Below are 56724 nucleotides of genomic sequence, written 5' to 3' on the forward strand. Positions count from 1 at the left end.
GCACACGTCTGACCGTTGCAACGGTCCATTCACGCCCGACGGATACCTGCGTGAATGGACCACTACATACGTCAGACGTGTGCAGTGGTCCATTGACGCGAACGGGGCGGGCGGGTGGACGGGGGCGGCCTGGGTGGAGATACGACAACGGGCGACCCTCCGAAGAGGATCGCCCGTTGTCGTGTGCTGTGAAGCTTACTCGCTGTCGCTGTCTCCGGTGGCCTTGGCCAGGTCGACCGGGACCTCGTCGGGGACGATGATCGCCTTCTTCTCACCGCGGAAGGTGAACTTCGCGTCCTCGCCTGCTCCTTCGCCGTCCCAGTTCTCGACGTCGACCAGGATGATCTGGCCGGCTTCGATCTCGCCGAAGAGGATCTTCTCCGACAACTGGTCCTCGATCTCGCGCTGGATGGTGCGACGCAGTGGCCGTGCACCCAGGACGGGGTCGAATCCGCGCTTGGCGAGCAACGACTTCGCCTTCTCGGTGACCTCGATCGCCATGTCCTTGTTCTTGAGCGCACCTTCGACTCGGTTGAGCATGAGATCGACCATCTGGATGATCTCGTCCTTGGTGAGCTGGTGGAACACGACGATGTCGTCGATACGGTTGAGGAACTCGGGGCGGAAGTGCTTCTTCAGCTCGTCGTTGACCTTGAGCTTCATCCGCTCGTAGTTCGATCCGGTGCCTTCACCCGAGGAGAAGCCGAGACCGACTGCCTTCGAGATGTCCGAGGTACCGAGGTTCGAGGTGAAGATGAGCACGGTGTTCTTGAAGTCGACCGTGCGTCCCTGGCCGTCGGTGAGACGACCGTCTTCGAGCACCTGCAGGAGGGTGTTGTAGATCTCCTGGTGTGCCTTCTCGATCTCGTCGAACAGCACGACGGAGAACGGCTTGCGGCGGACCTTCTCGGTGAGCTGGCCGCCCTCTTCGTAGCCGACGTATCCGGGAGGAGCACCGAACAGACGCGACGCGGTGAAGCGATCGTGGAACTCGCCCATGTCGATCTGGATCAGTGCGTCGTCCTCGCCGAACAGGAAGTTGGCGAGAGCCTTCGACAGCTCGGTCTTACCGACACCCGAGGGGCCGGCGAAGATGAACGAGCCCGACGGACGCTTCGGGTCCTTCAGACCTGCACGGGTACGACGGATCGCCTTCGAGACGGCCTTGACTGCCTCGACCTGGCCGATGATCCGCTTGTGCAGCTCGTCCTCCATACGGAGCAGACGCGTGGTCTCTTCCTCGGTGAGCTTGAAGACGGGGATGCCGGTCCAGTTGCCCAGAACCTCGGCGATCTGCTCGTCGTCCACCTCGGCGATGACGTCGAGGTCACCGGAGCGCCACTGCTTCTCCCGCTCGGCACGCTGACCGACGAGGGTCTTCTCCTTGTCGCGCAGGTTCGCAGCTTTCTCGAAGTCCTGTGCGTCGATGGCCGATTCCTTCTCCCGGCGCGCGTCGGCGATCTTGTCGTCGAACTCGCGCAGGTCTGGCGGCGCGGTCATCCGGCGGATGCGCATCCGCGCGCCCGCCTCGTCGATGAGGTCGATTGCCTTGTCGGGCAGGAACCTGTCGTTGATGTACCGGTCGGCCAGGGTGGCAGCCGCGACGAGCGCACCGTCGGTGATCGAGACGCGGTGGTGTGCCTCGTAGCGATCGCGCAGACCCTTGAGGATCTCGATGGTGTGCTCGACGGTCGGCTCGCCGACCTGGACGGGCTGGAAACGACGCTCGAGTGCGGCGTCCTTCTCGATGTACTTGCGGTACTCGTCGAGGGTGGTGGCACCGATGGTCTGCAGTTCGCCACGAGCCAGCTTGGGCTTGAGGATCGACGCTGCGTCGATGGCACCTTCGGCGGCACCTGCGCCGACGAGCGTGTGCAGCTCGTCGATGAACAGGATGATGTCGCCGCGGGTGTTGATCTCCTTGAGCACCTTCTTCAGGCGCTCCTCGAAGTCACCGCGGTAACGGCTGCCGGCCACGAGCGAGCCGAGGTCGAGGGTGTAGAGCTGCTTGTCCTTGAGCGTCTCGGGGACCTCGCCGTTGACGATGGCCTGAGCCAGGCCTTCGACGACTGCGGTCTTACCGACACCGGGCTCGCCGATGAGGACGGGGTTGTTCTTGGTACGACGCGAGAGCACCTGCATGACGCGCTCGATTTCCTTCGCGCGACCGATGACCGGGTCGAGCTTGCCTTCGAGCGCGGCCTGGGTGAGGTTGCGTCCGAACTGGTCGAGGACCAGCGACGTGGACGGGGTGCCCGCCTCGCCGCGGCCGCTGCCGCTCTCGGACGGTTCCTTGCCCTGGTAGCCCGACAGCAGCTGGATGACCTGCTGGCGCACGCGGTTGAGGTCGGCTCCGAGCTTGACCAGAACCTGAGCTGCGACGCCTTCGCCTTCGCGGATCAGTCCCAGCAGGATGTGCTCGGTGCCGATGTAGTTGTGGCCGAGCTGCAGTGCTTCACGCAGGCTGAGCTCGAGTACTTTCTTGGCGCGCGGGGTGAACGGAATGTGACCGGACGGTGCCTGCTGACCCTGCCCGATGATCTCCTCTACCTGGCTGCGTACTCCTTCGAGGGAGATGCCCAGCGACTCGAGAGACTTGGCTGCGACGCCTTCGCCCTCGTGGATGAGGCCGAGCAGAATGTGCTCCGTGCCGATGTAGTTGTGGTTGAGCATCCGGGCTTCTTCTTGAGCCAGGACGACAACACGCCGCGCGCGATCGGTGAACCTCTCGAACATCGCTCTCCCTCACTTCTTGGCGGGTGGTAGCTCGCCCACCAGTTCTTCTAGCGCCGCAGTGTCCAACACGCCGGGTCGCTTGTGCATTTGAAGGTAAGACTGGTTCTCACTGTAGTTGGCCGACGTTACGAACGCCGACCCTCCACCCCTGAAATGCTGCGCAACCGCCCACGTATGCGGACTGCCTTGCCTGCTTACTGTTCATAACGCAGGCACTATGCAAAACGTTTCCCGTTCACTGTCCGCTGCTGGCGAACAGCTCTTTGCCGTTCGATCAGGCCTGAGACGGCTTGACGATGGGAAACAGGATCGTTTCGCGGATGCCCAAGCCGGTCAGCGCCATCAACAGACGGTCGATTCCCATGCCGGTTCCGGTGGTCGGCGGCATGCCCTGTTCCATCGCGGCGAGGAAGTCCTCGTCGAGCACCATGGCCTCGTCGTCGCCTGCGGCCGCTTGGCGCGCCTGATCCTCGAAACGCTCGCGCTGGATGATCGGATCGACCAGCTCGGAGTAGCCGGTGGCCAGCTCGAACCCACGGACGTACAGGTCCCACTTCTCGGTGACGCCCGGCTTGCTGCGGTGCTGACGCGTCAACGGGGACGTCTCGACCGGGAAGTCGCGAACGAACGTGGGCTCGGTCAACGCGTCGCCCACCTGGTGTTCCCACAGCTCCTCGACGAGCTTGCCGTGACCGTAGATCGGGACGCCGTCCTTGCGGGGCACCTCGACGCCCACCTTGTCGGCGATCGCGAGGAGCTCGTCGACGGTGGTGTCGGGGGTGACTTCGAATCCGAGCGATTCCGACAGCGACGGGTACATCTCGAGCGTCGTCCATTCACCGCCGAGGTCGTAGGTGGTGCCGTCGGGCAGCGTCACGACCGTGGACCCGAGGGCGGCCATGGCCACTTCCTGGACCAGCTCACGTGTCATCTTCGCCGAGTCGTCGTACGTGCCGTAGGCCTCGTACGTCTCGAGCATCGCGAATTCCGGCGAGTGCGAGGAGTCGGCACCCTCGTTGCGGAAGTTGCGGTTGATCTCGAAGACCTTCTCGATACCGCCGACGACGCACCGCTTGAGGAACAGCTCCGGCGCGATACGGAGGTAGAGATCGGTGTCCATCGCGTTGGAATGGGTGACGAACGGCCGCGCCGCTGCGCCGCCGTGCAAGGTCTGCAACATCGGGGTCTCTACCTCGAGAAATCCACGACGCTCGAGGGCATTGCGCAGTTCCCGGACGACCGCGATGCGCTTGCGGGCGGTTTCACGCGAGGTCGGGTTGGTGATCAGATCCAGGTAACGCTGCCGGATCCGCGTCTCCTCGCTCAGTTCCTTGTGCGCGACGGGCAGAGGACGCAGCGACTTCGACGCGATCTGCCAGGCGTCGGCCATCACGCTGAGCTCGCCGCGTCGGGAGCTGATGACCTCACCGTGCACGAACACGAAGTCACCGAGATCGACATCGGACTTCCACTCCGCGAGAGCGTCCTCGCCGACACCTGCCAGGCTGATCATCGCCTGCAGCTGGGTGCCGTCACCCTCTTGCAGGGTGGCGAAGCACAGCTTGCCGGTGTTGCGGACGAAGATGACGCGGCCGACGACTCCGACGATCAGGCCGGTGGTCGTATCGGGTTCGAGTTCGGGAAATTCGGTCCGGATCTCGAGCAGCGAATGGGTCCGCGGGACCGACACCGGATATGCCTCGACCCCGCGCTCGAGCAGCGCTGCGCGCTTGGCACGACGAATCCGTAGTTGCTCCGGGGTGTCGTCGGCGGGCTGGGTAGAAGCTGTATCACTCACGCGCAGACACTTTACAGTCCGAGCGTCCAAGGACTGTCAGTGCGCTGCGACGGCCTCGGCCTCACGAACGCAGTGCTTGGCCTGCGTCAACACCCCGAGCAACCCAGCCGACTTCAGTGCCTGATAGCCGCCGACCAGATCGGTGGACCTGTGCAGACCCAACAGCTTGAGCGACGCAGCAGCGAGCGAGGAGGTGTAGCCCTCGGAGCAGATGACGATCCACTCGACGTCATGATCGACGGCGATAGCCAGGCGGGCATCGCTGGTCGGGTCGAGACGCCATTCGAGGACGTTGCGTTCGATGGCGAGTGCGCCGGGCAGCGTTCCCTCGACGGCGCGCTGCGCCTGGGGGCGGATGTCGACGACGACGGCACCGCGGGCGACGGCGTCGCGCAGCTCGAAGACGGTCGTTCGATCGATGGACTCGCGTGCGGATTCGAGCATTTCGACGATGGTCATGCGGTGGCCTTCTCGGGTTCGTCGGTGAGCTCGCTACGGGTGCGACGCAGCGTGGACCGTTCGGTCACTTCGTAGTAGGACATCGCCGTCAGGGGCGGCGAGTAGGCGTGCACGCTGAGGGTGGGGCCGGTCGTGTCGGACGCCGGATCGTGCATGACGTCGTGAACCCAACCGAGCGGGAACGACGCCTGATCGCCGGCGTCGAGGCGACGTTGCTTCAATCCCGTTCCAGCCCAACGGTATTCGAGAAGCGAGCCACTGAGAACGGTGAGCGCACCGAGCGACCCCGCGTGATCGTGCAGTTCGGTGGATCGATCGGGAACCCAGCTGATCAACCAGACGTCGAGGTCGTCGTCGGAATGCAGCCGGGCGGCCCAACGCTCGTCGGTCGGCCAGCGACCGCCGCCGGGAAGCAGGTGGTCGAAGCGGCCCTCGAGGACGTCGGATGCGCCCTGGTCGGTGATGCGCAGCAGGTCGGGTGGACGCAACCGGGTCGGAAGCGTCGAGACCGAACGCGAGGACAATCGGGTACGGGAGGGTACAGAAATTACAGGTGTGGAAAGCATGAAGCTCTACTCCAGGGGTGTGTTACGAACGAGGCAGGGTTCAGCCTCGACAACACTCCTGGGTGGCCATGCACGTCATCACGCCGAGAATTCTGACACACGAAAGCCGGATCCGCTAGCTCTGGTCCGAAACATTCAGCGTGGACGCCGTTTTGCCATGTTGCGTTCGTAGACCAGACGCAGCCCCTCGAGGGTCAGGTCGGGTTCGTGGTGCTCGATGGTCGTCGACTCGGGCAGGATCAGCGCGGCGATGTCTCCGGTGCCGATGATCGCGACGTCCGCGCCCGTCACCTCGGGAACCTCGCGTCGAATTCGCCCGACGAGGCCGTCGACCAGACCGGCGAACCCGAAGATGGTGCCCGACTGGATGCACTCGACTGTGTTCTTGCCCAATACCGAACGGGGCCGGATCATCTCCACTTCCCGCAACGTGGCAGTGCGAGTGGACATCGCCGACGCCGACATCTCGAGACCGGGAGCGATGGCACCGCCGAGAAATTCGCCCTTGGCCGAGACGACGTCGACACAGGTGGTGGTTCCGAAATCCACCACGATGCACGCCGTACCGTAGAGATCGTGTGCGGCAAGGGTGTTGACGATGCGATCGGCACCGACTTCCTTGGGATTGTCGACCAGCAACGGCACACCGGTCCGCACACCGGGTTCGACCATCACGTGCACCACGTGATCCCAGTAGCGCGCGAGCATCGTCCGCATCTCCCGCAGCACCGACGGCACCGTAGACAGTGCGGTCACTCCGGTGATCCGTTCGGCGTCCTCACCCAGCAGTCCGCGCAGCATCAGGGCCAGTTCGTCGGCCGTCACGTGCGGGTCGGTTCGAATTCGCCAATCTCGCAGCAGTTTCGAGTGATCCCCCGTGCCGGTGAACAGACCGACCACGGTGCTGGTGTTGCGCACATCGATCGCGAGGAGCATCGAATCAGACCAGCACGGAATCGGCCCGCAGATCGCGCGGCGTGATCAGGCCCGAGCCCGCAGGCGCATGAGCCGGATCGCTGCCGAGTTCGACAGGCCGGTTCTTCTCGTCGACGAACACCACCCGCGGTGCGTACTCGGCAACCTCCTGCTCGTTCATCACTCCGTAGGCGATCAGGATGACCAGGTCACCCGGGTTCACCAGATGCGCTGCAGCACCGTTGATTCCGATGACACCGCTGCCGCGCTCACCGGTGATCACGTAGGTTTCCAGCCGCGCACCGTTGTCGATGTCGACGATGGTGACCTGCTCGCCTTCGAGCAGATCGGCCGCCTCCATCAGATCCTGGTCGACGGTCACCGAACCCACGTAGTGCAGGTCTGCGTGCGTGACGGTGGCGCGATGGATCTTGGACTTCATCATCGTTCGAAACATGTTGTGCCCTCAGCTCTTCGGATCGTCGGGGTACTCTAGAAAACCAGTGCCGACTGCGACACCGACGTTGTCGATCAATCTCGTGGTGCCCACCTTGGCTGCCACGAGCAGTCTGCCGTCTCCGCGTTCGGGAGCGGGGCCGAGATGCGGGTCGCGAACCTCCAGGTAGTCGACCTGCACCAGCGGTGCCTCGTCGAGGACGGCACGCGCGGTGGCGATGATGGCCTCGACTCCCCCGGCCGCAGCGTGTGCCCCGGCGACCAGCGCGGCCGACAGTGCCATCGCCGCGTCGCGCTGCTCGGCATCGAGATACCGGTTACGCGAGGACAGTGCGAGACCGTCCTGCTCGCGTACCGTCGGGACCCCGATGACGGCGACGTCGAAGTTCAGATCGCGCACCATCTGCCGGATCAATGTCAGTTGCTGGTAGTCCTTCTCACCGAAGTACGCGCGATGCGGTGCGGCTATCTGCAGCAGCTTGGCGACGACGGTGAGCATGCCCGCGAAATGCGTTGGCCTACTGCCGCCTTCGAGTTCTGCGCCGAGCGGTCCGGGATTGACGGTGGTGCGCGGACCCGACGGATACATGTCCGACGCCGACGGCGCGAAGACCAGTTCGACGCCCTCCTCACGCAGCAGTGCGACATCGGCGTCGAGGGTGCGCGGGTAGGCATCGAGGTCCTCGCCTACCCCGAACTGCAGCGGGTTGACGAAGATCGACACGATCACCACGGCACCGGTGAGCTTGGCCTGCCGCACCAGCTGCAGGTGCCCGGCGTGCAGCGCGCCCATGGTCGGAACCAGAGCGACCTGCTTCCCGACGCCTCGCAGTGCTTTCGACACCGACGTGATAACCGCAGGATCGTGGTGAACCGTCAACTGCCCCTTGGTGTAGCTGCCCGCGAGGGTCATCGATTCCCTTCCAGAAGTTCGATCAGGTCTGCCTTGGCACCGATGCGCTGCGCCGATCGCAACGACAGCGCGCGGTATCCGGCTGCGATCCGCGAATCCACGGACTCGAGCACGTCGAGATGCTTGCCGACTGCAGCGGTGTCGCCGCGGGCCACCGGCCCGGTGAGCGCCGACTGTCCGTTGCGCAGCGCATTGTCCAGCGCGGCTTCGAGCAGTGGAGCCAGAACACGCTCGGGCACACCGCGTTCGGAGTCCGAACCGGGAAAACCCGGTCCGGCCAATGCGACTCGGAGCGCTTCGACCGCATCGACCACCAGAGTGACGAGGTGATTGCTGCCGTGCGCGAGCGCAGCGTGGTAGAGCGCTCGGTTGTTCTCGGGCACGTGCACGGGCTCGCCGCCGATTTCGAGGACGAGAGCCTGCGCCACCGCGTAGCCGATCTCGTCGCCTGCAGTGATGCCGAAGCACGCGGCCGTCATCCGGTCGGTGTCCTCGACTCCGCCGCTGAACGTCATGGCCGGGTGGATGGCCAACGGCACGGCACCGAGAGCCGCCAGGGGCTCGAGCACCGAGATCCCGTTCGCGCCTGAAGTGTGCACCACCAACTTTCCCGGTGCCACCGCCCCGGTGGACGCCAGGCCTGCCACGATCGATGCCAGCTCACTGTCCGGTACGGCCAGGATCAGCAGTTCGGCGCGACGAGCAACCTCGTCGACGGGCAGAACCTGGGTCTCGGGCAACCGCTCACGCACCCGCGCGATGGACGCATCCGACACGGCAGCCGCACCGACGACCACATGCCCGACGCGTTCGAGCGCCTCACCGAATGCGGTACCTACCCGTCCCGCCGAGACGACACCAACCGTCAAGCGAGCCGGAGACAGACCACCGGTGCCAGAAAAGGTCACCGAAAATTTCCTCTCGTTCGTTCCAGTCCCGCTCTGCGGGTACCAGACGTCCTGCACGAAACAATAGCGACCGCGACCCCTCGCAGGCCATGGAAGAACTGTGTGATCTGGTTCTCAGTCTGCGCGACGTCGACGGCGGCGTGTGCCCGGATCGGTCATGGCCGCATCACCGGACTCCCCGCCTTGCAGTCCGGCCATGATCTCGGCGACGGAACGACCGTTCGAGTGTGCACCCGACGCGTCCTCGTCGTCGGCCGACTCCGCGCGCCTACGACCGCGTCGAGGCGAGACGGATGTGTCCTCCACCGATGTCTCGTAGTCGTGATCGGCCGCGAAGAACGCGTCGGCCGATTCACGCAGCGAGGCGCGCGAGGCAGAGAGAGCGTCGCCGCTCCGGTCCGCGGCAGGCTCGGTTTCGTACGCTTCGGCCGGCTCGGCCGAGAACGACTCTGCGGCATACGACTCCGCGGAGAACGAACCCGTGGAGTACGAGCCGACCGAATCGGCCTCCGCATGCCCGGTCTCGTAGGTCTCGGCGGTGGCCTGTGGCTCGAACTCCGGCTCGGGTTCCGGCTCTGCAGCAGGTCGACGCGTCTGCTCGAAGTCGTAGGCGGTGAAAGGCGAGCTGGGCGGCGTGACGCGTCCCGCCGGTCTCGGTGCGCCGTAGGGACGTGCCTGCGCTGCAGGCCGCTCGTACGGGTCCTCGTCCGTATCGGCCGCATCCGTGTCGTAGCTCGTCTCCTCGAACGAATCCTCGGCGTACGGATCCTCGGCCGACTCGGCAGTCGACGATGCCGCTGCAGAAGCTGTGGCCTGCGGCATCTCGTCCGGATCCTCGGGGTACACCACCGACGTCTCGGCCGTGACCGGCTCGTCGTAGGGAGTTCCGACGCCGTTGAGGCCGGTTCCCGGTGCCATCGAGCCGTTGCCGTTCCCGCGACCGGGAACGTAGAGACCGGACGGCGCAGGCTGGTAGCTGTCGTAACCGCGTCCGCCGAGCTCTTGCATCCTCATCGCTTCGGCACGCAGTGCGACACGTTCGGTGGGCAGATTGCCGTCGAAGAGCACCTGCAGGTTCTGGCGAAGGGCAGCGAGTTCGTTGCGCAGAGCTGCGACCTCGTCGATCTCGAGCTGCGATTCGCCGCGAACCCTGGCTTCGACGCTCATCTCGTACTCGCGTCGCGCCGAGATCTCCCGAGCCAACTGCAGCTCGTAGACCGTCTGCAGGTCCTTGGCCTTGGTTTGATCGGCTGCTGCCTCGCGCCGGTACTTGGTCATCGCGAACGCACCGATCACCGCGGCCCACAGCGCCGAGAGAACACCGACCCTCATCCACTGCACGCTCTCGGTGAAGAGCAACAACACACTGGCGATGATGCCGAACACGACGAGCGCCGCGAGGAACAGCTGGCTCGCACTACGCCTCTTACGGCGCCCCTTCTTTGCGCGAGTCTGATCTGTCATGTTCACAAGGGTAACTGGCAAATCGTTCGCAAATAGTCATCCTCGACCGATCACTTACACAACCGAGGTAACAATCAAATGTTTCGAGCGTTACCGAGAACGCTCGTCGTCACGGTCTTTCGGGGTACGGCAGCACTGTTCGAGCCACACCGCGGCAGCGACGACGGCCAGTCCTGCCACGAGCGCAACGACGGCTCCGGCCCGATCCGACGATGCTGCCCGCACCGTCGCCGCACGCGGCATCACGTACGCCAGAAACCCGACACACACTCCGACGACAGCAGTCCCCACCAGCATCGATGCCTTCGCCAACACCAGCGCCCTGAACACCGTCAACGGGTGTAGATCGTGCAGACCGCTACCCACCCGATGCTCGGCGATGCGATTGCGAACGATCACCGCAGTCACCACCTGCACCACCGCGACCAGATACAGCGACGCCCCCGCGTACACCGGAATCGGTGGAAACGAGCCGTAGAAGGCCCGAACCAGCAACCACGTGCCGATCGAGGCGACCAGGAAAAGACCCAGGACATCCCAGACCTTGGTGGGATTGGTCACCACAACCCATCACCGACGCCTTCCTGCTCTTCTGGTCGTTCCTGCAGGCTCCACTCCTGCCTGATAACTCCCGCACGCTCCTCCGGGCTCAGTCGCGCGAGCAATTCGGTCACCGGCACGTCGTCGTCGCCGACACGCAGGGTGGCGTCGGGTTCGACGTCCAGCCACGGCAGCAGGACGAACGCTCGCTCGTGCGCGCGCGGGTGCGGGAGGACCAAACGAGGGTCGTCGCTGATCAGGTTGTCGCACACCACCACGTCGACGTCGAGGCTCCGCGGCCCCCAGCGCTGGACTCGAACGCGATCGGCCGCCTCCTCGAGGCGCTGACCGAAGCGCAACCAATCCCAGGCGTCGAACGCATCGTCCTCGGCCACCACGACGGCATTGAGGAAGTCCTGCTGCTCGACGCCACCCCAGGGAGCGGAGCGATAGACCGGCGAACAGGCCACCATCCGCGCACCCAATTCGTCTGTGACAGAACGCAAGTGGGCGAGCGAATCACCGATGTTGCTGCCGATGGACAGCACCGCCCTGGTCACGGCCGCTCCCGGTACGCCACCACGGCAACGTCCCCGAACGTCAGCGGAATGGGGGCCGACGGCTTGTGCAGCACCACTTCCACCGCCTCGACGCGCGAGTCGTACGCCAGCACGACCTCGGCGATCTCGGCCGAGACCGTCTCGATCAGGTCCCTGGACGGGCCCGCGACGACGGCCGCAGCGTGCTCGGCCAGTTCTCCGTAGTGCAGGGTTCGGGTCAGGTCGTCGGTCTCGGCCGCGGGCCGCAGGTCCATCCACACGGTGATGTCGACGACGAAGTCCTGCCCGTCTCGCTTCTCGAAGTCGAAGACGCCGTGATTGCCGCGCACCGTCAGGCCACGCAGTTCGATGCGGTCGCTGCGACGCGTCCCCGCACCGACGCGACTGCTCATCTCGCTCATGCCCGATCACCCTGCCACGCCCGTACGACAGCTACCGCGTCGAGTGATGCTTGGACGTCGTGCACGCGCACACCCCACGCTCCCCCGGCGACGGCGAGCGCCGACACGACGGCCGTGGCGATCTCTCGCCCGTCCGGCGGCCGCGGAGAACCGTCGTCGTCCGCCAACAGCGATCCGAGAAACCGCTTCCTGGAGGCACCGACGAGAACCGGGAAGCCGGCCGACACCAGGTCCGGGAGGCCACGCAGCAGTTGCCAGTTGTGATCGGCGTTCTTGGCGAATCCGAGGCCGGGGTCGAGTACGAGCATCGCCGTGTCCACTCCGGCGGCCACTGCGTGATCGACCTGTTCGAGCAGTTCGCTGCGGACGTCGGCGACCACGTCGCCGTATCGATCGGCCGGACCGGCGTGCCGATATTCGGATCCGGCGGCTCGCCAGTGCATCAGGATCCACGGCAATCCGCCGTCCGCAACCACCCCGGCCATGGCCGGATCCGCCCGACCGCCCGAGACGTCGTTGACAATCGAGACCCCGGCCTCGATCGCGGCCTCGGCGACCGAGGCGCGCATGGTGTCGACGCTGGTCGCCACCCCGGCTTCGGCCAGGGCGGCGATGACCGGGACGACGCGCTGCGCCTCGAGTGTCGGATCGATCCGGTCTGCTCCGGGCCGCGTCGACTCACCACCGACATCGACGATATCCACGCCGCGCCGGTGCATCGCCAGCCCATGCTCGACGGCCGCATCGACATCGAGGTATCGACCGCCGTCGGAGAACGAATCGGCAGTGACGTTGAGGACACCCATGACGACGGGTGCCGGGGGGATGCTCCGCGCCGAGCTCATCGGGAATCGACCGGACGCGTCATTTCCGCAGAATCAGGTCCAGAGCTTCCGAACGCGATGCCGCGCTGGACTGCAACAGACCCCGCACCGCGGAGGTGGTGGTGCTGGCACCCGGCTTGCGAATCCCGCGCATGGCCATGCACAGGTGCTCGGCCTCGATCACGACGATGGCACCGCGCGGGTCGAGCTTGCGCATCAACGCGTCGGCGATCTGGCTGGTCAAACGCTCCTGCACCTGCGGACGCTTGGCGTACATGTCCACCACGCGCGCCAGCTTCGACAGGCCGGTGACCTTGCCGCTCTTGCCAGGGATGTAGCCGACGTGTGCAACGCCGTGGAACGAGACCAGATGATGCTCGCACGTGGAGAACATGGGGATGTCGCGGACGAGAACCAGTTCCTGGTGCCCCTCGTCGAACGTCGTGTTCAGCGCCGTGTCCGGGTCGGTGTAGAGCCCGGCGAAGATTTCGCGGTAGGAACGCGCGACGCGGGCCGGGGTGTCGAGCAGACCTGGACGGTCGGGATCCTCACCGACGGCGATCAACAGCTCACGCACGGCGGCCTCGGCGCGAGGCTGGTCGAAGACCGCGCCGGTGGCGTAGGCCACCGTCTGTTCCACTGCCCGCTGCTGCGCTGCTGGGACTTCTGCCGAGTCGATTGCCGACTCGTCGGTCCGGTTGACTGACACGAGAACGTACCTCCGGTTGGGCTCCGCGAATGTGACAGCTGGGCCGACCTGCACCTGTTCTTCACAGAGCAGATGCGCCGACCTTCAGCACGGTTCGAACGACGGACTGGGCCGACCGAAAGGGTCGACCCAGCCAGCCTAATGACGGACCTAGCGGTACGAACCGCCCGGCCCTTCCCAGCGTTGTGTCCGCGGACCTTCGTCGCCGTCGTCCTCGGCTCGCTCGTCTCGCCGCGAGTCCTCGGACGGGCCGCTCGAGGGACGGTCGTCTCCGGGCAGCGGATAGCTCGGCGACGGAGTCGGCACCTCCCAGGTGGGAGGCGATGCCTCGGCCGGTGCAGCACCGTCCTGGTTCTGGCCGTACGGAGGCTCGTGCCGAGAGGTACGCCCCTGGTCCCGAGCGTCCGGCCGGAACGGATCCGGCTGATACTGCGGCTGCTGATACTCCGCAGGTTGGTTCGACGGCGGTTGGTTCGACGGCGCAGCGGTCGGCGGCTGATATGCCTGCGGCTGCTGGTAGGTCGGGTGCTGTCGGTAGGTCGGCGGCTGGCCTTGCGGCGGCTCGTACCGATTCTGGTCCGGACGATCCGATTCCGGCTGCTCGCGGTTCGGCTGGTTCGCAGCCGGCGGCGTGGTCGGTCCCTGGTAACGGGGAACCGAGGACTGCTCACGCGGCGGCCATCCCGGGGCCGACCATCCGGCCGGGGCACCGTAATCGGGACGCGAGCCCTGACTGGGGCCACTCGGTCGCGGATCCTGCCTGCGATAGCCCTCGGAGTATCCGCCCCCGTTGGGAGCACCTCCGTTGACCGGGCCGCCGTAACCTCCGTTCGGCCCACCGTTGTAGCCACCGCCGTTGAAGCCGCCGGTTGCGGGGGCACTACGTCGACCACCACCGGTGTTCGGCGCATCGACGTCACCGTTGGCGGGCGCGCCGTTGACCGGGCCACCGTTCGACGGGGCCCCATTGGTGGGAGCGCCGTTGGTCGGAGCGCCGTTGTATCCGTTGCTTCCGTTCGGGTAGCCACCCTTGCTCAGCTGCGGCGAACCGGCGTAGCTGGGCTGCGGAAACTGTTGCGGCGGAAGCTGCTTCGGGGCCGGCGGTACCGGAGGCCACGGCTCGCCGCGCTCGGCGGCGAGTTCGCGGGGTGTCTTGACCGGCGGCTTGTCCGAGGGCTTGCGATCACCGAAGTCGTTGAACAGGGTGATGCGCGGCCGCTTGGTGACGCTGTGGAAGATCTTCTCGAGGTCCTTGCGGGTGAGCGTCTCGCGTTCGAGCAGCTCCGAGGCAAGGGTGTCGAGCAGGTCGCGGTACTCGTTGAGGATGGCCCACGCCTCGGTGTGCGCCGCCTCGATGAGCTTGCGCACCTCCTCGTCGATCTCGCGGGCTACTTCGTGCGAGAAGTCGGACTGCTGGCCCATCGAACGGCCGAGGAACGGGTCGCCTTGTTCCTGCCCGTACCGGACGGCTCCGAGCTTGCTGCTCATGCCGTACTCGGTGACCATCGCGCGAGCGATCTTGGTGGCCTGGTCGATGTCCGAGGACGCGCCGGTGGTCGGCTCGTGGAAGACGAGCTCCTCGGCCGCACGGCCACCCATGGCCATGACGAGACGAGCGATCATCTCCGACCGCGTCATCAGGCCCTTGTCGTCCTCGGGCACCGTCATCGCGTGGCCGCCGGTGCGACCGCGAGCGAGGATGGTGACCTTGTAGACGGGCTCGATATCGGGCATCGCCCATGCCGCGAGCGTGTGACCACCCTCGTGGTACGCGGTGATCTTGCGCTCGTGCTCACTGATGATGCGGCTCTTGCGGCGCGGGCCACCGACGACGCGGTCCACCGACTCCTCGAGGGACGCCTCGGTGATGACGGTGCCGTTCTCGCGAGCGGTGAGCAGTGCTGCTTCGTTGATCACGTTGGCCAGGTCGGCACCGGACATTCCGACGGTTCGCTTGGCGAGACCTTCGAGGTCGGCGTCCTGCGCAACGGGCTTGCCCGCCGAGTGCACCTTCAGGATTGCTCGGCGGCCGGCCAGGTCGGGGGCACCGACCGGGATCTGGCGATCGAAGCGGCCCGGGCGCAGCAGCGCGGGGTCGAGGATGTCGGGGCGGTTGGTGGCGGCGATGAGGATGACGCCGGTGCGCTCACCGAACCCGTCCATCTCGACGAGGAGCTGGTTGAGCGTCTGTTCACGCTCGTCGTGACCGCCGCCCATGCCTGCGCCGCGCTGACGACCGACGGCGTCGATCTCGTCGACGAAGATGATGCAGGGGCTGTTCTGCTTGGCCTGCTCGAACAGGTCACGCACGCGGGACGCACCGACACCGACGAACATCTCGACGAAGTCCGAGCCGGAGATGGTGAAGAACGGCACGCCTGCCTCGCCTGCGACGGCGCGCGCGAGCAGCGTCTTACCGGTTCCGGGAGGGCCGTACAGCAGCACACCACGCGGAATCTTGGCACCGAGCGCCTGGTAGCGCGCGGGGTTCTGCAGGAAGTCCTTGATCTCGTAGAGCTCTTCGACTGCCTCGTCCGCGCCTGCGACGTCGGCGAAGGTGGTCTTGGGCATGTCCTTCGTCAGCTGCTTGGCCTTGGACTTGCCGAAGCCCATGACGCCACCGCGTCCGCCACCCTGCATGCGGCTCATCACGAAGATGATCACACCGAGGATCAGCACCATCGGGAGGATGAGCAGCAGGAAGGAGCTGAACCAGCTCTCCTGGGTGACGGTGGTGTTGTAGCTGTCCAGGCCCTGCGAGTCGACCTTGTCGAAGATCTGCTCGGACGCGGAGTCCGGATACTTCGCGATGATCTGAGTCTGGTTGTCCGAGGCTTCGTTGGCCTCTTTGAGCGTGAGCCGGATCTGCTGCTCGCGGTCGTCGATCTGCGCGGACGCGACGTTTCGGTCGTCGAGCTGGGCGATGGCCACCGAGGTGTCCACCGTCGTCCAGTCCCGCGTGTCGTTACCGAAGTAACTGAAGGCATAGATCACCAACAGAATGCCGAAAACGATGGCAAGATTTCGTATTACTGTCTTCCGATTCATACAGCTTCAGCCGAGTCGGCCGTGTCCTTTCAGTCCGCTCCGACGCGCTGGCTGCTCCCTGCCCGCCGGATACTCCAGGCTAGCGCGAGACTCGGACATCTGACTCGCTCATACCTGGCGCTGTGCGTCCACGCACCTGTTTGCGTCGACGCTTCTTCCCCTCCAACGACTGCACTCCCCCGGCAGTTCCCCACCTGATGGGCACCCTATCCGCATCGATGGACCATTGCATACGTCTCGGCACGGCAATGGTCCATTCACGCGAACGGGTGGACCGAAGGAACGGACTCAGCTGTAGACCTTGGGATCGAGCAGGCCGATGTACGGCAGGTCCCGGTAGCGCTCGTTGTAGTCGAGGCCGTAGCCGACGACGAATTCGTTGGGGATGTCGAAACCGACGTTCGCGACCTCCACGTCGACCTTGATCGCGTCGGGCTTGCGCAGCAGCGTCACCACCGACAACGAGGCAGGCGAGCGGGTCGCGAGGTTGCGCTTGAGCCAGCTCAGCGTCAGACCGGAGTCGATGATGTCCTCGACGATCAGCACGTGGCGTCCGGTGATGTCGCGGTCGAGGTCCTTGAGGATCCGAACGACGCCAGAAGACGAGGTGGAGGACCCGTAGGAGCTGACCGCCATGAACTCGAGCTGCGCCGGGATGGGCAGGGCCCGGGCGAAGTCGGTCATGAACATGATCGCGCCCTTGAGGACGCCGACCAGGAGCAGGTCACCTTCCGGTGAGCCTTCGGGATACCGCTGGGCGATCTCTTCTGCGAGTTCGGCAGTGCGTGCTTTGATCTGTTCCTCGGAAATGAGAACCGATTCGATGTCGCCCTCGTACACGGGGTTTCCCTTCATTCGTTCTCCAGGCCGACGCTCAGCCTGCCATGCCGACGCGAGCACACCAACCTGGCGTCGGGCGTTCCGCCTGGCAGCGCGACTCCGCCCTGACCCGTCCACCGTCCGACGAGGGCATCGACGGCCCGGAGCTGCCGGTCGGTCAGCGACGTCACACCTCGGCCGAGCAACCATTTGCGCAGTACTCGCCTGCGAACGGCGGGATCGAGCGGGTCGAGCGTCGCAACCTCGAGGTCGGGGGCATCGGCGTTCACGACGGAGTGCGCCATCGCGTCGAGCACCCGGCCGTCCTCGCGCAACTGCTCGGCGGTCCGCGCGAGCGCAGCGGCGACACCACCGCCGAGTACGTCCTCGAGCAGGGGCAGTACCTCGTGACGCAACCGCACCCGAGTGAAATCGGTGTCGGTGTTGTGCGGATCCTCGAACGGCTCGATCCCCAGCTCGACGCAGGCAGCCCGGGTCACGCTGCGCCTGACTCCGAGCAGCGGCCGACCCCACGGCGCATCGAATGCCGCCATGCCCGCGATCGACCGCGGTCCCGATCCGCGCCCCAACCCGAGCAACACCGTTTCGGCCTGATCGTCGAGGGTGTGCGCCACCAGCACCGACGCGTCCCCGCGGGCCCGGTTCAACGCGTCGTACCTGGCTCGACGGGCGGCTGCTTCCATCCCTCCCGGACCGTTCACCTGCACCGTCAGAACACGTGCGTCCTCGACGCCGAACGCGCGGGCACGCGCCGCCGCGGTGGAGGCCACCTCCGCCGAGCCGGCCTGCAGACCGTGGTCGACGATCAACGCCAGCACATTCGGAGCCTCGGCCACGGTCGCTGCGGTCAGCGCCAACGAATCCGCTCCACCGGACAGCGCGACGGCCACGGGACCGGGGTGCGCCGCGAGCCAACCCCGAACCGCATGCCGAATCTCCAACAGCGCGGGGCCCTCCGGCAATCTGGGTCGTTCCGCGGGCTCCACTCCCCCGGGTAGCCGCGGAGGCATCAGCCCAGAACTCGGGCGATCCAGGCGTCGGGGTCCTCGATCTCCGACAGCAACGGCAGGGTGTCGGGCCCCGTCCACACGGTGTTGAAGCGTTCCATCCCCACCGCGGCGACGACATGATCGACGAACGCCTTGCCGCGCACGTACTGCGCCATCTTCGCGTCCATGCCGAGCAGTGCCCGGATGACGCGTTGCAGCGGGTTCACCTTGCGTCGACGGCGCTGATCGAACGCACCACGGATCTGCGTCACGGTCGGCACGACGGCCGGCCCGACGGCGTCCATCACGTGGTCGGCGTGGCCCTCGAGCAGGGTGCCCAGCACCAGGAGGCGGTCGATGGCGTCGCGCTGGGGCTGCGGTTGGGTGGCGCGCAGCAGTCCGACGATGCCTGCGTCCTCGGACTTGGTCGACCCGCTCGGATTCTTGCGGGCCTTCAGCGCGCCGGTCAGTCGGTTGGCGACATCGGTCAGCGGCTCGTCGGTGCCGTCGGAGAGCACCCCCACGTTCTCGCGCATGTAGCCGCCGAGCCACGGCGCGGAGGAGAACTGCACTCGATGGGTCACCTCGTGCAGGCACACCCACAACCGAAAGTCGCTCGGCGACACCCGAAGTGCGCGCTCGACGGCAATCACGTTGGGCGCGACCAGAAGCAGCGTTCCGTTCTCGCCCGTGAACGGGTCGTACTGTCCGAGAATGGCACTGGACAGAAAGGCCAGCATCGCTCCGGCCTGCAGTCCGGCCGGCTTTCCGCCGAGCAGACCTGACGGCGGCGTTCCGTCGTCGTCTCCGGTGAGGTGCTTCATCGACGCTGCGGCCGCGGCGATCCAGCCGGCGCGGTCGACCACCTGGGCGTCGGGCACGGGGAGGCCGTCGGCGAGGCCGGTGGTCTCGCGTACCGGCCCCTCGGCCCGAATCGATGCGGCGGCAAGCTCTTCCACGGCTGCCTCGGCGGTGTAGCGCGAGGTGGCCGGACCCGGGCGCGCCAGCTTCGCTCCGGTCTTCGCGGCCACCGACCAGTCGACTGCACCTGCGAAACCGGAGGTGGCGTCTCTGTCTTCGGTCTTCGCTGCTGCGTCCGTGTTCACTGGCAACCACACAATCTCAGGGTCGATGCGACGGCATCGAGGGCGGGGCGACTGACGTCGGGCGGCCGGTCGTTGGACATCAGCGCGAAGGTCAGGATCCGACCGTCGACGTCGACGACATATCCTGCCAAAGCACTTGCAGCAGAGAGCGTTCCGGTTTTCGCGCGAACCCAGCCCGCTCCGGTTCGATCACCCGAGGCGTACCGATCCGTCAGGGTTCCGGTAGCACCGGCGACGGGGAGATAATCGAGCATCGGACGCAGCGCAGGCTGCTCGGTTCCCGCCGCCGAGGTCAGCACCTGATCGAGCAGCCTGGCCGGAATCTTGCCGTCGACCGACAGCCCGCTGGCGTCCTCGAGCGTGAGTCCGGCCATGTCGAAGCCGGCCGAGTACAGGGTCTGCCCGATCGACGCCACGGCTCCGGAAAAGCTTGCGGCCGTGTTCATCTCGAGAGAGATTTCACGTCCGACGGCCTCCGCGAGGACGTTGTCGGAGCGATAGATCATCTGCTGCAAGCGGTTTCGCAGCGGCGCTGATTCGACGGATGCGATCTGATCGGCCCCGTCGACGGCCTTGCCGGTCGTCACCGCTGCCGGGTCGACGCCCAGCCCAGCGGCCAGTGCGCGGCCGGCGTCCAGTGCCGGGGTTGTGCTGCGCGGCGACTCGTCGACCAGTGGGTCCGACCGTCCGCCGTCGAGCATGATCGGTTCGATCGGAGTGATGGAACCGGCGGCGATATCGGCGGGAAACCAGCCCTGCGCCATCGAGTCACCGGAATAGATGGAGGTGTCGACGCCGATGCTGCGCACCACCGTTCCGCTGCGCCGAATCTGCTCGACCAGGTCGTCGATGCGCGCCGCTCCTGGATAGAACCCGTCGGTTCCGACCGGAAGCGCGGTGAGCGTGGGGTCGCCGCCCGCGATCAGCACGATGTTGCCCTCGCCGTTGCCCTGGACCACGCGGGTGGTGACGCGGTGATCGGCCGGGAGTGCGAGCATCGCAGCCGCGGCGGTGAGCACCTTGGTGGTCGAGGCAGGCGTCATCGGGGTGTCGGGGTTCTGGGACCAGAGCACCTGCCCGGTCCGTGCGTCGGCGACGGTGCCGGTAAACGTGCCGAGGGCGGGATCGTCGACCACCTGTGCCAGCGCGGCGGCCAGAGCCGCCGAGTTCGGCATCGGTGCCGATTCCGGGAACGGGGTGATCGCCGGGTTGGGCAGCACCGTCTCGGGTGGGGGCTCGATTGCGGTCTCGGCTCCGTCGGACACCGACGGCAACACGAGCGCGGCGGTCGTCGCGGCGAGGATCACCACGAACAGAGCGCACAGCGTCAGGATCACGCGCTTCTTCCTGCGCCGTCGACCCGCCGTGGGGCCGAGGAACCGCCGTGTCAGCCCCGCCACTGTTCCTCCGTATCTGCCGTGGTCGTACCCACGATCGTTCAGTCAACAGTATCCTCGGGTCCGGTAGCCTTGCGCCGCCACCATCGACACATTCGCAACGGTTCGGGCCCGGTCGGGCTCGGACGAAGACAGTGAGGACTGCACGTGCCGTTCGACGTCACCATCGAGATCCCCAAGGGGCAGCGCAACAAGTACGAGGTCGACCACGTCACCGGACGTGTTCGACTCGATCGCTACCTCTACACCGCGATGGCGTATCCAGCCGATTACGGCTTCATCGAGAACACCCTCGGCGAGGACGGCGACCCGCTCGACGCACTGGTTCTGCTGCCCGAGTCGGTGTTCCCCGGCGTCATCGTCGAAGCCCGCCCCGTGGCGATGTTCAAGATGGTCGACGAGGCCGGCGGTGACGACAAGGTGCTGTGCGTTCCGGCAGGCGACACCCGGTGGGACCACATCCAGGATCTGAGCGACGTCTCGACGTTCGAGCTCGATGCGATCAAGCATTTCTTCGTCCATTACAAGGATCTCGAACCCAACAAGCACGTCACCGGGGCAGACTGGGTCGGGCGCGCAGAGGCAGAGGCCGAAATCGCTGCATCATTCAAGCGCTTGGCGGACAATCCGGAGCACTGATCGTTTCGGCATCACTCACCTCGTCTCGGCCGAACGCCGACGAAACTAGTTTGGGGAAACGTATGACCGACAGCACTTCCAACGGTGATCGGCGCAATCTCGATTCGCGACCGATCTCGGATCCGACGCAGTTTCCCGATCTGCCGGTCACGGTCGTTCTCGACCGAATTCCGGTTCCGATCCTTGCGGTCGATCCCACCGGTGCCATCGTGTTCGCGAACGAGGCCTTCGACGATCTGTTCGGTCTCGACCGCACCGAGCGGGAGGACTTCCACCTGCACGACATCTTCCCCGACCGGGCACCGGAGGGCGTCAACGTCGCAGACATGTTCCTCACCACGGTGGCCACGCGCGCAGATTCACTGTGGCGGATGACCGACAAGACCGGCGATATCGTGCAGGTGCGCGCCAGCAAGTCGATCCTGCGTCGCACCGAGGACACCATCGTGCTCGTCGCGTTGGAGGACTTCACCGATCAGCTGTGGAACGACCCCAAGAGCGCCTTGCGCTGACGCGCGGCACACGTTCTTCCCCGAACGACGAACGGTGTACGCCGGCGGATCATTCGCCGGCGTACACCGTTGCTCTGTTTCCGCCCGCGTGCTTGGACTCGTACATCGCCGTGTCGGCGTCGAGCAGCACGTTGTGGACCAGGTCGGCACCGACACCGGACTCGGCGGCGGTGGACCATCGGCCGCCGTCCAGCAGGGCCACCCCGACACTGACCGTCACCGGCACGTCGTCCGCCGGGTCGTGAATCGATTCGAGAATGTCGTGGGCTACGCGGTGCACGGTTGCGTCGTCGGCCGGTATCGCAATGGTGAACTCCTCACCGCCGGTGCGTGCGACACACGGGCGGGCACCCGTGACCGCGGTGAGCCTGCGGGCCGTGCGGCGCAACACCCGGTCCCCCACCGCATGGCCGTAGGTGTCGTTGACTCGTTTGAACTGGTCGAGATCGAGAACCATCAGCGCAACCGAGCGCTCCGCGTCCAACGAGTTCATCATGCGGTGAAGCCGCAACTCCAGTCCGCGTCTGTTGAGGAGGCCGGTCAGCGAGTCCGTGTTGGCGAGATCGAGCTGGCGCTGAATCACCGCCCGGAACGCGAGCACCGAGTTGACCACCAACAGAGTTGCCAGGGTCCTGGCGACCGTCGACGCCAGATCGTGCGTGTCCTCGGCGAACGCCAGGGCTGCCAGGGCCCCGACCACGGCGTTGACGAACAGCATGTGAAACGCGAGCACTCGCCGTCTGGAGAAGTAGACGATGTAGATGCCGATCACGGCGAACAGCGCCGCGGCGTTCAGTGCCAGGTCGTGGCCGGTGAAGGAGAGCAGCATCATCGCCACGCCGACGTCGGCGTACACCACGAACCACCCGGGCATGTGCGACGCGTCCGACGAGCGCAGTAGCCACCACGCGCCCACCGGCACGGTCGAGATCAGCACCAGTGCGCAGGCCAGTTTCGCCGCAGTGCCCGCGGGCCCGTCGGCGGAGAGCATCGCGACGCCGCCGATCAGGCCGAACGACGGAACCAGGGCTGCGATGCCCAGTGCGACACGTCGTTCGAGCCGCACCGAGCCCATCCGATCTCCGGCTGGCACCGCGCCCCTCCCTCCAGTCCTGGCAGTTCGAGCATCCGCGTGGGGTGTCTACCCGTCACCCCTCGGGCAGAAGTCGACGACGAGAAACAACCCCCGTTGTCGGCCGTCCACTCGGCCGCCAGCAGCTCAGACGTTACCGGCGCGCCGCTCGGGCAGGTCCGGCCTGATCAATTCGTAATCGGTCAAGAAACGATCGAGCAACGTCACGAGCGATTCTCGGTCCACCCGTGTCCACCCCTCGATGACCCGTCCGAGATTGTCGGTTCGCCGTTGCTGGATCGCCGCCGCCGCTTCCTGACCCGACTCCGTCACCGCGAGCACGAACGCTCGACCGTCACGTTTGTCGGGAAGCCGCTCGACGTGCCCCCGTTCGACCAGCTGAGCCACCTGCCTGCTCACCGTCGACGGATCGGAATTCACCATGGCGGCGAGTTCACTGGACCGCATCGGTCCGTCGCGCAGGAGCCTGAACAAGCATACGTACGCGGCACCGTCGACACCTCCCGAAGACGAGATCGCGGCGATGTTGCGCTCACGCAGGCGTTGCAGTCGAACCAACTGCGTGCCCAGTTCCTCGGCGAACTCGACCACGTCAGTTACCGGTGAACTGCGCCGGTCGCTTCTCGAACACCGAGGTGATCGCCTCGGTGAGGTCGTGCGAGGCGAGGAAGGCGGCGTTCCAGGCCGCGACGTAACGAAGCGAATCGTCGACGCCGGAGGATCGGGAATGATCGAGCACGGTCTTGATGCCCTGAACCACCAGAGGCGGATTGGCAGCGATGGCGGCGGCGCATTCGCGAGCTGCGGCGAGAGTGGCGTCGTGGTCCTCGAACACGTCGTTGACCAGACCGATCTTCTCGGCGCGCGCGGCGTCGATGTCCTTGCCCGTCAGGGCGAGCTCACGCATGTGGCCGTCGCCGATGATCGCGGGCAGTCGGGCCAAGGACCCCATGTCCGCGACGATCGCGACCCGCACCTCGCGCACGCTGAACTTCGCGTCGGCGCTCGCGTAGCGCACGTCCGCGGCGGTGATGAGGTCGACGCCACCGCCGATGCACCAGCCCTGAACCGCTGCGACGACGGGTTTGCGGCAGTCCGCAACCGCGTTGATGGCCTTCTGCATCGTCTTGATGGTGTCGTGGAACGACGTTCGGGGACCGGCCAGTGCCTTGTCGGCCATCAGCGGACCGAACGTGCCTGCCATCGCGGCGAGGTCGAGTCCGTAGGTGAAGTTCCTACCCGAGCCCGCGAGCACGACTGCTCGAACCTCGGGATCGGCGTCGAGCTGCGCGAACAGCTCGGGGCTTTCGCTCCAGAAGTCCGGGCCCATGGCATTGCCCTTGCCCGGTCCGAGAAGTGTCACGTGTGCGATGTGGTCCGCGATCTCCACGGAGAAGGCTTGCCAGGTTCGTTCCGTCATGCCTGCGAGCCTAGCGGCAGCGTCGCACAATTCTGCATCGCATGTTACGGCGCGTAACGTCTGCGCTAAGTCCCTGCTCAGCTCTGGTACATACGTTCAATCGCGCCCATCATCGACTCATGTTGATGCATCAGGGACTCGGCCTGGAGACGTTCAACGATCTGCCGCGCCGCAAGGCGGTGCATGCGCTGTACGAGTGCTGTTGCTCGGTGGCGTGGGCGTCGAAGGTGGCGGACGGCCGCAGGTACCGCTCTCGCACAGACCTGTACTCCGCAGCCGACGCGGAATTGACCGAGCTCTCGGACGGCGATGTGGATTCGCTCGCCGCGACGCTGCCGGAGCCGAGCAAGGTGTGCGCGGCCATGGACACCGCCACTCGCGGGGCGCTGGGAACTGCGGCCAGGGCGTACGAGGACCGGTTCGGCTACCCGTACGTGTCGAGTCCGTTGTTCGAGCCCGAGGGTTTCGAGCCACGCGACATTCTGGTCGATCTGGGCCATCGACTCGACAACGACGATCAGACCGAGCGCAAGGTGATGCGCGACGAGCTGGCGAAGATCAACCACATCCGATTGGATCGCCTGCTGGGGCCCGAAGGCGGTTGGCCGGAGTACTGAGATCGGTCGGGATCAGCCGAACAGGCCGACGACGCGACCGATCAGTCCACCGGCGATCAGGATCGCCAGCAATGCCACGACACAGATGACGACGATCGGCATCACCCGGCTGCGCTGCGGGGGCTCGTGGTTCGGGCCGCCGATTCCGGTTTCGGCGGGCGGAGTATCTCCCGGGGTGACCCCGCCTCCGGCTTCGAGTCCTGTGGTGACGTCGGGGTCTGGATTCTGAGCATTCATCTTCTGCGGTTACCCGGTGCGGTGTCCCTCAACCGAGATGTGTCCTGGCTATCGCTCCCGCGAACAGTTCGGACACCGCGTCGGCGATGACACCCTCGTCGATCTCCTCGGGATCCACCGAATGTTCGACGGCCAATCCGGAGATCAATGCCGCCAGTGACGTCGCGAGGCGTCGGGCATCGAAGTTCTTGCCGACGCCCCACCGGTGCGCGTTGTCGGCGATGAGGCGTTCGAGTTCGCCGCGCAGTGCGCGACGGTCGGTGCGATAGCGCTCGGCGACCGCGGGGTCGCGTCCGGCGAGGATGCCGAATTCGACGGTCAGCAACGGCCACCGGGGTTCGGCCACCACCCAGGACGCGATTTCGCCGCCGCCGGCTCCTGCCGCTGCACCGGAGTCCAGATCGGATACGTGGGCCAGCACGCGGGCGGCGAGGTCGAGGGAACGCCGGGCGAGCAGTTCGGCGAACAGTGCTTGTTTGGATTCGAAATTGGAGTAGACGGCCCCCTTGGTGAAGCCCGCCCGATCTGCGATGTCGGTGAGTTTCGCTGCGGCATAGCCACGTTCGGTGAATTCGTCGGCTGCCGCGGCGAGCAGTCGGTCCCGTACGTCGGTGCGCTGGGGTCGTCGCCGGTCCTGTGTCGACCCCCACTTTTCTTGCTCGTCGGCATTCACGATACCTAGAGTATTGAATACCTCGGGTATCGACAAGATTCAGGAGTCACCCATGCGCAAGATGTCACTGCTCGCCGCCGCGGTGCTGGTACTACAGCTCGGCTTCATCCTCAGCTACGTCTCGGCCTTCCATCAGCCGACGCCGCACGCGATCCCCATCGCCGTGGTCACCGAGTCCGGCCTCCCCGAGGGGCTGGACCAACAGACCGCCGACCGCCTCGACGCCATCGACGGCACCCCGCTCGCGGCACGCACCGCAGCCGATACCGCGGAGGTCCGTGCACTGCTGCGCGACCGAGACGTTCTCGGGGCGTACGTCGTCGGTGCCGACGGAACGGACACCCTCATCACCGCCGGCGCAGCGGGCAGTTCGGTGGCCACCGCACTCGAGTCGATCTTCACCGAGGTGGACGCCGCGCAGGGGCGCCAGTTCGTGGTCCGCGACGAGATTCCGGTCGGCGTGCACGACAACCGCGGACTGTCCGGCTTCTACCTCTCGGTCGGCTGGGTCGTCGGCGGGTACCTGCTGGCTGCCGCTTTCGGACTGCTCATCGGCGCACCGAACTCGCGCCGCGAAACCTGCGTCCACGTCGGCATTCTCGCGGTGTACGCGGCCGCATCGGGTGCGCTCGGAGCCTTCCTCACCACTCATGTCATGGAAACCTTTGCCGGCCACTGGTTTCCGCTCACGCTGCTGGGTACCGCGGTGGTCTTCGCCACCGGACTGTTCACCATGGGTCTTCGTGCACTGATCGGCGTCGCCGCGGTTCCCGCCGCGATCGTCCTGTTCGTGATCCTCGGAAATCCCAGCGCGGGAGGCGCTTTCGGGGCAGACGTCCTTCCGTCGCTCTACGCTTCGATCGGTCGGTGGATCACCCCGGGCATCGGCACCGAGGGCGTGCGCAGCATCGTCTACTTCTCGGGCACCGGGTTGGGGCAACCCGCACTCGGCCTGACGTTCTACATCGTGATCGGCGCACTGCTGATGGGCGCGGCAGCAGTGCGTCGCCGGTCCACACACAACCCGGTGACCCCACGCGCAACCAGTAAAGTGTGATCCCATGACCGCCAACTTCCCCTTGCCACTGCCCGATCTCGCCGTCCGCACACTCGGAGGCGCAGTCGTGTGGGCGAACGACGAGACGTTCGCGGAGAAGGAGAATCTCGTCCGGCCCGGCAAAGCCGACTACTCGACGGCGACGTTCGGACACAAGGGCCAGATCTACGACGGGTGGGAGACGCGACGCCGACGCGAGGCCGGCTACGACGAAGCGATCGTGCGTCTCGGAGCGCCCGGGGTCGTCTCGGCAATCGTCGTCGACACCGCGTGGTTCACCGGAAACTATCCGCCGGAGATCTCGATCGAGGCCGCCGAGGTCGACGGTTTTCCCTCACCGGAAGAGCTTCACACCCAGACCGAGTGGACCACCATCGTCCCGCGCAGCCCGGTCAACGGCGACAGCGAGAACAGGTTCGCCGTTGCCTCCGATGTGCGGTGGACGCACGTGAAGCTGTCGATCTATCCCGACGGCGGAGTGGCGCGGTTGCGGGTGCTGGGCCGCGGCAAGCCCGACCCCAAGTTCCTCGCTGCCGGGCCGGTGGATCTCGCTGCACTCGAGAACGGCGCGTACGTCTCGGCGTGCTCCAACATGTTCTACAGCTCACCCAACAATCTGTTGTTCCCCGGACCGCCACGGTCGATGGGTGAGGGCTGGGAGACCTCGCGTCGACGCAACGACGCGAACGACTGGGTTCAGGTGCAGCTCGCCGGTACCGGGCACATCTCTCTCGCCGAGCTCGACACCACCTGCTTCCTCGGAAACGCGCCCGGTGCGGCATCGCTGCGGGGCCGACTCGGCGACGGCGAATGGATCGAACTGTTGCCGCGCACGACGCTGCAGCCCGACACCCGGCATCGCTTCGTCCTCACCCACGACACCCCGGTCTCCGAGGTGCGAATGGACATCTTCCCCGACGGCGGGATGGCGCGATTGAGACTGTTCGGTGATCTCGACGCGGGAGTGGAGCCTGCAGGAACGACTCCGGGATAGAACAGCGTAAACGGTCGCGGGGCAATAGGGTTGGTTCATGTCCCGGCTACTTCATCCGAATGCAGCCCATGTGGCCGACACTCTGATTTCACGTGGTCATCACGGGGTGGTGGTCAATAGCCCGGAGGGCACGCACACTGCCGCCGACGCTGCCGCAGCGCTGGGCGTCGAGGTGGGTGCGATCGTGAAATCGATGGTGTTTCTACTCGACGACGAGCCGGTGTTGCTGCTGGTGTCCGGTGCCCACAATGTTCATCTCGAGCACACCGGCGAACGGCTGGGCGGGACGTTGATGCGCGCGCCTCTGGACACGGCCAAGCATGCAACCGGGCAGCCGATCGGGGGGATCGCACCGGTCGGCCACCCCACCAACCTCGACACGTTCGTCGACCAGGATCTGGCCGGGTACGCCGAGGTGTGGGCGGCCGCCGGTCACACCAACACGATCTTTCGGTCCACGTTCACCGAGTTGGTGCGCATCACCGCAGGTCTGGCGATCGACGTCACCTGAGCACTGCTCACCGGGCTCAGGACGCGAGCGTCGGGGCGATCGGTGTGCCGAGGACCGCGTCGACGACGTCGATGTCGAGTCGGGTGCCGCGGGATTCGAGCAACGGCAGTACCCCGTTGTTGATCAGAACCGACTGGCGAGCGACATCGCCGAGCACTGTCAACGTCACGCCGTCCGCCACATCAGCCGCAGTGACATCTGAGATCAAACTGGCCAATCCCGCCGGTGTTCCGACGTAGCGGATCGACGACGGGCCGACCGGCGCGTCGAGTGCAGCCAATTCCCGACGGGCCGTCCTGGCATCGGCCGCGATGTGGATCTCGAGGTCGAGAAACACTGCGGTGCTGTCGGCAGATTCGCCGCGCTCGGCTGCCTCGGCCCGTACGCGAGCCAGGTGCTGCTGGGATTCCCGCAGGTCGGAGGCCTGGATTCGGACTACGTCCCCGTCCGGTGACACGGTCAGTTCGGTCCAACCTGCAGAGAATTCGACGGCGACGCGGGTGGAGTTGTGCGACATGAGTGGTGGTCCTGGTTCTAGAAGTCGGTGAACGCATTCGGTCGGAGCGGAGCCGAACTCGAACACGACCCGGACGCAGTGCGGCACAGATCCACGTATCTGTTGCACCAGTGACGGTTGCCCGTCCACACGACACTCACGGTCATGACGCCATGCTAACGGCCTGCGGGGCTGCACGGGGATCCAACCCCGGCGGCCCCATCGGCCAGCTCGGGGAAGGGCCGCGGGTCGGGTACGGGGTTCCACCAGCCGGCGTCCTCCGCGTAGTGCCAGTTCGGTCCCGACTCGACCAGGGCGGCGAGGGCGTCGACGAGTCGGTCCACATCGGCCGACGAGCTGCCGAGGCCGATACTGGCTCGAACCGCTCCGGCCGCGTGCCCCAGCCTGCTCAGCAGGGGGTGTGCGCAGAACTTGCCATCGCGCACGCCGATTCCGTGTTCGGCGGACAGGTACGCAGCCACCTCACCGGGATCGCGCCCGGCAACGGTGAAGGTGACGATGCCGACACTGTCGGGCGCATCGGCCCAGACCTGGAGCTGCTCGACGCCGTCCAGCGCTGCCAGGCCGCCCCGCAATCGCGAGGACAGCTCGTGCTCGTGCGCCTGGAGCTCGGCATCGTCGAATCCGGCGATGGCCTCGCAGGCCGCAGCGAGAGCCACAACGCCGAGGACATTGGGGGTGCCCGCCTCGTGCCGCTGCGGCGCCGGGGCCCAGTCGGTGTGGTCGATGCCGACGCTGCGCACCGCGCCGCCGCCGGCCAGGTGCGGTTCACCGGCGTCGAGCCAATCACGTGCGCCCACAAGCACTCCCGCGCCGAACGGGGCGTAGAGCTTGTGGCCGGAGAACGCGAGGTAGTCCACGCCGAGTGCGGCGATGTCGACCCGCCGATGCGGAACCAGCTGGGCACCGTCCACCGCGATGCGTGCGCCGTGCCGGTGCGCCAGAGCGGCGAGTTCGGCGATGGGCAGCACCTCACCGGTGACATTGGAAGCACCCGTGATCGCCAGCAGTGCAGCAGGTTTCGCGGCGAGCTCGGCGTCGAGCCGCGTGATGGTCTCGGCCAGGGTAGACGCCGCCACCACCACTCGTCGATCACGCCACGGGAGGAGATTCGCGTGGTGTTCGATGTCGAGTACCACGGTCTCACCCGGCACGCATGCGGCCAGCAGATTGAGCGAGTCGGTGGTGTTCCGCGTGAACACCACCACCGAATCCGTCTGCGCACCAACGAAATCAGCGACGGTCACCCTGGCCTTCTCGTACGCCGCCGTCGAGACCCGCGAGGCGTAGCCGGCACCGCGATGGACACTCGAGTAGAACGGCAGCAGTTCCGCGATCCGATCGGTCACCGCGTCCAGTGCCGGCGCGCTGGCGGCGTAATCGAAGTTTGCGTACGTGCAGGTGCCGCCCTGGACCAGCGGTACCTGCAGATCCGTGCCCGAAACAGGGGTAAAAGGAGCACAGGGGCGGGAAAGTACAGATGTCATGACAGATCAAGCCCTCACGTTCGAGGGACCCGCAACCGAAGGATGTGGTGAACGAGTCCGCGCTTGCCGCGCCGGTTTTCCGGCGTCGGCCTGGTCGTCACCCGGAGCACCCCACCGCGGAGGAGGGTTGCCGACCAGCTAGCCGGGGCTTGATGCTGGTACTCGTGACCGTGGAAGAGACACTCGCAAACTCGCTGCGGTTTTGTCAAGCCGGGACTCGCCCCTGGGCCGCAGTAGGATTTCCGCGGTGGGAAGGCGCGCTCGTTCACCTGCTGGCAAACAGAACGTGAGATAACCAACGGCGCTGCTGCTCGCCAGCACCACAGAGCCACTTGCCAACGCAGAGTTACTTGCAAACGAATGAGAAGGACGCCCGGTTGTCTGTGCATCAAGAGAACGATCTGCCGGGTTCGAGCGCGGACATCGCACCTGCCCCGGCGGCGTTTCTTCGCTCGCCCCAGGCTCCGCCCGCACGCACGCTCATCGACATTCTCCGCGACACCGCCCATCGTTTTCCCGACGCACCCGCGATCGACGACGGTGCTGTGTCGGTCAGTTACTCGGAGTTGTTGGACGACATCGCCGAGGGCGCTCAGTGGCTCGCCAATGCCGGTGTCAGGCGCGGCGATCGCGTCGGCATCCGCATGCCGTCGGGCTCCTTCTCGCTCTATGTCGCGATCCTGTCGATCCTGCAGGTCGGTGCCGCCTACGTGCCGGTGGACGCGGACGATCCCGAGGAGCGCGCCGAGTTGGTCTTCGGCGAGGCACAGGTGACGGCCATCGTCACTGCGGGCGGAATCGCCGCCGGTACTGCCCCCAAGCAGGACATACCTCACCACGACCTTTCCGAACACAATGCCGGACCGCCCACCCCGCAGGACGACGCGTGGGTCATCTTCACCTCGGGTTCGACGGGCACCCCCAAGGGCGTTGCCGTCAGTCATCGCAACGCGGCGGCGTTCGTCGATGCCGAGGCCCGCATGTTCCTGCAGAAGGATCCACTCGGTCCGGGCGATCGAGTGCTGGCCGGCCTGTCGGTGGCGTTCGACGCGTCGTGCGAGGAGATGTGGCTGGCGTGGCGGCACGGCGCGTGTCTGGTTCCCGCGCCCAGGTCTCTGGTGCGGTCCGGCTTCGACCTCGGCCCGTGGCTCGTCTCCCGCGACATCAGCGTCGTGTCGACCGTGCCCACGCTGGCGTCGCTGTGGCCCGCGGTGGCTCTGGAAGCGGTGCGGCTGCTCATCTTCGGCGGCGAGGCCTGCCCGCCGGAGTTGGCCGAGCGGCTCGCCGTCGAAGGCCGTGAGGTCTGGAACACCTACGGCCCCACCGAGGCGACGGTCGTCGCCTGTGCGGCGATCATGGACGGCAAGGGCCCGGTCCGGATCGGGCTCCCCCTCGACGGGTGGGACCTCGCTGTGGTCGACGGCTCCGGCAACCCGGTGCAGGTCGGCGAAGTCGGTGAACTGGTCATCGGGGGCGTCGGACTCGCTCGGTATCTCGATCCGGCCAAGGACGCCGAGAAGTACGCGCCCATGCCGTCCCTCGGGTGGGATCGGGCGTATCGCAGCGGCGATCTGGTCAAGCTCGAGCTCGAAGGTCTGTTGTTCCAGGGCCGCGCCGACGACCAGGTCAAGCTCGGCGGTCGACGCATCGAGCTCGGCGAGATAGACAATGCGCTGCAAGCACTTCCGGGCGTCGGCGGTGCGGCGGCCGCCATCCGCAAGACGGCAGCCGGAAACTCGGTGCTCGTCGGATATCTCGCGAGCACCAACCCGGATTTCGATCTCGAAGCCGCTCGCGAGTTGCTCGCCGAACAGTTGCCTGCGGCCCTGGTCCCGCGCCTGGCGTTGGTCGACGAGATGCCAACGCGCACCTCGGGCAAGGTCGACCGCAATGCGCTGCCGTGGCCCTTGCCCGGCATGGCGGGGGCCTCCTCGCTCGGCGGCACGGCGGGGTGGGTGGCCGAACTGTGGACCAACATCCTCGGCGCGCAGGTCTCGGACGAGAACGCCGATTTCTTCGCCAACGGTGGCGGTTCGCTCTCGGCCGCCCAATTGGTGACGGCGTTGCGCGAGCGGTTCCCCGAGATCACCGTCGCGCAGCTCTACGACCACCCACGGCTGGGTTCGCTGGCGCAGTATCTCGACGACCTGAAGCCGGTCGTCGAGGCCATTCCTCGCGAGGTCGCCCCGACGTCGCGCACCGCGCAATGGGCGCAGATCGCGGCAACGGTTCCGTTGACCACCCTGACCGGCTTGCAGTGGGTCACCTGGCTCGGACTGCTGTTCAACGTCATGTCCTGGTTCGGCGACGTGTCCTGGGCTCCGAGGCTGTCGTGGTGGTGGATTCTTCTCGCCTTCGTCTTGTTCATCACTCCGGTCGGTCGCATGGCGATCTCGGTGATCGGATCTCGCATCCTGTTGGCGGGCTTGAAACCGGGCGCGTACAAGCGCGGCGGGAGCATGCACATAAGGCTCTGGGCCGCAACGCGATTGACCGATGCCAGCGGTGCGTCGAACCTGTCGGGCGCACCGTGGATGGTCTATTACGCACGCGCGCTCGGTGCCAAGATCGGCAAGGGCGTCGACCTGCACACCCTGCCGCCGGTCACCGGCATGCTCGAGCTGGGTGACGGCTGCTCGATCGAGCCCGAGGTGGACCTGTCCGGGCACTGGATCGACGGCGATCTCGTCTACATCGGCGGCATCGAGATCGGTGCCGGGGCCACCGTCGGTGCCCGCTCGACGCTGCTGCCCGGCACCAAAGTCGGCAAGAACGCGGTCGTGACGGCAGGCTCCGCCGTCGTCGGACGCGTGAAAGCCGGTCAGATGTGGTCCGGTTCGCCGGCCCAGAAGGTCGGTAAGGCCGATCATCCGTGGCCCGCGGAAACTCCACCGCGCGCCACCCATTGGGTCTTCGCGTACGGCGTCGCGTCGTTGTTTCTGTCCGGCATGGCACTGTTCTCGATCGGCGTCAGCCTGGTGCTGATGGGCTGGTGGATTCACACCGCCGACTCCGTGCTCGACGCCTTCGAACGTGGTCTGGTGATGTTGCCCGTCGCGACGCTGGTGTCGTTGGCGGTGTTCGCGCTGATCACCGTCGTCGCGGTGCGGGTGCTCAGCATCGGCCTCGTCGGCGGTTACCACCCGGTGCGCAGCCGCATCGGCTGGCAGGTGTGGGCCACCGAGCGCCTGATGGACTCGGCGCGCACGTTCCTGTTCCCGCTCTACGCGTCGCTGTTGACGCCGCATTGGCTCCGGCTGCTCGGCGCGAAGATCGGTAAGGACGTCGAGGCGTCGACGGTGCTGATGATCCCCAAGTTCACCACCGTTGCCGACGGCGCGTTCCTCGCCGACGACACCATGGTCGCCAGTTACGAACTCGGCGGCGGCTGGATGCATCTGGGCGACGCCAAGGTGGGCAAGCGCGCGTTCCTCGGCAACTCCGGTATGACCGGTCCGGGTCGAACCGTCCCGAAGAACGGTCTGGTCGCCGTGCTGTCCGCCACTCCCGACAAGGCCAAATCCGGCTCGTCGTGGCTCGGTAGCCCGCCGGTGCGGCTGCGTCGGGCCGCCGGTAGTGCGGACTCGTCGCGCACGTTCGATCCGCCGCGCAAGCTGAAGGTCGCCCGCTCGCTCGTCGAGACGTGTCGGTTGATTCCCGTCGTCGTGACGTTCGGTATCGGGCTCGGAGTGCTGTTCTCGCTCACCGCGCTCGCCGACGCCGTCGGGTACTGGTTGGCGGCGTTGCTCAGTGGCGTCGTGTTGCTCGTCGCCGGTTTCGTGGCCGCTGCGGTGTCGGCGCTGGCGAAGTGGTTGTGGGTGGGCCGGATCGGCAAGACCGATCATCCACTGTGGAGTTCGTTCGTGTGGCGCAACGAGGTGGCCGACACGTTCGTCGAGACCGTTGCTGCGCCGTGGTTCGCGCGCGCCGCCGAGGGCACCGCGGTGCTGAACATGTGGTTGCGGTGGCTCGGTGCCGATATCGGCCGCGGAGTCTGGTGTGAGACGTACTGGCTTCCCGAGGCCGATCTGGTGACATTGGCCGACGGTGCGACCGTCAACCGAGGGTGCGTTGTGCAGACGCACCTGTTCCATGATCGGATCATGTCCATGGACACGGTCGATCTCGGCAGAGGCGCAACACTGGGACCACACTGTGTCGCGCTGCCGGCCGCGGGAATCGGTGACGGTGCGACGGTGGGGCCTGCCTCGCTGGTGATGCGCGGTGATACGGTTCCCGCGCATACTCGTTGGCAGGGCAATCCGATCGCGCCCTGGGCCAAGGGCGATCCCTTCCCGCGCATCCGCGACGACCGAAACGAGGGGTGATCTTTCGTGCCAGACAGGCTGGTGGCACCGGTGTTCGACGTCGATGCCAGCGACAATCCGATCGATACATACCTCCCGCAGAACGGTAATCGGGGCTACCGCGTCTCGCGCTACGAACTCGATCTCGAATACAAGGTCGAGAGCAACCGGTTGACGGGCAAGGCGAAGATCACTGCGGTCACCACGGCGACGGTGTCGAAGTTCGCGTTCGATCTCGGACCGGCGATGAACGTGTCGAAGGTGTCGGTCAACGGCTCGCGGTCGGTGAAGTTCAGCCACCAGCGCGGCAAGCTGAAGATCACCCCGGCCAAGCCCATCGCGTCGGGCGCGGCTCTGGTGGTCACGGTCGCGTACGGCGGAACCCCCAAGCCCATCAACGGTTTCTGGGGTGAGGTCGGCTGGGACGAGCTCACCGAGGGATCGATCGTCGCGAGCCAGCCGAACGGGGCCGCGTCGTGGTTCCCGTGCGACGACCATCCGGTGTCGAAGGCCAGCTACGGCATCACCATCACCACCGATTCGCCGTACTACGCGGTGGCCAACGGAACGTTGGTGCGCAAGCAGACTCGCGCCAGCCGCACCACGTGGGTGTACGAGCAGCCCGAGCCGATGGCCAGCTACCTCGCGACCATTCAGATCGGTCCGTACGAACATCGCATCGTCAGCCCGGGACCGGTGCCGATGAAGGCCATCACTCCGCCGCGGCTGCGCGCGCAGTTCGATCACGACTTCGGTCGTCAGCCACAGATGATGGATACGTTCGTACGGCTGTACGGCCCTTACCCTTTCGCGTCGTACACCGTGGTGGTGACCGACGACGATCTCGAGATTCCGGTCGAGGCGCAGGGGCTGTCGATCTTCGGTGCGAATCACTGTTCCGGTTCCCGGTACTACGAGCGTCTGGTGGCACACGAGTTGGCGCACCAGTGGTTCGGCAACTCGCTGACCCTCGGCAAGTGGGCCGACATCTGGCTGCACGAGGGATTCGCCTGCTACTCCGAGTGGATCTGGGCCGAGAACTCCGGCGGCGCAACGGCTCACGACAAAGCCAAGCGCGCGCACACCATTCAGCGCGGTCTGGCCATGGACCTACAGCTCAGCGATCCCGGGCCTGCACGCATCTTCGACGACCGCGTCTACAAGCGCGGCGCACTGGCACTGCACGCCGTGCGGCGCACCATCGGCGACGAGCGCTTCTTCGGACTGATCCAGGAATGGACCTCCAAGTACCGCTACTCGACGGTCGCGACGGCGGACTTCACCGACCTCGCCTCCCGCTTCGGGTGCCCCCGAAGTCTGTGGGACGCATGGCTGGTGGACAAGCAGATGCCGTCGTTGCCGTAGTTCCCGGTGGCGCGAATCGGCTCCCCAGTTTCGGATATCCGCCTGCAATCGGGGGCCGGAATCCAAGTCTGGGGAGCCGATCTGCCATTCAGACCCGCCGACGGCGCTTCTGCGCGTAGCCGATGGTCAGGAAGCCCGCTGACATCAGCGCGAAAAGGTTGATGGGCGACGCGATGGCGCGGCCGACACTCGCATCGAGTGCCACGACCTGAAACAGCACCCAGCCCACGATGACGCCCAGCACGGCGAAAATCGGCCACGGTCCGGAGTAGTTGTACTTCATGCTCGCTCCCGTCGTACGAGGGATGTACCCGCTCCACGGTACCCACTGCATCGGCTGCGTCAGCGATACCCGAGAGACAGGGCGAGGCCTGCCACGGCGTAGCCGTACATCGCCGACGTCGCCAGTGCTTGACGCCAGAAGCCGGTCGGGAAGGACGCCGCCCAACGTCCCTTGCCGTCCAATTGCAGATCGCAGGGGAAGTCGCTGATGGCCATGGCAGACGATGGTTGCTTCGAATGCGCGAGCACCACACCGGTGGTGAACGGCAGCCCCCGAACGAACAGGTGACCGCGCGCTTCCCCGGCCCGATATCGAATCGTGGATTCGGTGACAACCCCGGTGTACCAACGCCGTTGGACGTTCCATCCGGTGGCGTGCGCGAGGCGAAGGTTGCGGTCGCCTCGCAGAGCGGTGTCCACGGTCTCGACGTCGGCGATCACTCCCCACCGCAGCATCGACACCCACGAGGCAATCCGTCTGCAGCGAAACACCAGGGCCCCGAGCAGAACGACCCCGAAGACGTACGGCACCACCGTCGGATATCTCGACCAGCAGGCGGCCGGCACGATCACCGCGATCAGAAACCAGTACGCCTCACGCCGGTTCCATACGGTCGCACCCGCGAGCGCCACCGTCGGAGGAACCCGATGCGGCGGGACCGTGCGCGAGGACTGCAGCATGATGCCGCTGATCCTAGGGCCGAACCGCCCCTACGCGCTGGGCAAGTGAGCAGACGTCTTGGACCGCACCACCAGGCCGCACAGCGCCGCCATCACTGCGCCGAATCCGAAGATGATCGGATACGTGACCACCCCGGGCCAGGTCTCGGTGAGCGCCGACAGCACGGCAGGCACCGCGAAGCCCAGGTAGGTCAGCGAATAGAACACAGCGGTGAGGCCGGCGAGATCATCGGGGCCCGCAATGCGTTGCACCTCTTGCAGACCCGAGACCAACGCCATGCCGTACCCACAGCCGAGTACCGCCGCCGCGATCAGCGCCGCGGCAATGGTGAGCACCGATGCCGCCCACGCCGCGACAGCCATACCGATCACCAGCAGAGTCAGCGCAACCAGTGCCCCTCGGGCGTTGGCCGGTGTGTCGATGCGACGCCCGACGGCCTGGATCGCAAAGCCGGAGCCTAGGGCGATCACGGCCATCGCCGCAGACAGGGCGACGGGATAGCCGCCCCCGGGCTCGTCGGCCAGAGCATCCGCCATCAGTGACGGCAGCACCGCGTAGGCGACGCTCGCCGCACCGAACACCCATGGGGCCAAGGGCAATACGACGAACAGGAACCGGCGATGCGATGCGGACGGAATCCTCAGGTCGTCGAGCAACCTCTTCTTCTTCGATGCCGCTGTGGCGGTGCGTGTTTCGGGCACCGAGAGCATGCCGACACCGGCGGCGATGCAGATCAGCACGTGCACGCCGTAGGCGAGGTGCGTCGGCCAGGGTGCCCATTGCGCGAGCACGCCTGCGACTCCGGCACCGAGGGCGAAGCCCGCCGTCAGCGACATCGCGGCGCGGCGCGCTCCGGCACCGGGCTTGGCGGTGGAGTCGCGACTCGAGAGTTCCTTGACCCAGCTGCCGCCCACGGCCATACCGATTCCGAGCGCGATGCCGCTGAGCACACGGCCACCGAAGAGCATGTACGCGTTGTCGGGTCCGAGCGCGATCAGGATCGAACCGGCCGCAGCAACAGCGGGGGCGGGCAACATGATCGGGCGTCGACCGAGCCGATCCGAGAGCGGCCCGCAGATCAGCATCGCCGGAATGATGCCCAGGACGTAGGCGAACAGGAACGTATCGACCACCACGGCCGAGAAGCCATGATCGAGCCGATACATCACCAGCAGCGGCGTGAACTCGTTGCCGCCCCACGCCACGGCGAACATGCCCGACGCGACCAGCAGCCAGCGTCGTGCAGTCAGCTCGATGTCTCGATCGTTCGTGAGCGTTTCGCTCATCGTGCTCCCCCTCTGTCCGGTCGTAGGCCGTGCACCCCGAGCATGTGTTGTTCGACGGCCCGCTCGAATCCGTCTGCGTCGCCTGCCTCGATGAGGTCCGCGAGTCGACGATGGTCGTCGACGATGCGGGAGATCTGGCCCGGATCACGCGTCACGGAGGCTGCGGTCATCCGGCGCTGACGCTCGCGAAGTCCGTCGTAGAACGCGTCGAGCAACGGGTTGCCGCCGGCATGGACGACGGTGCGATGGAAATCTGCGTCGACGGCGCTGAATTGTGCGGCCGTACCGTCGACGGCCAGCTGCTGTTGTAGCTGCAGGTTCTCGCGCAGGGCGGCCACCACGGATTCGCGAGCACTGGCGTCGGCGATGAACGCTCGGACGCTGCCGGCCTCGACGAGGCGACGCGCATCGACGACGCTCTCTGCCTCCCCTACCGCGATCGGCACCACCAGCGCGCCGCGCTTGGGATACAGGCGCATCCACCCCTCGACCTGCAAGCGCAGAAACGCCTCGCGTACGGGGGTGCGGCTGATCTCGAGGCGGGTTGCGATCTCGCCCTCACTGACGAGCTCACCGCCGGGGAGTTCTCCCGAGACAATGAGCTCCTTGACCGTCGCATACGCCGTATCGGCGGCTGATCTCGTCTCGGACACAACATAGATACTAGATGCACTTCAACTGTGCACCAATTCTGGCCACCAAAAAGTCCACTCAACGTGACATTGACCGTCGAAATGTGCCCGATGGTCGTTCCGCGGGCTCCACTCCAGTCCACCGAACGTCACATCGACTCCCCCAAGGGCGGGGCGGGGGTCGGTCAGGGCACCCAATGCCGCGCGGCGATGTCGTCGATGATCGGGTCACCGTCCTGCGCCGCGTCGAGTGCGTCGAGGTCGTCGCGCAGGGCGTTGAGGCGTGGGTCGTCCCCCTCGGCTTGTTCGGCGGCGGTGCCTCCGTCGTCGACTAGTTGCGCAAGGAGTTTCGCGCGGACGCGATCCCGCAGAGAGTCGCTCATTCGTCGTCACCCTTCTCGAACACGCGGCGGGCCGTGGGGATGAGCGCGATGAGCACGCCCAGCAGCACGATGATCGAGAAAATTTCCAGCAGCACAGCTACTCCTTGTCGTGTCAGGTCGGGGCGATCGTGGTGCCCCACGGGGTGTTGCGCACCACGGTGAAGACGGTCAGGAGGACGAGCACCACAGCAGCAGCCAGGCGATTCGGGCGAGGCAACGTCAGGGGCATCTGCATCCAGCGAGCCCTGAGCCACAACCCCCACAACCCGACGGCCACGACGACGCACACGACCGCAACGACATTGCTCGACGCGGCCGCGGCGATGTCTCCGCGGGTGAGGTCGCCGAGAGCCCGGGTCGTGCCGCATCCGGGGCACCACAGTCCGGTCAGAGCGTGAAACGGGCAGGGAAGATACGTCGAGGTTCGCGGGTCGCGGACGTGCAGCAGTACTGCCCCACCGACAGCGGCAGCGGCCACGCCGAGGGGTGCGGCGATGCTGCGTGATCGGGTCGGGGCCGTCATGCACTCAGTCCATCACGGTTCGACGAGAATCGTTGCCGTCATGTCCGGATGCGGGGTGCAGTGGTACGTGAAGGTTCCCGCGGTGTCGAAGGTGTGCGTGAACTGACCGGTCTCCATGAGCTGGCTGCGAAACGAGTTGTCGTCGGCGACGACGTTGTGGGCCATGCCTCGATCGGCGAACACCCAGGTGACGGTGTCTCCCACCGAGATCGTCAGCGTTTTCGGCGAGTACATCCGATCGGCGACGGTCACCTGGTTCTCGGCGACGGGTTCGGCGGGTGCGGCCGGGGTGGTTGCGGTGGAGCAGGCAGTCAGGGTGATCATCAGTGCCGCGAGGAGTCCGAATGCCTTCATGTGTCCGACGGTACCCAAAGGGGTCATTCCCGCCGGCCGAGGACGTATTCGGCCGTCAGTGCAATCGAACGGTCGGGGTCTCGGGTCAACTCCTGCAGGGCATGCGAGGCTGCCTGCCCCGGGATACTCGCCAGCGCCTGGGTCACTCGCAGTCGCGTCGGCGCATCTCCCGGCCCGTTCATCAACGCCGCCACGATCGAGTCTCCGGATCCCAGCATGCCCAGGGCATCGGCGGCGTCCACATCGTTGGTGCCCTCGAAGACCATCCCGATCAACGTCGGGATCGCATCGGCCACCCCGCGCGCACCGAGTTCCAGCGCAGCGACCCGCCGGACCTGCTCGTCGTCGTGAGTGAGCGCCTCTCGCAGCACGTCGGTGGCGGCCGGATGCCGAATCTCGACGATGGTGTCCACGGCGCGGCGTCGGACTTCCGGGTCCGGTGAGCCCAGACCTTCCCGGAGCGCCATGACGGCGTCGCCTCCGGTCCGAGCGAGGGCCCACCGAAGTGCGCCTGCCACATTGGGCGCGGGCTCGCGCAGCACCGCTTCGGCCAATGCGTCCGCCGGAACGGTTCGATCTCCGGCGGACGACAGCGCCGCCGACTGCCGCTTCCCCGCACTGACCGACTGCAGATCGCCGAGCAACGCCACGGTTCCGAGTACGTCCTCCCAGTCCTCCGGCCGCGCGTCGCCGATTCGACGCAGCCGGGTGAGCAACTCGGTATCGCGCGCGATGCGTTCCTCGGCTCGGGCGGCGAGCTCGTCGACGAGTCCCGAGGCCGCGAAGCTCGGGTCGTCGAGCGCGCGACCGACGTCGTTCAGCGACAACCCGAGCGAACGCAGCGACTCGACGTGGAACAGGCGTCGAACATCCTCCGGCGCGTACTCGCGGTAGCCGGTGCTGCTGCGCGACGTCGGGCGCACGAGCCCCAGCCTGTCGTAGTGCCGGAGCATGCGCGCACTGACGCCCGATCGCTGCGCCACCTCACCGATCAACATCGCTCCATCTCACCCCGCCTTGTCGACTACGCCAAGAGCATCGATGCGCTTGGCCTCGAACACTGCGAACCCCGCGTCCGGATCTCGGAGTAGCGCCTCGGTGGCCAGCGCGTGGGCACGAACCGAATCATCCGTGCTCGACGCGGCCTGGCGCACCATCGGTTCGATCACCGACCCGAGCGCAACCAGCGCACGGCTGAGGCTTCGCTGAACGTCGGACTCACCTCGTCCGAGTTGGGTACCCAGCATCGCGGCCAGCTGCCCTTCGCTTCCGGCCGGCACCAATACCGCCGCGGCTCGCCATGCGCTTCGTGCGACCTCGTCGTCGGCGTCGGAGATCAGGTCCTCGGTGATCACGGCCCACGCCGCCGGGTCCTTGATCTTGGACAACGTGTGCAGCGCCTGGCTTCGAGCGAGGGCTCCTCCGGTGCGCACCGCCTCGATCAGCCGTGGCACCGTCAGCGACGTGGGGTGGCGAATCAACGCCCAGGTCAACATTTCCCGCACCTGAAAATCGGGTTCGACGGCGCACCGCTGCACCAGGGCGTCGAGATGCCGTGGGTCCGGTGCAGTCCCGAGGTCGAGCGCTGCCCTCAATCGAGCCGACGGATTGCTGTGTTGGAGTGCCCCACTTACGAGATTCATCGAGTTCATGGCTTCAGCCAAGACCTTGTCACGGTGTGAAGGTCAAGCCCGACTCAACACATCGGCCAGTGTTCGGTTCATCGTGTTCAGTGCTCGCACGGCGCCCCGCAGCGGGCCGGGTGCGCTGGTCGAGGTGAGCAGCACATCCAATACCGTTGTCTCGGTGATCTTCTCGGGTGGATCGACGTGCTCCCCGGCGACAACTGCCTCCACCTGGCGTGCGGTGTCGCGCACCAGGGCCGCGGCGTCGCGTAGAGCTCGGGCGGTCTCTGCCGAGGGGGCCGTGTCCGGGTCGGCACGCGAGGCCAGCACACCGGCTCGGGCCAGTGCGTGCGCCGATCGACTGCTGACGGCCAGCACCCGCAACAGTCGCTTCGCGCCGCGTCTGCTGCGGGTCGTCGGCCCGAGTACCAACGGCTTTCCGGAGTTCAGAACGTCTTTCAGGGCATTGTCGAGTGTGCGCGTCGACGCCACCAGATCGGTTGCACCGCCTGGCGCGAGAATCGATTGGACGCTCGATTCGATCAACGCGTCCAATCGTTCGAGGTAGGTGTCGACGTTGCCCACCAGTGTCTTTCGCGTGCTCGTCGAGAAGATGAAGTAGGCCGACGCCATTCCGACGGCACCGCCGACAGCGGTCTCGACGATGCGAAGCTCGAGCACCTCGATACTGAACGTGCCCAGCAGCCCGTAGAGCATCGCGAGCAGGATGGTCACGAAGAACGACAGCAGCGCATACGCGACCGTCACCAGGTAGAACGCGAAGAAGACGCAGACGACGATCAGCACCAGTTGCACGGGTTGGTTGCTGCCCACCAGTGCGGCGATCACTACTCCGGCCAGCACGCCTGCGATGGTTCCGAGAACGCGTTGGCCTGCTCGGGTGAGGATTTCGCCTCGCGTCGACGCCCCCGTGAACACCAGGAACGCCGTCAACACCGCCCAGTACCAGCGGTCGGGAGAGACGAGTTCACCCAGTACCGTTGCGGCACTGGTGGCGACGGCCACCTGGATGGCCGCCTTGGTGCTGGGGTTCAGACCACTCGGGGTGTCCTTCACCGCAGGTTCGGTCGGCTCGCTATCGGGGGCCGCCGCCGACGCCGAGACGGCGTTCGTGGTGATGTGATGAATGGCTATGTGCGCCTGCACGGCTCGCTGCGCGGACACCGTCGCGATTCCGGCAGGGGTGGACGGGTCGGCCCGTTCGGCCGCAGCCGCCGCCAACCGCCGAGCGGCCCGCAGCTGCTCCGAGGACGGCGTGTTCTGCAGACACGATCCGAGCGCGGTGGTCGCCTGCCCCAGGGCCGTCGGCCACGGTTTGATGGGGTCGAGAGCCCACAGTGAGCTGACGAGTTGCTCGGTCGCGATCTGGGCGTCGAACACTCGGAGCGACAGATCGGCGCTGGTGACGCTGAGCAGCTGCCCGGCATCGTGTCGGTCGAGCCAGTCGTCGATCATCAACGCGGTGTTTCCGAGCCGATCGAGTCTGCGGCGCACCAGGTTCAGGTCGCGGCTCTGCCCTGCCGAGGCCGCCTCGAGCACCGAGGCCGATACCGCTCGCATCGCGAACAGCAGCCGGCGTACCTCCACGACCGGCCTGTCCGGGAAGACGACGGCCCGCACGAACAGGGCGATGAGCAAGCCGCCGAGGATGGCCGCGATCAACATCGGCAGCTGCTCCGGGGTCGCGCGCAGGAACAACGCGAAGAAGTACGAAATGAACGACACCATCCCCAGCGCCGTACCGCGAGGGCCGAATCTGCGCACCCACACCGCCGTGAAGAGCACCGCGATGAATCCGACGTCGGCCACCTTGCCGAGTTCGGAGAGCAACGCCGCCAACGTCACTGCCGCCGACGCAGGCAGTGCCATCAGCGCGGTGGTGACCAGCCGACTGCGCTGATCTCTGTCCTTCACCGCCGCCGACGCCTGCATCGCCACGACGGTTCCGAGCATCGCCACCGTCACCGGTTGACCGATGGCGCGCGTGGTCAGCACCAGCGTCACCATCGCCAGCAGCACCGTCAGCGTCGTCGCCGACGCACTGCGCAGCCGTACCTGCCCCGGATCCGAGGCGTCGAGGATTCGGGCGAGGCGCTGCATTCCCCGATTCTGCGCTACGGCTCAGCCCCGTGCCGCCCGGATCGCAGGGGCCGACGAATGCGGTAGCAACCGACGCATGTCCGACGGCGTGATCACCTCCACGGTCGCCGATTCGTCCAACCGATACGGCTGCGTGGAGATGATGCCCGCGAGGTGTTTGCGTAGCCGCGACATCTCGGCCCGCACGGTGATCGCGCGGCCGTCGTCGCCGAAGAGATCGGCCGCCATCTGTGAGGCAGTGCGCCCTTGGCGATGGGTGGCGAGCAAGTACAGAATTTCGGCGTGCCGAGGTGTGGGTTCGTGGGTCCATTCCCCCACCTCGCTGCGCACTTCGATGCGAGGTTTCTGCGAATCGCGCAGGTCGATGCGAATTCTCGTCGATCCGACATCGGCGACGCCGGAATCCATTGTGCTGGCGGGTCGGACGAGCCATCCACCGGGCAGGGGTTCGAAGTCGCACACGCCGAGGGTAGGCAGCCAGAAGCGTCCGGTCGCGAGATCCTCGGGGAGCAGGATGCGATTACGCAGCGCCACCGATTCGACGGCCGCCACCCAGCCGTTCGCGTCGACGGCCAGGGCCGGGGATTGCAGTCGCGCGAGCATCGGTGCGGCCACCGACCGCAGTCGGTCGAGTGTGCTCCGATGCAGTTCTCGCAGTTGGGATTCGGCCAATCGTGCGACGGCGTCGACCAGCGCGATGGTGGTGGGGTGCACCGTCTTGGCCGGGCCACTGACGTCGATCGCGCCCAGCACCTGACCGGTTCGCGGGTCACGGATGGGCGCGCCGGCACAGGTCCACGAATGATGGCTGCGCACATAGTGTTCGGCCGAGAAGATCTGGACCGCGCGGCGCGAGACCAGGGCCGTTCCGATGGCGTTGGTACCCACCGAATCCTCGGCCCAGTTCGCGCCTTCCACGAAGCCGAGGTCGTCGGCCCGGTCCAGCACCGAGGTCGATCCGCTGCGCCACAGCACCCTGCCGTGCCGATCGGCGACCACGAGAATGTTGTCGCCGTCCTGCACCACCGACTCCAGTCCGCGCGCCAGGTCGTCGAGGATGTCGAACAATCCCGATTCTCGACGGCTGAGCTCGAGGTCGGAGACGTCCATCTGCGTTTCGGCGGGGTTGCCCAGCTCCGGGTCGATGCCAAGGGTCTGCAACCGCCGCCACGAATCCCCGATGACCTCCCGGGGCCGTGCGGGCGACTTGCCGCCGGTCATGGTCGCGTCGTACACGGCAGTGAGAATCTGCGCGTAGCGGCGCGGGTCTTCGCCGGCCGCCAGCGCAGGTTCAGGACCTGTCGACTGCGTCATTACAGTCAATTGTGCTCCAGCTCACAAATCGGTATGAACGGGGGCTACCGATAGACCAGACCACCGTCGATCAACGGTGCCTGGCCCGTCATGTAGTCCGAGTCGGGTCCGGCGAGATACGAGACGAACGCCGCGACGTCCTCGGGCGTCTGCGCACGACCGAGAGCGATACCGCCGACGAATTTGTCGTACGTCTCGCCTTCCGCGGCACCGGTCAATTCGGCGAATCGCTTGTCGATGGTGACCCACATGTCGGTCCCGACCACTCCGGGGCAGTACGCGTTGACGGTGATTCCCTCGGCCGCGTACTCCTTCGCCGCCGCCTGGGTCAGGGCACGAACCGCGAATTTCGTTGCGCTGTAGACCCCGAGCATCGCGAACCCGTCGTGACCGGCGATCGAGGACGCGTTGATGATCTTGCCCTTCTGGCCGAGAGCCTTGAATTTGGCTGCGGCAGCTTGGATTCCCCACAGCACACCGTCGACGTTGACGGCCCAGATCTTCGCGACGTCCTCGGGCCGCACATCGTCGAGCGGGGCCACCTGTGCGATCCCCGCGTTGTTGACGATGACATCGAAGCCGCCGAGCGCCTCGTGGGTGTGTTCGACGGCCGCGAACACCTGATCGCGATCACTGACGTCCGCGACGAATGTCGTTGCCTTCGAACCCGTTCCACGTACTTCGTCGGCGACGCCTGCAATCTTGTCCTCGTTCAGGTCCGCCAGGGCGATGTCGTGCCCGTCGTTCGCCAACCGCAACGCGATGGCCCGGCCGATACCCTGCCCGGCTCCCGTCACCAACACCGCGCTCATGCGGATGCTCCGGTGGAAGGGTCTACCAGGACCTTCATCTTGGTACCGGCGTGCAGCGCCTCGAATCCGTCGTCGATGACGCCGTCGAGCGTGATCTTGTCGACCCAGCCCGTCGTGTCGTAGTGGCCCTGGCTCATCAGATCGATGACGGCCTCGTAGTCGGCGGAGGTGTAGCAGAGCGAGCCCTGAATCCGGGATTCGTTCATCACGAGCTTCTGCAGCGGTGTGGTCAAGGGCTTTTCGTAGATCGCGACGCTGACCAACGGCTTACGCGCACCGATGCACCCGAGCGCGGTCTCGACGGCAGGTTGCACACCGGCCGCGTCGTAGATGGCGTCGGCACCGTTGCCGTCGGTGAGGTCAGCGATGAACGCGGGGACGTCGACGACCGTCGGATCGAGAGTCTTCGCGCCCAGAGCTTCGATCGATGCCCGACGCGTCGGCGACGGTTCGACGACGTAGACGTTGTCGAGTCCCTTTCCGCGCAGGGCGAACCAGAGTCCGATGCCGATGGGGCCGGCTCCGAACACCATCGCGGTGTCCTCGGGTTTCGGATCTCCCAGTGTCGCAGCGTGATAGGCAACCGACATCGGTTCGACGAGGGCTCCGAGTTCGAGGGAGACGTTGTCGGGCAAGGCGTGGATCATGTCGGTGGGGACCACGGTGTATTCGGCCATTCCGCCGTCGGACATCAGTCCGTGGAAGCCGATCTGCGCGCAGATGTTGTAGTTGCCGGCCCGGCACGGTCCACAGTGGCCGCAGCGGTACAGCGGTTCGATGGCGACGCGGTCGCCCACGGCGATGCCGGTGACACCCTTCCCGAGTTCGGTGACGGTTCCCGAGAACTCGTGGCCGAGTACCAGCGGCATCTCCTGACCGGTCAGCGGATGCGGCGAGGTGGGGATGAAGATGGGGCCCGCGTAGTACTCGTGCAGGTCGGTTCCGCAGATTCCGTTGAACCCGACCTTCACCTTGACCTGGCCTTCACCGCGATTCGGCTCGGGTACGTCGGTGATCTCCACCTTGTTGGGGCCGTAATACACAGCTGCACGCATCGGTTCTCACTCCTGATCGTCGGATGCATTCATGTTTATGTGATGCCGGCCACTTCGGACAGGGTTGCAGCGCGTTGCAGTCGCCCGCTCGAAATCGGGTGCAACCAGCCGCGGTGAGCGCGGTCAGCTGCACCCGATTCGCACTGCAACCCACTGCAACTCTCGACCCCTGCGCGCAACAGGAGTGTGCTGGGTCACATCGCTGGAACCACGATTCGCAAGGAGTTTCCATGACCCAGACCATCGAGCCGGTCGAGATCACCCGCACGCACACCCCGCAGGAACGGGTCGACGAGTGGCTGTCGAAGTTCGAGGAGGCCCTGGTCGCACGTGACATCCCCCGGGTAGCCGGCATGTTCGCCGTCAGCAGCTTCTGGCGCGATCTAGTCACGTTCACCTGGAATCTCAAAACTGTCGAAGGCCGTGACGGTGTCAGCGACATGCTGTCCGAGCGCCTCGACGACACCGATCCGACGGGCTTCCACACCACCGAGGTCCCCGACGAGGCGGACGGAGTGGTCTCGGCGTGGATCGAGTTCGAGACCGCCACGAGCCGCGGCAAAGGACATCTGCGCCTGACGGTGGACGCGGACACGGGCGAGGACGTGGCCTGGACTCTGCTGACCACGATGCAGGAACTCAAGGGCCACGAGGAGCGTCAGGGCAAGTCGCGCATCAAGGGCGCGGTGCACGGCTCGAATGCCGATACCCAGAACTGGGCGGAGAAGAAGGAGATCGAAGAGAAGGAACTCGGCTACAGCGTGCAGCCGTACGCCCTCGTCGTCGGCGGAGGCCAGGGCGGTATCGCTCTGGGCGCGCGGTTCCGGCAGCTGGGTGTGCCTGCGATCGTCGTCGACCGGGCCGAGCGCCCCGGTGATCAGTGGCGCGGCCGGTACAAGTCACTGTGCCTGCACGATCCGGTCTGGTACGACCATCTCCCCTACCTGCCGTTCCCGGCGAACTGGCCGGTGTTCGCGCCGAAGGACAAGATCGGCGACTGGCTCGAGATGTACACCAAGGTCATGGAAGTGCCGTACTGGACCAAGACCACTGCGAAGTCCGCAACCTACGACGAGGTGGCGAAGGAGTGGACGGTCGTCGTCGATCGCGACGGTGAGGAAGTGATTCTGCGGCCCAAGCAGCTGGTGATGGCCACCGGAATGTCCGGTAAGAAGAACGTCCCCAACTTCCCCGGCATGGACGAGTTCGAGGGCGAGCAGCACCATTCCAGCGAACACCCCGGTCCCGACGCGTATGTCGGCAAGCGCGTCGTGGTGGTGGGCTCGAACAATTCTGCGCACGACATCTGCAAGGCGCTGTACGAGACTGGCGTCGACGTGACGATGCTGCAACGCTCGTCCACTCACATCGTCAAGTCCGATTCGCTGTGCGAGATCGCGCTCGGGGACCTGTACTCCGAACGGGCCGTCGAATCCGGAATGACCACGGGCAAGGCCGATCTGACGTTCGCGTCGTTGCCGTACCGGATCATGCACGAGTTCCAGATTCCGGTGTATCAGCAGATCGCGGAGCAGGACAAAGATTTCTACGACCGGCTGGAGAAGGCCGGGTTCCAACTCGATTTCGGTGACGACGGATCCGGTCTGTTCATGAAGTACCTGCGCCGCGGCTCGGGCTACTACATCGACGTCGGCGCATCCGAGCTGGTCGCGGACGGCAAGATCAAACTCGTTGCCGGACAGGTCGACCGGATCAGCAAGACCGGCGTCGTGCTCGACGACGGCACCGAGCTATCGGCGGATCTCATCGTCTACGCCACCGGCTACGGCTCGATGAACGGCTGGGTTGCCGACCTTATCGACCAGGAGACGGCGGACAAGGTCGGCAAGTGCTGGGGACTCGGCTCGGACACCACCAAGGATCCCGGTCCGTGGGAGGGCGAGCAGCGCAACATGTGGAAGCCGACGCAGCAAGAGAACTTCTGGTTCCACGGCGGCAATCTGCACCAGTCGCGGCACTATTCGCTCTACCTGGCACTCCAGATCAAGGCGCGCTACGAGGGCATCGACACACCGGTCTACGGGTTGCAGGAAGTGCATCACCTTCGGTGACCCACGTGCGCGGAACTAGATCAACCGCGTCCGAAGCAAGCAGAACTCGTTGCCCTCGGGATCGGCGAGCACGTGCCATTGCTCGGTGCCCGTCTGGCCCACATCGGCCGGGCGGGCACCGAGCGCGAGGAGCCGTCCCAGTTCGTCGTCCTGATCCCGGTCGGTGGGGTTGACGTCGATGTGCAGCCGACCTTTTCCCGTTCGCGGCTGCTCGTGTCTGCTCAGGATGATCGTGGGCTGGGGCCCGCCGAATCCCTCGGCCGGCCCGATCTCGATCAGTTCCTCGCCCTCGCGATCGAGTACGACGAAACCGAGTACCTCGCACCAGAATCGAGCCAACAGTTCCGGGTTACGGCATTCGAGGACGAGTTCACTGATGCGGCATGCCATGTGTCCCTCTCGGCTACGTTCGGTCGTACAGGTCGATGGCCTGAGCCTTCTTGATCAGCGCATCCTCGGATCGCACCTGCGCGAGGTTGACGACTCGGGTCGGCAGCACCGAGGAATACAGCCAGTCGGTCGCCACCCGCACTCGCGCCGAGACCGTCGGCAACGCGTAGAGGTGATATCCGCGCGCGACGAACTTCGCCACCGGTCCGGTCAGCGGAATGCCGAGAGGCTTTGCGACGCCGTCGAATCCGCCGAGATCGGCGACCAACCCCAGATCCTTGTGCTTGTACGGACGTGCCTGCCCGACGCCCATCGACGCCGCGACATTGCGTGCGACGGCAACACCCTGACGTTGGGCGTGCTGAGCCGTCGGTGGTGTCGGCTTCGACGGGTCGGCGGCGAGATCGGGGACTGCGGCCGCGTCGCCGATCGCCCAGACGTCCGATACGTCGGGGACAGTCATGTCCGCCCGCACGACGAGGCGTCCGCCCGCTGTCGGTAGACCCAGCTGCGCGATGAGCGGGCTCGGTGCGACGCCTGCTCCCCAGACCAGAGTTCGGGACGGGATGACCTCGTCGTCGGTGAGCGTCACCGACGTTGCAGTGGCCGCGGCCACCGACACCCCGAGCCGGACGTCGACGCCTCGCTCGGCGAGTACGGCGAGCGCTTCTCGGCCGAGTCGCTCACCGAGCTCGGGGAGTACCGCGTCGGCGACGTCGACGAGTACCCAGCGCACCTCGTCGGGGTCGACGCTCGCCCAACGGGATGCGATGCCTCGAACCCAGTTCTGCATCTGGGCAACGAATTCGGTGCCCGTGTAGCCCGCGCCCACGGCCACCACCGTCAACCGTTCGGCGCGTTCGCTCCGGCCGTCCGGGGTATCGGGCAGGGCGTCGGCCGCGTCGAGTTGCGCGAGCACATGGTTGCGGATGTAGACCGCCTCGCTCAACGTCTTGAGCCCGTACGCATGCTCGTCGACGCCGGGGATGTCGAACTGCTTGGTCACCGAACCGGGCGCGAGTATCAGCCTGTCCCACTCGAGCGTCGAGTCACCGTCGGGGCCGGTCACCGTCAGCTCGCGCGACTCGAAATCTACGGTGGTGACGTGACCGAGCACCAACTTTACGCGCGGCAGTGCCTGACGGGTGGAGACGGCGATGTCCCGCGGATCGAGCACGCCGGTGGCGACCTCCGGCAGCAGCGGACTGTAGAGCAGGTAGTCGGTGGGGGCCACCAATGTCAGCACGGCGCGATCGGGCCCCAGCAGCTTCGTCAGCCGCTGCAAAGCGTTGAATCCACCGAACCCGCCACCGACCACCACGACGCGAGCAGGCCGCGCGGGGGCCGGAGAACTCGTACCGAAACCGGGAAGGAATCTGCGCATATCCGAGATTAACCCGACGGCGAGCGACCTCGCAGACGACGTTCGCAGGTTGCGGAGAGGAGGTCAGCGCACCCCGTCCCACACCGCGCGTGTCGCCGGCCTCGGGTCGAGCGCGACGCCGGGCTCGTTGCCGAACATCATCACGGCGCGGTCGGTGCCGTACGGGTCCCAGCCGGGAGAGCCGTCGCGCACGAAGTCGACCCAGGCGCGGTGCATCCGGTCGGCCACCCGCTGCGGCGCATTCGGTCCCGTAATGCGCTCGGTCTCGGGCTTGTGCAGCATGTCGAACACGAACGGGATCTCGAGTGCGTGGCAGGCACCGAGATCGCCGTCGAACAACGATGAGCGCCAGGTGAATTCGTAGACGAAGGCGTTGCCGGACCGCGCTTCGACCAGGCGCGTGGCCGGAATCCGAAAGAACCAGTCGGTCATGACGGCGATCATCAGCTCGCCCGCCGAGGCGTCGGGCAGCTGTTCGCGGTACTTCTCCAGCGCCGACGGATCGGCTCGGTACCCGGCGAGGACCATCTTCACGTAGTCCTCGGTGATATGTGGGACCAGCCCGGCCGGAACGATGAAGAACGCGTGCTCCTCGCTGGTGGTTCCGATCAACACGTCCACCTGCGCGCTCGCACCGTCGCTGATGCGTGAAAAGGGCAGGGCTGGAACGACATCGCCGTCGATGTACGGCTCGAAGGCCATTACGTTCAGGGCCAACTCACCCCACGCTCCGGTCGGGGCCTCGGCGGTGATCCGATCGGACAGTTCGCGTTGTGCGTCCACCAACGCGTCCACCGGTACCGAACCCAGGCCGTCGACCGAGGCATCGACGCCGAGCGACGACGCCAACGCCGCAGAGACCTTCGCGGCGGTCTCGGCGGTGATGACGTGGTGCCCGGCTCCGCTCTGCAGAATCGCCCGCTGGAAGAGCCCGTCGGCACGGGGCATCGACATCAGGGTGCCGACGCTCATCGCCCCGGCAGATTCTCCCGCGATGGTCACCTGCGCGGGGTCGCCGCCGTAGGAGGCGATGTGGTCACGTACCCATTCGAGCGCCGCGACCTGGTCCAGCATCCCGCGGTTGGCCGGGGCACCGTCGATCAGTGCGAAACCGTCGACTCCGAGGCGGTAGTTGATCACCACGGCCACGACGCCGTCTCGTGCGAACGCAGAACCCTCGTACGTGGGAATGGCGTTGCTGCCGTTGACGAATGCGCCGCCGTGGATCCAGACGAACACCGGTGCCGATCCGCCGACGTCGGGGGTGAAGACGTTGACGTTCAGGCAGTCGTCACCGGGTATCACCGGCTCGCTGAGGATCTCGCTGGTCGGCGGTCGATATCCCACCTTGGGGACGGTGGCCCCGAGCTCGAGGGCGTCGCGAACACCGTCCCACGTGGGCGGCGGCGAGGGTGCCTGGAATCGACGAGGCCCGAACGGGGCCTCAGCGTACGGAACTCCGAGAAACGAGATGATGCCTGCGCCGGTCCGACCGCGAACCTGGCCCTGAGGTGTATCGACAGTGATCGTGTCCATACCTCATTACTACCCTGTTCGGATCGGACCGACGCCCTCAGGCGGTCAGACCAGACGTGCCTCGGGCGAACCCGTCTTGCCCGGGTCGCGCTCCACGGAATCGCCCAGCGCGTCGTCGATCTTGGCGAGCACGTCGGCATCGAGGGTCACCTCGGAGGCCTTGATGTTCTCGGCGATCTGCTCCGGACGTGAAGCTCCGACGAGCGCTGCCGCGACGTTGTCGTTCGCCAGTACCCACGCAACGGCCAACTGCGCCATGGTGATTCCCAGATCGTCGGCGATGGGCTTCAGTTGCTGCACCCGGGTGAGCGTCTGATCGTCGAGGTAGCGCGCGATCATCTTGTCGCCGCCCTTGTCGTCCTTGGCGCGCGAGCCGTCGGGCAGGGGCTGGCCGGGGAGGTACTTTCCGGTGAGAACGCCCTGGGCGATGGGCGACCAGACGATCTGCGAGATGCCCAGTTCCTTCGACGTCGGGATCACCTGATCCTCGATGACGCGCCACAGCGCCGAGTACTGCGGCTGGTTCGAGATGATCGAGAAGCCGTTCTGACGGGCGAGTTCCTGCCCGGCGCGTAGCTGATCGGCGGTCCATTCGGAGACGCCGATGTAAAGCGCCTTGCCCTGGCGGACGACGTCACCGAAGGCGGCGATGGTCTCCTCCAGCGGGGTCTCGACGTCGTAGCGATGCGCCTGGTAGAGGTCCACGTAGTCGGTGCCGAGTCGACGCAGCGACGCGTCGATGCCTTCGAAGATGTGCTTGCGTGAGAGCCCGGTGTCGTTGGGGCCCTTGGGTCCGACGGGGAAGTAGACCTTGGTGAAGATCTCGAGCGATTCTCGACGCTCCCCTTTCAGCGCGTCCCCGAGCACTGTCTCGGCGGCACCGTTCGCGTAGACGTCGGCGGTGTCGAAGGTGGTGATGCCCGCATCGAGCGCCGCACGTACGCACTGGGTGGCGATGTCGTTCTCCACCTGCGATCCGTGGGTCAACCAGTTGCCGTAGGTGATCTCCGAAATCTTCAGTCCGCTGTTTCCGAGGTATCTGTAAGCCATGAAGAAAACGGTACTCCGGTGTCTTTCGGATCAGGTTCCTTCATGTCGTCTCTTCCGACGCCCGGCATCGGTTCAGAGCCCATATCCCGACGCCGCAGAGCACGACCGTTGCGAATGCACCGCCCGTCGAGAGCCACATTTCCGGCCAGGACGTGCTCCTGATGGCAGACGTCAGTGGCGTGTACGCCGTCCAGCCGTAGGTGACGACCATCGGCACGGTGATCACGACCGGCACCGCGAGGCCGAGGGTCGCCGGTGTGGGGTCGGCCGGTGTGCACGCCACGTACAGGTAGGCCGCGGCGGCCGGAAAGACGATCAGACTAGCGACATAGTGAACGTTGTCCAGCGGCGGCTGCTCAAACAGTGCGGTCGAGCAGACCACCGCCAGAACTGCGACACCGACCAGCGGACGCCCCCAACGCAATCCGAGTGCGACACCCGCCGCAACCGACACTGCAATGACAACTACGAGTCCGAGTGTCCAGACCCAGGCCGAGACACTGATACCCATTCCCGACGTGGTGGTCGAGGTGAGCAGCACGGCCGTTCCGGCGAGGACCATCACGCCACCGCGACCCGGCAACAGGCCGGCCGCCCCGAACAGCACGGGTACGACGAGGAGGCCGAAATACCATCGACCACCGAACCCGTATTCACCGTGGAACACGCTGTGCCCGAACAACATGTTGAGCAGTAGCCCACCGATTGCCACCAGTAGTATCGCCGCGACCGTGCGAACGCCGCGACCGGTCGCCGGGCTTTCGGCCGAGTGTTCTACGCGAGCTGCCCACACCGCTGCCAACACCACCAGCACGCAGAGCACCGGCACGACCACCGGTGTACCCATATCGGACTCGGTGAGGTAATCGGCGTAACGCCGTGGAATGCCTGGGTACTGCAACGCTTCGATCGCGCCTGCGCTGAGCAGTCCGAGAAGGAACGACGCGGCCAGCAGCGCCTGACGAATTCGTCCACGATCGGCATGTACTGCGCTGCATCCCAACAGAACTCCGCCTGCCATCACCTCGACGAAGTCGGACGAGAACAGCAGTACCGAGCCTGCGACGACGACAGCAGCGGCGATGGACAGACCGGCCAGCACCATCGGTCGACGAACGAACATCGCCAGACCCGACGCCAGAATCACTGCGACCGCAACTCCCCCGCCGCCGCTGGAGAACAGCACCCCGCCGAAGCCGGTGTCGCCGAAGATGTCGATGCCGTCCGACTGCATCGACAATCCGGCCAGCAATCCGGTCAGAAGTACCCCGAGCGCAATCATGCCCGAATTATGCACTGCCGCCCCGATAGTCCCGGGATGCCACGAGGATCTTGCCGAGGGTGGCAGCGAAGGCCTGCAATTCATCCTCTCCCACAGCGGCTCCCACGGCGTCGGACCATGCATGTTGCGCGTCCCGCAGCTCTGCCACGGTGTCGCGCCCCTTGGGGGTGGGTTCCAACAGCTTGGCGCGCTTGTGGTTCGGGTTGTCGACGTACACGGCCCAGCCTTTGTCCACCAACAGATTTGCCGTCCGCTGCACGCTCTGTCGTGCCAACCCCAGCCCGACGCGTCGCGCGATGTCGGCGACCGACAGCGGCTCGTCCAGGGCGGCTCCGAGAACCTGCCACCACGCCGGAGTCAGACCCGTCGGCTCGGTGATGTCGTGTGCGGCAGCGAGGAATTCGCCGTTGAGCTCGAAGACGGGCAACACCAACGATGTCAGCGCATCACCCTCGGGGGTGCGTTGCGTCATGCGCCCGCGAGCTGGTCGTAGTACTTACGCTCCCCCGTCGTGTAGAGGCCGTACCAGGCATCGACGACAGGTTGCGGAAACACGTTCAGCTTCTCGAAGACCAGCTTCGCGAACTCGAGCGGGTTCACGCCTCCCGCGGTGATCACGGTGCCGTCGGACACCGCCTTCTCGTCGCGATAGTGCTCCGATCCCCGATATTCGGTTGCCTGCGTGAGGAACTCGGCGGCATTCGAGGTATGCGGCCGGTCGTCGAGCAGTCCGGTCCTGGCCAAACCCAATGTGGCCCCACAGATCGCGGCGACCGGTTTCCCCGCCGCAACCAGTTCGGCGGCCAGCTTCAGCACCGTGTCGTGCCCGAAGTCCCAACTGTCCGCGCCGGGCAGAATCAGGGCATCGAGGGCAGGAAGATCGGCGACCGCGGCGTCGGGCGTGATGCGCAAACCGCCCTTCGTCGTGACGGCCTCCCCAGTCTCGGAGGCGACGATCAGCCGGTTGGCGTCCGGGTCCTGCTCACGGGCCATGGCGAGTCCGGCGGTGAGGTATCCGTACTCCCAGTCGGCCATGGTGTCGGTGGCATAGAGCGCAATGGTGATCATCGGGACGTCCTCGCATCGATTGACAGGATGCTGTCAATCATCACTCCATCGACAGGAGGCTGTCAATACCAGGCAGCACCCGAGTGGCTCGTAGCCGTGGATCCACCTCGTCCAGATAGATCCGGCACGCCGCGTGATAGCGCTGATCGAAGGCCGTACCGGCAGCCTCGTCACCCCCGAGCGCATCCGCATCCCTGGCTATACCCCGAGCCCGCGCGACGTCCATGGGGGTGTCGACGAAGACCGTGTAATCCCAGTAGTCGGGCAGCGGCGTCCGGTGCAGAAAGGTTCCGTCCACCACCACGATCGCGTCGGCCGGCACCGATTCCAGCGGATCGTCGACCGGCTCATCCGTCGCCAGATCGATTACTCGACGCCGAATTTCGCGGCTTCCGTTCGGCCCCAACGGAATCAGCACGTATGCACGGAGCGCGTCGAAGTCGTACGCGTCCTGGTAGTAGCCGAGAGCCGACGCTCGACCCTGTCGATACCGGTGGGCGCGCCGGTGATGAAAGCCGTCCATCGTCACATGTATGGACGGACGCCCGTGTGCTGCAACAGCATCCACCAGCCATCGTGCGCATGTGGACTTACCGGACGCCGTCACTCCGTCGACCGCCACCCGTAGCGGATGCCCCGGAGCCCGCGAGAGCACGTCTCGCACCATGTCATCACCGACGCTCATGGGGCCAGGGTAGGCGATCTGCTTTATCAACCAAATGGTTGACTACGTTCGGTGAGCGGCCTATTCTCGGCAAACAACACGCAGCGAGGACACCATGGACGATCGAACAGAGCAGCTCAACAGGACGTTT

The 56724-nt window shown here is 66.1% G+C and carries 57 protein-coding genes and 1 riboswitch (1 of these 58 only partly in view); of the genes, 10 read left to right on the forward strand and 47 right to left on the reverse strand.

Going from position 1 to position 56724, the window contains the following annotated elements; all coding sequences use genetic code 11:
• Window positions 1-195 precede the first annotated feature (195 nt).
• The 19 genes from CH251_RS14240 to dacB all read right to left on the reverse strand — a co-directional run bounded on the left by CH251_RS14240 (window position 196) and on the right by dacB (window position 20632).
• On the reverse strand, window positions 196-2736 hold the full coding sequence (locus CH251_RS14240) for an ATP-dependent Clp protease ATP-binding subunit (RefSeq protein ID WP_032380134.1): 2541 nt from the start codon (window positions 2734-2736) through the stop codon (window positions 196-198).
• A gap of 274 nt (window positions 2737-3010) precedes the next feature.
• Window positions 3011-4534 (reverse strand): lysine--tRNA ligase, encoded by a 1524-nt coding sequence (gene lysS, locus CH251_RS14245; protein WP_094613719.1) that lies wholly within the window; start codon window positions 4532-4534, stop codon window positions 3011-3013.
• A gap of 36 nt (window positions 4535-4570) precedes the next feature.
• Entirely contained in the window at window positions 4571-4993 is a 423-nt protein-coding gene (locus CH251_RS14250) for a rhodanese-like domain-containing protein (protein WP_094613720.1), read from the reverse strand.
• Window positions 4990-5559 carry a cysteine dioxygenase family protein gene (locus CH251_RS14255; RefSeq protein WP_094613721.1) on the reverse strand — a complete coding sequence of 190 codons (570 nt, stop codon included), beginning with the start codon at window positions 5557-5559 and terminating at the stop codon, window positions 4990-4992. The genes CH251_RS14250 and CH251_RS14255 overlap by 4 nt, the downstream gene beginning before the upstream one ends.
• A 135-nt stretch (window positions 5560-5694) precedes the next feature.
• Window positions 5695-6495, reverse strand: coding sequence for a type III pantothenate kinase (locus CH251_RS14260; RefSeq protein WP_094613722.1), 801 nt, complete (start codon window positions 6493-6495; stop codon window positions 5695-5697).
• A gap of 4 nt (window positions 6496-6499) precedes the next feature.
• Window positions 6500-6931, reverse strand: coding sequence for an aspartate 1-decarboxylase (panD, locus tag CH251_RS14265; RefSeq protein WP_094613723.1), 432 nt, complete (start codon window positions 6929-6931; stop codon window positions 6500-6502).
• Between the two features lie 9 nt (window positions 6932-6940).
• The gene (gene panC / locus CH251_RS14270; RefSeq protein ID WP_094613724.1) at window positions 6941-7843 is read right to left on the reverse strand and encodes a pantoate--beta-alanine ligase; all 903 of its coding nucleotides are present in this window, start codon (window positions 7841-7843) and stop codon (window positions 6941-6943) included.
• The gene (locus CH251_RS14275; protein WP_094613725.1) at window positions 7840-8751 is read right to left on the reverse strand and encodes a Rossmann-like and DUF2520 domain-containing protein; all 912 of its coding nucleotides are present in this window, start codon (window positions 8749-8751) and stop codon (window positions 7840-7842) included. The genes panC and CH251_RS14275 overlap by 4 nt, the downstream gene beginning before the upstream one ends.
• 114 nt (window positions 8752-8865) lie before the next feature.
• On the reverse strand, window positions 8866-10215 hold the full coding sequence (locus tag CH251_RS14280) for a DUF6779 domain-containing protein (RefSeq protein WP_094613768.1): 1350 nt from the start codon (window positions 10213-10215) through the stop codon (window positions 8866-8868).
• Between the two features lie 90 nt (window positions 10216-10305).
• Window positions 10306-10776 carry a DUF3180 domain-containing protein gene (locus tag CH251_RS14285; RefSeq protein ID WP_094613769.1) on the reverse strand — a complete coding sequence of 157 codons (471 nt, stop codon included), beginning with the start codon at window positions 10774-10776 and terminating at the stop codon, window positions 10306-10308.
• The gene (gene folK / locus CH251_RS14290; protein ID WP_094613726.1) at window positions 10773-11315 is read right to left on the reverse strand and encodes a 2-amino-4-hydroxy-6-hydroxymethyldihydropteridine diphosphokinase; all 543 of its coding nucleotides are present in this window, start codon (window positions 11313-11315) and stop codon (window positions 10773-10775) included. The genes CH251_RS14285 and folK overlap by 4 nt, the downstream gene beginning before the upstream one ends.
• Window positions 11312-11716 carry a dihydroneopterin aldolase gene (gene folB / locus CH251_RS14295; protein ID WP_373454949.1) on the reverse strand — a complete coding sequence of 135 codons (405 nt, stop codon included), beginning with the start codon at window positions 11714-11716 and terminating at the stop codon, window positions 11312-11314. The genes folK and folB overlap by 4 nt, the downstream gene beginning before the upstream one ends.
• Window positions 11713-12561 (reverse strand): dihydropteroate synthase, encoded by an 849-nt coding sequence (gene folP / locus CH251_RS14300; protein WP_179273709.1) that lies wholly within the window; start codon window positions 12559-12561, stop codon window positions 11713-11715. The genes folB and folP overlap by 4 nt, the downstream gene beginning before the upstream one ends.
• A 19-nt stretch (window positions 12562-12580) precedes the next feature.
• Entirely contained in the window at window positions 12581-13180 is a 600-nt protein-coding gene (gene folE / locus CH251_RS14305) for a GTP cyclohydrolase I FolE (RefSeq protein ID WP_037195562.1), read from the reverse strand.
• Between the two features lie 219 nt (window positions 13181-13399).
• Window positions 13400-16297 (reverse strand): ATP-dependent zinc metalloprotease FtsH, encoded by a 2898-nt coding sequence (gene ftsH, locus CH251_RS14310; RefSeq protein ID WP_094613727.1) that lies wholly within the window; start codon window positions 16295-16297, stop codon window positions 13400-13402.
• Window positions 16298-16585: 288 nt separating this feature from the next.
• Entirely contained in the window at window positions 16586-17137 is a 552-nt protein-coding gene (gene hpt, locus CH251_RS14315) for a hypoxanthine phosphoribosyltransferase (protein WP_032395535.1), read from the reverse strand.
• An 11-nt stretch (window positions 17138-17148) separates the two neighbouring features.
• On the reverse strand, window positions 17149-18147 hold the full coding sequence (gene tilS, locus CH251_RS14320; RefSeq protein WP_094613728.1) for a tRNA lysidine(34) synthetase TilS: 999 nt from the start codon (window positions 18145-18147) through the stop codon (window positions 17149-17151).
• A complete protein-coding gene (locus CH251_RS14325; RefSeq protein WP_094613729.1) occupies window positions 18147-19244 on the reverse strand; it encodes a zinc-dependent metalloprotease in 1098 nt (365 codons plus the stop codon). Before CH251_RS14325 ends, tilS begins: the two co-directional genes overlap by 1 nt.
• Entirely contained in the window at window positions 19229-20632 is a 1404-nt protein-coding gene (gene dacB, locus CH251_RS14330) for a D-alanyl-D-alanine carboxypeptidase/D-alanyl-D-alanine-endopeptidase (protein ID WP_094613730.1), read from the reverse strand. Before dacB ends, CH251_RS14325 begins: the two co-directional genes overlap by 16 nt.
• A gap of 144 nt (window positions 20633-20776) precedes the next feature.
• Between dacB and CH251_RS14335 the strand changes: the two genes are divergently transcribed.
• Entirely contained in the window at window positions 20777-21268 is a 492-nt protein-coding gene (locus tag CH251_RS14335; protein ID WP_032395172.1) for an inorganic diphosphatase, read from the forward strand.
• A gap of 62 nt (window positions 21269-21330) precedes the next feature.
• Window positions 21331-21780, forward strand: a complete 450-nt coding sequence (locus CH251_RS14340) for a PAS domain-containing protein (RefSeq protein ID WP_032395173.1) — start codon at window positions 21331-21333, stop codon at window positions 21778-21780.
• Between the two features lie 49 nt (window positions 21781-21829).
• On the opposite strand, the gene CH251_RS14345 is transcribed toward CH251_RS14340, so the two are convergent.
• The 3 genes from CH251_RS14345 to CH251_RS14355 form a co-directional block, all read right to left on the reverse strand.
• Window positions 21830-22873 carry a diguanylate cyclase gene (locus CH251_RS14345; protein ID WP_256979072.1) on the reverse strand — a complete coding sequence of 348 codons (1044 nt, stop codon included), beginning with the start codon at window positions 22871-22873 and terminating at the stop codon, window positions 21830-21832.
• Between the two features lie 126 nt (window positions 22874-22999).
• The gene (locus CH251_RS14350) at window positions 23000-23464 is read right to left on the reverse strand and encodes a MarR family winged helix-turn-helix transcriptional regulator (protein ID WP_094613731.1); all 465 of its coding nucleotides are present in this window, start codon (window positions 23462-23464) and stop codon (window positions 23000-23002) included.
• 1 nt (window position 23465) lies between these two features.
• Window positions 23466-24293 carry a crotonase/enoyl-CoA hydratase family protein gene (locus CH251_RS14355; RefSeq protein ID WP_094613732.1) on the reverse strand — a complete coding sequence of 276 codons (828 nt, stop codon included), beginning with the start codon at window positions 24291-24293 and terminating at the stop codon, window positions 23466-23468.
• Window positions 24294-24412: 119 nt separating this feature from the next.
• Between CH251_RS14355 and CH251_RS14360 the strand changes: the two genes are divergently transcribed.
• Window positions 24413-24910, forward strand: coding sequence for a 2-oxo-4-hydroxy-4-carboxy-5-ureidoimidazoline decarboxylase (locus tag CH251_RS14360; protein ID WP_094613733.1), 498 nt, complete (start codon window positions 24413-24415; stop codon window positions 24908-24910).
• 12 nt (window positions 24911-24922) lie between these two features.
• Here the strand turns inward: CH251_RS14360 and CH251_RS14365 are convergent, their stop codons facing one another.
• Both CH251_RS14365 and CH251_RS14370 read right to left on the reverse strand, forming a co-directional pair.
• Window positions 24923-25147, reverse strand: coding sequence for a DUF6480 family protein (locus tag CH251_RS14365; protein WP_032395178.1), 225 nt, complete (start codon window positions 25145-25147; stop codon window positions 24923-24925).
• A 28-nt stretch (window positions 25148-25175) separates the two neighbouring features.
• The gene (locus tag CH251_RS14370; protein ID WP_094613734.1) at window positions 25176-25820 is read right to left on the reverse strand and encodes a TetR/AcrR family transcriptional regulator; all 645 of its coding nucleotides are present in this window, start codon (window positions 25818-25820) and stop codon (window positions 25176-25178) included.
• Between the two features lie 52 nt (window positions 25821-25872).
• Between CH251_RS14370 and CH251_RS14375 the strand changes: the two genes are divergently transcribed.
• Genes CH251_RS14375 through CH251_RS14385 form a run of 3 tightly spaced genes read left to right on the forward strand, consistent with a single transcriptional unit; the run spans window position 25873 to window position 28382 of the window.
• Window positions 25873-26877, forward strand: a complete 1005-nt coding sequence (locus tag CH251_RS14375) for a hypothetical protein (RefSeq protein ID WP_094613735.1) — start codon at window positions 25873-25875, stop codon at window positions 26875-26877.
• A 4-nt stretch (window positions 26878-26881) separates the two neighbouring features.
• The gene (alc, locus tag CH251_RS14380) at window positions 26882-27871 is read left to right on the forward strand and encodes an allantoicase (RefSeq protein WP_094613736.1); all 990 of its coding nucleotides are present in this window, start codon (window positions 26882-26884) and stop codon (window positions 27869-27871) included.
• A gap of 37 nt (window positions 27872-27908) precedes the next feature.
• The gene (locus tag CH251_RS14385) at window positions 27909-28382 is read left to right on the forward strand and encodes a YbaK/EbsC family protein (RefSeq protein ID WP_094613737.1); all 474 of its coding nucleotides are present in this window, start codon (window positions 27909-27911) and stop codon (window positions 28380-28382) included.
• Window positions 28383-28398: 16 nt separating this feature from the next.
• Here the strand turns inward: CH251_RS14385 and CH251_RS14390 are convergent, their stop codons facing one another.
• Entirely contained in the window at window positions 28399-28899 is a 501-nt protein-coding gene (locus tag CH251_RS14390; RefSeq protein ID WP_094613738.1) for an LLM class flavin-dependent oxidoreductase, read from the reverse strand.
• A gap of 155 nt (window positions 28900-29054) precedes the next feature.
• Window positions 29055-30386 (reverse strand): aminotransferase class V-fold PLP-dependent enzyme, encoded by a 1332-nt coding sequence (locus CH251_RS14395; protein WP_094613739.1) that lies wholly within the window; start codon window positions 30384-30386, stop codon window positions 29055-29057.
• A 54-nt stretch (window positions 30387-30440) separates the two neighbouring features.
• Window positions 30441-30556, reverse strand: a riboswitch (SAM riboswitch).
• Window positions 30557-30769: 213 nt separating this feature from the next.
• Between CH251_RS14395 and CH251_RS14400 the strand changes: the two genes are divergently transcribed.
• Together CH251_RS14400 and CH251_RS14405 are read left to right on the forward strand one after the other, a co-directional pair.
• The gene (locus CH251_RS14400) at window positions 30770-34714 is read left to right on the forward strand and encodes a Pls/PosA family non-ribosomal peptide synthetase (RefSeq protein ID WP_256979076.1); all 3945 of its coding nucleotides are present in this window, start codon (window positions 30770-30772) and stop codon (window positions 34712-34714) included.
• A gap of 6 nt (window positions 34715-34720) precedes the next feature.
• Window positions 34721-36058 (forward strand): M1 family metallopeptidase, encoded by a 1338-nt coding sequence (locus tag CH251_RS14405; RefSeq protein WP_094613740.1) that lies wholly within the window; start codon window positions 34721-34723, stop codon window positions 36056-36058.
• An 88-nt stretch (window positions 36059-36146) separates the two neighbouring features.
• On the opposite strand, the gene CH251_RS14410 is transcribed toward CH251_RS14405, so the two are convergent.
• From CH251_RS14410 to CH251_RS14470, 13 genes are all read right to left on the reverse strand, one after another.
• Entirely contained in the window at window positions 36147-36341 is a 195-nt protein-coding gene (locus CH251_RS14410) for a hypothetical protein (protein ID WP_094613741.1), read from the reverse strand.
• Between the two features lie 59 nt (window positions 36342-36400).
• Complete coding sequence (locus tag CH251_RS14415; RefSeq protein WP_094613742.1) at window positions 36401-37021, reverse strand: hypothetical protein; 621 nt, start codon at window positions 37019-37021, stop codon at window positions 36401-36403.
• A gap of 30 nt (window positions 37022-37051) precedes the next feature.
• Window positions 37052-38308 carry an MFS transporter gene (locus CH251_RS14420; protein WP_094613743.1) on the reverse strand — a complete coding sequence of 419 codons (1257 nt, stop codon included), beginning with the start codon at window positions 38306-38308 and terminating at the stop codon, window positions 37052-37054.
• Window positions 38305-38961, reverse strand: a complete 657-nt coding sequence (locus CH251_RS14425) for a GntR family transcriptional regulator (protein WP_094613744.1) — start codon at window positions 38959-38961, stop codon at window positions 38305-38307. The genes CH251_RS14420 and CH251_RS14425 overlap by 4 nt, the downstream gene beginning before the upstream one ends.
• Before the next feature lie 164 nt (window positions 38962-39125).
• Window positions 39126-39323, reverse strand: coding sequence for a hypothetical protein (locus CH251_RS14430; protein WP_094613745.1), 198 nt, complete (start codon window positions 39321-39323; stop codon window positions 39126-39128).
• Between the two features lie 112 nt (window positions 39324-39435).
• Complete coding sequence (locus CH251_RS14435) at window positions 39436-39846, reverse strand: DUF2752 domain-containing protein (protein WP_094613746.1); 411 nt, start codon at window positions 39844-39846, stop codon at window positions 39436-39438.
• A 12-nt stretch (window positions 39847-39858) separates the two neighbouring features.
• Entirely contained in the window at window positions 39859-40200 is a 342-nt protein-coding gene (locus CH251_RS14440) for a plastocyanin/azurin family copper-binding protein (RefSeq protein WP_256979074.1), read from the reverse strand.
• 23 nt (window positions 40201-40223) lie between these two features.
• Window positions 40224-41198 (reverse strand): HEAT repeat domain-containing protein, encoded by a 975-nt coding sequence (locus CH251_RS14445; RefSeq protein WP_094613747.1) that lies wholly within the window; start codon window positions 41196-41198, stop codon window positions 40224-40226.
• Window positions 41199-41207: 9 nt separating this feature from the next.
• The gene (locus CH251_RS14450) at window positions 41208-41852 is read right to left on the reverse strand and encodes a HEAT repeat domain-containing protein (RefSeq protein ID WP_094613748.1); all 645 of its coding nucleotides are present in this window, start codon (window positions 41850-41852) and stop codon (window positions 41208-41210) included.
• Between the two features lie 33 nt (window positions 41853-41885).
• Window positions 41886-43946 (reverse strand): FUSC family protein, encoded by a 2061-nt coding sequence (locus CH251_RS14455; RefSeq protein ID WP_094613749.1) that lies wholly within the window; start codon window positions 43944-43946, stop codon window positions 41886-41888.
• Between the two features lie 21 nt (window positions 43947-43967).
• Window positions 43968-45260: a GAF domain-containing protein gene (locus CH251_RS14460; protein WP_094613750.1), complete on the reverse strand. Its 1293-nt coding sequence runs from the start codon at window positions 45258-45260 to the stop codon at window positions 43968-43970.
• Window positions 45261-45304: 44 nt separating this feature from the next.
• Window positions 45305-46072: an acetoin reductase gene (locus tag CH251_RS14465; RefSeq protein WP_094613751.1), complete on the reverse strand. Its 768-nt coding sequence runs from the start codon at window positions 46070-46072 to the stop codon at window positions 45305-45307.
• The gene (locus tag CH251_RS14470) at window positions 46069-47127 is read right to left on the reverse strand and encodes a 2,3-butanediol dehydrogenase (protein WP_094613752.1); all 1059 of its coding nucleotides are present in this window, start codon (window positions 47125-47127) and stop codon (window positions 46069-46071) included. The genes CH251_RS14465 and CH251_RS14470 overlap by 4 nt, the downstream gene beginning before the upstream one ends.
• A gap of 230 nt (window positions 47128-47357) precedes the next feature.
• Here CH251_RS14470 and CH251_RS14475 point away from each other — a divergent pair, with 230 nt between their 5' ends.
• Window positions 47358-49199, forward strand: coding sequence for an NAD(P)/FAD-dependent oxidoreductase (locus CH251_RS14475; protein ID WP_094613753.1), 1842 nt, complete (start codon window positions 47358-47360; stop codon window positions 49197-49199).
• A gap of 15 nt (window positions 49200-49214) precedes the next feature.
• On the opposite strand, the gene CH251_RS14480 is transcribed toward CH251_RS14475, so the two are convergent.
• The 8 genes from CH251_RS14480 to CH251_RS14515 all read right to left on the reverse strand — a co-directional run bounded on the left by CH251_RS14480 (window position 49215) and on the right by CH251_RS14515 (window position 56594).
• Window positions 49215-49589, reverse strand: coding sequence for a VOC family protein (locus tag CH251_RS14480; protein WP_094613754.1), 375 nt, complete (start codon window positions 49587-49589; stop codon window positions 49215-49217).
• A 13-nt stretch (window positions 49590-49602) separates the two neighbouring features.
• On the reverse strand, window positions 49603-50973 hold the full coding sequence (locus CH251_RS14485; RefSeq protein ID WP_094613755.1) for an NAD(P)/FAD-dependent oxidoreductase: 1371 nt from the start codon (window positions 50971-50973) through the stop codon (window positions 49603-49605).
• A 63-nt stretch (window positions 50974-51036) separates the two neighbouring features.
• Window positions 51037-52509: a carboxylesterase/lipase family protein gene (locus tag CH251_RS14490; RefSeq protein WP_094613756.1), complete on the reverse strand. Its 1473-nt coding sequence runs from the start codon at window positions 52507-52509 to the stop codon at window positions 51037-51039.
• 45 nt (window positions 52510-52554) lie between these two features.
• Entirely contained in the window at window positions 52555-53559 is a 1005-nt protein-coding gene (locus CH251_RS14495) for an aldo/keto reductase family protein (RefSeq protein WP_094613757.1), read from the reverse strand.
• A gap of 40 nt (window positions 53560-53599) precedes the next feature.
• Window positions 53600-54841, reverse strand: a complete 1242-nt coding sequence (locus tag CH251_RS14500) for a hypothetical protein (RefSeq protein WP_094613758.1) — start codon at window positions 54839-54841, stop codon at window positions 53600-53602.
• A gap of 7 nt (window positions 54842-54848) precedes the next feature.
• Complete coding sequence (locus CH251_RS14505) at window positions 54849-55313, reverse strand: MarR family winged helix-turn-helix transcriptional regulator (RefSeq protein ID WP_094613759.1); 465 nt, start codon at window positions 55311-55313, stop codon at window positions 54849-54851.
• The gene (locus CH251_RS14510) at window positions 55310-55909 is read right to left on the reverse strand and encodes a DJ-1/PfpI family protein (protein WP_094613760.1); all 600 of its coding nucleotides are present in this window, start codon (window positions 55907-55909) and stop codon (window positions 55310-55312) included. Before CH251_RS14510 ends, CH251_RS14505 begins: the two co-directional genes overlap by 4 nt.
• 40 nt (window positions 55910-55949) lie before the next feature.
• Window positions 55950-56594, reverse strand: a complete 645-nt coding sequence (locus tag CH251_RS14515) for a hypothetical protein (protein WP_094613761.1) — start codon at window positions 56592-56594, stop codon at window positions 55950-55952.
• Window positions 56595-56688: 94 nt separating this feature from the next.
• Between CH251_RS14515 and CH251_RS14520 the strand changes: the two genes are divergently transcribed.
• Window positions 56689-56724: the start of a helix-turn-helix transcriptional regulator gene (locus tag CH251_RS14520; RefSeq protein ID WP_094613762.1), read on the forward strand. 324 nt of this gene lie beyond the right edge of the window; the window shows 36 of its 360 coding nt (coding positions 1-36); it begins with the start codon at window positions 56689-56691; its stop codon lies off the right edge, out of view.

The sequence above is a fragment of the Rhodococcus sp. 06-462-5 genome (assembly GCF_002258315.1).
Classification (GTDB): domain Bacteria; phylum Actinomycetota; class Actinomycetes; order Mycobacteriales; family Mycobacteriaceae; genus Rhodococcoides.

Coding starts and splice junctions, on each gene's coding strand:
- CH251_RS14240 (WP_032380134.1), bottom strand. CDS start 2,736: ATGTTCGAGAGGTTCACCGATCGCGCGCGGCGTGTTGTCGTCCTGGCT.
- CH251_RS14250 (WP_094613720.1), bottom strand. CDS start 4,993: ATGACCATCGTCGAAATGCTCGAATCCGCACGCGAGTCCATCGATCGA.
- CH251_RS14255 (WP_094613721.1), bottom strand. CDS start 5,559: ATGCTTTCCACACCTGTAATTTCTGTACCCTCCCGTACCCGATTGTCC.
- CH251_RS14260 (WP_094613722.1), bottom strand. CDS start 6,495: ATGCTCCTCGCGATCGATGTGCGCAACACCAGCACCGTGGTCGGTCTG.
- panD (WP_094613723.1), bottom strand. CDS start 6,931: ATGTTTCGAACGATGATGAAGTCCAAGATCCATCGCGCCACCGTCACG.
- panC (WP_094613724.1), bottom strand. CDS start 7,843: ATGACCCTCGCGGGCAGCTACACCAAGGGGCAGTTGACGGTTCACCAC.
- CH251_RS14280 (WP_094613768.1), bottom strand. CDS start 10,215: ATGACAGATCAGACTCGCGCAAAGAAGGGGCGCCGTAAGAGGCGTAGT.
- folB (WP_373454949.1), bottom strand. CDS start 11,716: ATGAGCGAGATGAGCAGTCGCGTCGGTGCGGGGACGCGTCGCAGCGAC.
- folP (WP_179273709.1), bottom strand. CDS start 12,561: ATGAGCTCGGCGCGGAGCATCCCCCCGGCACCCGTCGTCATGGGTGTC.
- ftsH (WP_094613727.1), bottom strand. CDS start 16,297: ATGAATCGGAAGACAGTAATACGAAATCTTGCCATCGTTTTCGGCATT.
- tilS (WP_094613728.1), bottom strand. CDS start 18,147: ATGCCTCCGCGGCTACCCGGGGGAGTGGAGCCCGCGGAACGACCCAGA.
- CH251_RS14340 (WP_032395173.1), top strand. CDS start 21,331: ATGACCGACAGCACTTCCAACGGTGATCGGCGCAATCTCGATTCGCGA.
- CH251_RS14355 (WP_094613732.1), bottom strand. CDS start 24,293: ATGACGGAACGAACCTGGCAAGCCTTCTCCGTGGAGATCGCGGACCAC.
- CH251_RS14360 (WP_094613733.1), top strand. CDS start 24,413: ATGTTGATGCATCAGGGACTCGGCCTGGAGACGTTCAACGATCTGCCG.
- CH251_RS14365 (WP_032395178.1), bottom strand. CDS start 25,147: ATGAATGCTCAGAATCCAGACCCCGACGTCACCACAGGACTCGAAGCC.
- CH251_RS14375 (WP_094613735.1), top strand. CDS start 25,873: ATGCGCAAGATGTCACTGCTCGCCGCCGCGGTGCTGGTACTACAGCTC.
- alc (WP_094613736.1), top strand. CDS start 26,882: ATGACCGCCAACTTCCCCTTGCCACTGCCCGATCTCGCCGTCCGCACA.
- CH251_RS14385 (WP_094613737.1), top strand. CDS start 27,909: ATGTCCCGGCTACTTCATCCGAATGCAGCCCATGTGGCCGACACTCTG.
- CH251_RS14390 (WP_094613738.1), bottom strand. CDS start 28,899: ATGTCGCACAACTCCACCCGCGTCGCCGTCGAATTCTCTGCAGGTTGG.
- CH251_RS14395 (WP_094613739.1), bottom strand. CDS start 30,386: ATGACATCTGTACTTTCCCGCCCCTGTGCTCCTTTTACCCCTGTTTCG.
- CH251_RS14410 (WP_094613741.1), bottom strand. CDS start 36,341: ATGAAGTACAACTACTCCGGACCGTGGCCGATTTTCGCCGTGCTGGGC.
- CH251_RS14415 (WP_094613742.1), bottom strand. CDS start 37,021: ATGCTGCAGTCCTCGCGCACGGTCCCGCCGCATCGGGTTCCTCCGACG.
- CH251_RS14420 (WP_094613743.1), bottom strand. CDS start 38,308: ATGAGCGAAACGCTCACGAACGATCGAGACATCGAGCTGACTGCACGA.
- CH251_RS14430 (WP_094613745.1), bottom strand. CDS start 39,323: ATGAGCGACTCTCTGCGGGATCGCGTCCGCGCGAAACTCCTTGCGCAA.
- CH251_RS14435 (WP_094613746.1), bottom strand. CDS start 39,846: ATGACGGCCCCGACCCGATCACGCAGCATCGCCGCACCCCTCGGCGTG.
- CH251_RS14440 (WP_256979074.1), bottom strand. CDS start 40,200: ATGAAGGCATTCGGACTCCTCGCGGCACTGATGATCACCCTGACTGCC.
- CH251_RS14445 (WP_094613747.1), bottom strand. CDS start 41,198: ATGTTGATCGGTGAGGTGGCGCAGCGATCGGGCGTCAGTGCGCGCATG.
- CH251_RS14450 (WP_094613748.1), bottom strand. CDS start 41,852: ATGAACTCGATGAATCTCGTAAGTGGGGCACTCCAACACAGCAATCCG.
- CH251_RS14455 (WP_094613749.1), bottom strand. CDS start 43,946: ATGCAGCGCCTCGCCCGAATCCTCGACGCCTCGGATCCGGGGCAGGTA.
- CH251_RS14460 (WP_094613750.1), bottom strand. CDS start 45,260: ATGACGCAGTCGACAGGTCCTGAACCTGCGCTGGCGGCCGGCGAAGAC.
- CH251_RS14465 (WP_094613751.1), bottom strand. CDS start 46,072: ATGAGCGCGGTGTTGGTGACGGGAGCCGGGCAGGGTATCGGCCGGGCC.
- CH251_RS14470 (WP_094613752.1), bottom strand. CDS start 47,127: ATGCGTGCAGCTGTGTATTACGGCCCCAACAAGGTGGAGATCACCGAC.
- CH251_RS14475 (WP_094613753.1), top strand. CDS start 47,358: ATGACCCAGACCATCGAGCCGGTCGAGATCACCCGCACGCACACCCCG.
- CH251_RS14480 (WP_094613754.1), bottom strand. CDS start 49,589: ATGGCATGCCGCATCAGTGAACTCGTCCTCGAATGCCGTAACCCGGAA.
- CH251_RS14485 (WP_094613755.1), bottom strand. CDS start 50,973: ATGCGCAGATTCCTTCCCGGTTTCGGTACGAGTTCTCCGGCCCCCGCG.
- CH251_RS14490 (WP_094613756.1), bottom strand. CDS start 52,509: ATGGACACGATCACTGTCGATACACCTCAGGGCCAGGTTCGCGGTCGG.
- CH251_RS14495 (WP_094613757.1), bottom strand. CDS start 53,559: ATGGCTTACAGATACCTCGGAAACAGCGGACTGAAGATTTCGGAGATC.
- CH251_RS14500 (WP_094613758.1), bottom strand. CDS start 54,841: ATGATTGCGCTCGGGGTACTTCTGACCGGATTGCTGGCCGGATTGTCG.
- CH251_RS14505 (WP_094613759.1), bottom strand. CDS start 55,313: ATGACGCAACGCACCCCCGAGGGTGATGCGCTGACATCGTTGGTGTTG.
- CH251_RS14510 (WP_094613760.1), bottom strand. CDS start 55,909: ATGATCACCATTGCGCTCTATGCCACCGACACCATGGCCGACTGGGAG.
- CH251_RS14515 (WP_094613761.1), bottom strand. CDS start 56,594: ATGAGCGTCGGTGATGACATGGTGCGAGACGTGCTCTCGCGGGCTCCG.